The following is a 57,671-nucleotide window of genomic DNA, read 5'->3' as shown; positions in this document are numbered from 1 at the left end:
ACAGATGGCGCAGCAACACGTTGTACGCCAGGCCGACCACGACAATGCTCACGGCAACCGCACTGCTCACCCACGGTTGCAGGAACCAGCGCCTGGCCGCCGATTCACGGCGGGTCACGTGACAGGTCAGCACCGTCGCCACCAGCGTGTTGGTGATCACGGTGAAATAGCTGAAAAAACTCACCAGCCCACCGAGCAGGCTGGCGCCCAGCGTCCAGCGCGAGTGGAAAATCAGGTACATCTGGATGCTCAACCCTGCCCAGCCAAGGCAGGCCGCCAAGGTCACGAGCGCAGGCAATCCGGGCATGTTCAGAGCGGTCGCTTGGTACGCATCAACTTCACGTACAGGCGCTCGACCTTCTCCCGCGCCCACGGCGTTTTACGCAGGAATGTCAGGCTCGACTTGATGCTCGGATCGCTCTTGAAGCAGCGAATGTCGATGCGCTCGGCCAGGCCCGACCATTCGTAGTGCTCAACCAGTCTGTTGAGAATCTGTTCCAGCGTCACACCGTGCAGCGGGTCGTTGTTCTGTTCGGTCATGCCGGGCCTTTGAGCATTGAGTGAGGAGAAGGCGCGCACCTTAGCCGAGCGATTGCCCGAGAGGAAGCGTTGCGGGCCACCATGGGTTAAATGTAGGTGAGCCGCGACATATCGCCGCGCGACACTGTTACCGATTTCGAAAGAATTCATGTCGGGAAAAGGCCTTTCTCAATTTGTAACAGAACATTATCCTTGCGCCCGAAAGCTGAAACGTTTCATCGCCTGCGCTTCACTGCCTTGCCGTTCAATCCCCAGAAAAAGAACCAGAAATCCTGCTCATGCCTTATTTGCGATCTTTACGAGACAGCGCTGTCTCTGCACATGCCTTCCAGCGAAACACCCTGATAGGCGCACTGACCACCCTGAGCCTCGTCACATGCGTTCAAGCCGCTCCCGCGTTCGATAGTGAATCGCCGTGGATGCTCGGCGACTGGAATGGCACCCGCAACGAGCTTTCGGAAAAAGGCTACGACTTCAAACTCGATTACACCGGCGAAATGGGCAGCAACCTGCACGGCGGTTACGACCATGACCGCACCGCCCGCTACAGCGATCAGTGGGCCCTGGGCACCCATCTGGACCTGCAGAAAATCCTCGGCTGGAACGACGCGGAATTTCAACTGACCATCACCGAGCGCAGCGGCAACAACATCAGCAATGACCGCATCAACGATCCACGGGTCGGCGGTTTCACCTCGGCCCAGGAAGTCTGGGGCCGTGGCCAGACCTGGCGCCTGACGCAGATGTGGTACCAGCAGAAATTCTTCGACCAGAAGCTCGACATCAAGGTCGGCCGCTTCGGTGAAGGCGAGGACTTCAACAGCTTCCCCTGCGATTTCCAGAACCTGGCGTTCTGCGGCTCACAGGTCGGCAACTGGGTGGGTGGCATCTGGTACAACTGGCCGGTCAGCCAGTGGGCGATGCGGGTCAAGTATCACCTGACGCCCGAGCTGTATGCGCAAGTCGGCGCCTATGAACAGAACCCGTCGAACCTCGACCGCGGCAATGGCTTCAAGCTCAGCGGCAGCGGCACCCAGGGCGCGGTCCTGCCGGTGGAGCTGGTGTGGACACCCAGGCTCAATGGCCTGCCGGGCGAGTATCGCGCCGGTTACTACTACAGCAACGCCAACGCCACGGACGCCTACAAGGATCGCAATGGCCAGCCGGCAGCCCTGAGCGGCGAAGCCTACCGCAGCGCTTCGAGCAAGCACGGCGTGTGGCTGGGACTGCAACAACAGCTGACCACCCGCGCCAGCGACAACTCCCGCGGCCTGAGCGTGTTCGCCAACGGCACGATGCACGACAAGAAAACCAACGCCATCGACAACTATGTCCAGGCGGGTGTCGTCTACAAGGGCCTGTTCGATGCCCGTGCCAAAGACGACATCGGGTTTGCCCTGGCCCGGGTTCACGTCAACCCGGCCTACCGCAAGAACGCCGAAGCCAGCAACCAGGCCCGCGCGGTGTACGACTACGACGACCCGTCCTTCCTGCCCCCGCAGGACACCGAATACAGCGCCGAACTCTATTACGGCGTGCACGTCACGAACTGGCTGACCGTGCGCCCGAACCTGCAATACATCCGCCACCCCGGTGGCGTGGACAAGGTCGATGACGCGCTGATTGGCGGGCTCAAGGTCCAGTCGTCGTTCTGATCAGCGCCCCTGCAACTGAACCAATGCCCTCGCCGGATCGTCATCTACAGTGAAACCTGCGAGGGACTTCTTGAAACATCACGGAGAACCACACTATGAGCACTGAAGGTGCTTTGAGTCGAAGCCGTCTGCTGCCGACGTTGCTCGGCCTTCTGCTTCTGCTAATGGGCCTGTTCATGCTGGCCTTGGGAATCAAGCTGAGCCTGCTCGGCGGCTCGCTGTATTACTTGCTGGCCGGTATCGGCCTGGCGCTGACCGGGGTGCTGCTGATCATGGCACGCCGTGCCGCCCTGGGCCTGTACGCGCTGGTGTTGTTCGCCAGCACCGTATGGGCGCTGTGGGAAGTCGGCCTGGACTGGTGGCAACTGGTGCCGCGCCTGGCGCTGTTGTTCGCCCTGGGCATCGTCATGTTGCTGCCGTGGTTTCGTCGTCCGTTGCTGCGCGAAGGCGCCGCAACGATGGGCACCGGCGCCCTGAGCGTGGCGGTGGTGCTGGCCGGTGTGGCCGCGCTGGCCAGCCAGTTCACCAACCCCGGTGAAATCAAGGGCCAACTGGATCGCGACAACGTTGCGGGCATGGCCAATACCGCCCCGGCGATGGCCGACGGTGACTGGAACTCCTACGGGCGCAGCGCCCACGGTGACCGGTACTCGCCGCTGGCGCAGATCACCCCGCAGAACGCGAATAAGCTGGTCGAAGCCTGGACCTACCGCACCGGCGACATTCCGGGGCCGAACGACCCGGGCGAAACCACTGCTGAAAACACCCCGCTGAAAGTCAACGGCATGCTCTACGTGTGCACGCCGCACAGCCAGGTGATTGCCCTGGACCCGGACACCGGCAAGGAAATCTGGCGCTTCGATCCGAAGCTGTCGACGCAGAACGCGGCGAACTTCAAGGGTTGGGCGCACATGACCTGCCGTGGCGTGTCGTATCACGATGACGCCGTCTACGCCTCCGAGCAGAGCCCGACCGGCAGTGCCAGCGCAGCGCCTGCGGCCAACGCCTGCCCGCGCCGGATCTTCCTGCCGACCGCCGACACCCGCCTGATCGCCCTCAACGCCGACACCGGCAAGATGTGCGAAGACTTCGGCGACAAGGGCCAGGTTGACCTGCGCGCCAACATCGGTGGCTTCACCGCCGGTGGTTATTACTCGACTTCGCCGCCAGCCGTGACCAAGGACCTGGTGGTGATCGGTGGCCACGTCACCGACAACGTCTCCACCGACGAGCCGAGCGGCGTGATCCGCGCGTTCGACGTGCACACCGGCAAGCTGGTGTGGAACTGGGACAGCGGCAACCCGGACGACACCGCGCCGATTGCCGAGGGCAAGACCTACACCCGCAACTCGCCGAACATGTGGTCCATGTTCGCCGTCGATGAAAAACTCGGCATGCTCTACCTGCCGATGGGCAACCAGACCCCGGACCAGTTCGGTGGCGCACGCACGCCGGAATCGGAACTGCACGCCGCCGGCCTGACCGCCCTGGACATCGCCACCGGCAAGGTGCGCTGGCACTTCCAGTTCACCCATCACGACCTGTGGGACATGGACGTCGGTGGCCAGCCGACCCTGATGGACCTGAAAACCGCTGACGGCGTGAAGCCGGCTGTACTGGCGTCGACCAAGCAAGGCAGCATCTACGTGCTCGATCGCAGCACCGGCCAGGCCATCGTGCCGATCAACGAAGTGCCGGTGCCGCAAGGCGCGGTCGAAGGTGACCACACCTCGCCGACCCAGCCCAAGTCCGACCTGAACCTCATGCCACCACCGCTGCAGGAGCGTGACATGTGGGGCGTGACGCCGTTCGACCAGCTGATCTGCCGGATCGACTTCAAATCCATGCGTTACGACGGCCCGTTCACCCCGCCGTCGCTGCAGGGTTCGATCGTCTATCCAGGCAACTTCGGCGTGTTCGACTGGGGTGGGATCTCGGTCGATCCGGTGCGCCAGATCGCCTTCGTGAACCCGAGCTACATGGCGTTCAAGTCGAAGATGATCCCGGCGGCTGAAATTGCCGCACAGGGCCCGCGCAAGAGCGAAACCGAAGGCGTGCAGCCGAACAAGGGCGCGCCGTACGGCGTAGTGCTCGAAGCGCTGCTGTCGCCGATGGGCCTGCCGTGCCAGGCACCGGCCTGGGGTTACGTGGCGGCGGTGGACCTGACCACCTCCAAGGTGTTGTGGAAACACAAGAACGGCACCGTGCGTGACAGCTCGCCCGTGCCGATCCCCCTGAGCATGGGCGTACCCAGCCTGGGCGGCACCTTCACCACCGCCGGTGGCGTAGGTTTCCTCAGCGGGACCCTGGACCAGTACCTGCGCGCCTATGACGTGAAAAACGGCAAGCAACTGTGGGAAGGCCGCCTGCCCGCCGGCGCGCAGACCACGCCAATGACCTACACCGGCAAGGACGGCAAGCAATACGTGCTGGTCGTGGCCGGCGGTCACGGTTCGCTGGGCACCAAGCAAGGTGACTATGTCATTGCTTACAAATTGGCCGAGTAAGTCTTAGCGCCAGACAAACGAAGGCGACACCCTCACAGGTGTCGCCTTTTTTATTGTCACCCCATCCCCTGTAGGAGCGAGCTTGCTCGCGATGGCGGTGTGTCAGGCGCCATGTTTGCTGACTGATGCACTGCCATCGCGAGCAAGCTCGCTCCTACAGGGGCCGGGTCGAATTAACACCCAAGTATCATTGAAACCACCGCCACCCTGCCCCATCTAAGACCCATACCCATTGCGCAGGTGTCCCAATGAGCGACCAGCAAGATTTTCCCGAAGACCTGAGCGAGTACGCCGATCCGGAAAACGCCCCGAGCCGTTCCACCGGTAAAGGCCTCGCACTGCCCGGCCAGAACCTGCCGGACAAGGTCTACATCATCCCGATCCACAACCGCCCGTTCTTCCCGGCGCAGGTGCTGCCGGTCATCGTCAACGAAGAACCCTGGGCCGAAACCCTGGACCTGGTGAGCAAGTCCGATCATCACTCCCTGGCCCTGTTCTACATGGACACGCCCCAGGAAGACCCGCGTCACTTCGACACCTCGGCGCTGCCGCTGTACGGCACGCTGGTCAAGGTGCACCACGCCAGCCGCGAAAACGGCAAGCTGCAATTCGTCGCCCAGGGCCTGACCCGCGTCCGCCTCAAGACCTGGCTCAAGCACCATCGCCCGCCGTACCTGGTGGAAGTCGAGTACCCGCACCAGCCGAGCGAGCCGACCGACGAGGTCAAGGCCTACGGCATGGCGCTGATCAACGCGATCAAGGAACTGCTGCCGCTCAACCCGCTGTACAGCGAAGAGCTGAAAAACTACCTCAACCGCTTCAGCCCCAACGACCCGTCGCCCCTGACCGACTTCGCCGCCGCGCTGACCTCGGCTACCGGCAACGAGTTGCAGGAAGTGCTCGACTGCGTGCCGATGCTCAAGCGCATGGAAAAAGTCCTGCCGATGCTGCGCAAGGAAGTCGAAGTCGCGCGCCTGCAAAAGGAAATCTCCGCCGAGGTGAACCGCAAGATCGGCGAGCACCAGCGCGAGTTCTTCCTCAAGGAACAACTCAAGGTCATCCAGCAGGAGCTGGGCCTGACGAAGGACGACCGCAGCGCCGACATCGAGCAGTTCGAGCAGCGCCTCGAAGGCAAAGTGCTGCCGGCGCAGGTGCAAAAACGCATCGAAGAAGAGATGAACAAGCTATCGATCCTCGAGACCGGCTCGCCGGAGTACGCGGTCACCCGCAACTACCTCGACTGGGCGACCTCGGTGCCCTGGGGCGTGTACGGCGATGACAAGCTCGACCTCAAGCACGCGCGCAAGGTGCTGGACAAGCACCACGCCGGGCTCGATGACATCAAGGACCGCATCCTCGAATTCCTCGCGGTCGGCGCCTATAAAGGCGAGATCAGCGGCTCCATCGTGCTGCTGGTCGGCCCGCCAGGCGTGGGCAAGACCAGCGTCGGCAAGTCCATCGCCGAATCCCTGGGCCGGCCGTTCTACCGTTTCAGCCTCGGTGGCATGCGCGACGAAGCCGAGATCAAGGGCCATCGCCGCACCTACATCGGTGCGCAACCGGGCAAGCTGGTGCAGGCGTTGAAGGACGTCGAAGTGATGAACCCGGTGATCATGCTCGATGAAATCGACAAGATGGGCCAGAGCTACCAGGGCGACCCGGCCTCGGCGCTGCTCGAGACCCTGGACCCGGAGCAGAACGTCGAATTCCTCGATCACTACCTTGACCTGCGCATGGACTTGTCCAAGGTGCTGTTCGTCTGCACCGCCAACACCCTGGACTCGATCCCCGGACCGTTGCTCGACCGCATGGAAGTCATTCGCCTGTCGGGTTACATCACCGAGGAAAAAGTCGCCATCGCCAAGCGTCACCTGTGGCCCAAGCTGCTGGAGAAGGCCGGCGTGTCCAAGGGCAGCCTGTCCATCAGCGACAGCGCCTTGAAGGCCCTGATCGACGGTTACGCCCGCGAGGCCGGTGTGCGCCAGCTGGAAAAGCAGATGGGCAAACTGGTGCGCAAGGCCGTGATGAAGCTGATCGACGACCCGAAGGCAGTGATCAAACTCGGCCCGAAAGACCTCGAAGCGTCGCTGGGCCATCCGGTGTTCCGCAACGAACAGGTGCTGTCCGGCACCGGCGTGATCACAGGTCTCGCCTGGACCAGCATGGGCGGCGCCACACTACCGATCGAGGCTACGCGCATTCACACGCACAACCGTGGCTTCAAGCTCACCGGGCAGTTGGGTGATGTGATGAAAGAATCTGCGGAAATTGCCTACAGCTACGTCAGCTCGAACCTGAAGTCGTTTGGCGGTGACCCGAAGTTCTTCGACGAGGCCTTCGTCCACCTGCACGTGCCGGAAGGCGCCACCCCCAAGGACGGCCCGAGTGCCGGCGTGACCATGGCCAGCGCCCTGCTCTCGCTCGCGCGCAACCAACCGGCGAAAAAAGGCGTGGCCATGACCGGCGAACTGACCCTGACCGGGCATGTACTGCCAATTGGCGGGGTGCGCGAGAAGGTGATTGCGGCACGGCGGCAGAAGATTTTCGAACTGATCCTGCCGGAGGCCAACCGTGGCAGCTTCGAAGAGTTGCCCGATTACCTGAAGGAAGGGATTACCGTGCATTTCGCCAAGCGGTTTGCGGATGTGGCGAAGGTGTTGTTCAGGTAGTGATGTAGCGCCTGTTCCATTGCTATCGCGGGCAAGCCCGCTCCTACAGGAGGTTCGGTGCCACACAAAATGTGTGCTTACTGAAAAATCTGTAGGAGCGGGCTTGCCCGCGATGGCGCCCTCCCCTGCACCACCAAGCCCCTGTCACAATTTGTCTCATCTTAAGTTATGCTCGCCGTTCGTCGTGAACGCCGGAGCCTATGCCCTCATGTCCCCCACTCGCCTGTTCGTCCCCCTCGCCCTCGCCCTGCTGGCCGCCTGCGCCTCGCAGCCTAAACAGAACGTGACGGTGGAAAAACAGAGTGAATGCCCGGTGAAAATGAGCAACGGGCAAAACCTGATCCTGACCCTGCCCAGCAACCCGACCACCGGCTACCGCTGGGCCATACAGGACTCCGCCGGCGGCGTGCTGCGCGCGCTGGGGCCGGAGGTCTATCGCAACCCTGAAGACGCCGGCGTGATCGGCGCGGCCGGGGTTTCGACCTGGCGCTTCCAGGCCTTCGCACCCGGCACCGGGCGGCTGCGCCTGACTTCGCAACAACCCTGGGCGCCGGAAGTGTTGCCGGTGGACAGCTTCGACTGCGCGATCTCGGTCAACTGATCATGGGCTGGCTGATCCTGGCGCTGATGGGCGCGGTGACCTTTCTCTACGGTCTCAGTGTGCATGCGGCGCTGCTGTGCCTGCTGGTCAAGCCGTTGCCGGTGCTGGCCCTGCTCGGCTGGCTGCACGACGCGCCGCCCAGCGAGTATCGACGCTGGATCAGCCTGGGCCTGATTTTCTCCCTGCTCGGCGATGTATTGCTGGCGTGGCCGGGGGACCTGTTCGTGTTCGGCCTCGGCGCGTTCCTGGTCGCCCATCTGGCGTACCTCAAGGCCTACCTGAGCGATTGCCGGCGGCTGGCGTTGCTGCCGTTGATCATCGCCCTGGTGGTGGGCGCGGTGTTGCTGGGGATTCTGCTGGCCAACGGCCTGGGCCCGCTGACCGTGCCGGTGATCGTCTACGGCGTGGCCATCAGCGCCATGCTCTGGCGCGCACTGGCCCGGCTGTGCACCGATGTGCCCCAGCGCTCGGCATTGCTGGCAGCGGCCGGCGCCGTGGCGTTCGTGTTTTCCGACAGCGTGATTGGCATCAACCGCTTCGTGTCGCCGTTCAACGCGGCGCCGTATGTGATCATCCTCAGTTACTGGCTGGGGCAGTGGGGGATCACGGCTTCGGCGTTTGTGCATAAACCGCGTTGACCCCATCGCGAGCAGGCTCGCTCCCACAGTTACAGCGCCGCACCCTGTGGGAGCGAGCCTGCTCGCGATAGCTCTGTGACTGGCACCGCGTCATTCGCCCCTTGCCCGGCGGTTTATCAGACAACCCGCGCATCCCCTCGCCAACTTGGCTAAAATGCCGGCCTTTTCCACCGACACCGCCGGAACCGCCGTGAGCAAAGAACCCGATCGCCTATTCGCCCAGCCTTTGGCCCAGGTGCCTGACTTCGCCTTCAACGAGGACGTGGTGCGGGTGTTCCCGGACATGATCAAGCGCTCGGTGCCAGGTTATCCGACCATCGTCGAAAACCTCGGCGTGCTCGCTTCGCAGTTTGCCCAGCCGAACAGCGTGCTGTACGACCTGGGTTCGTCCCTGGGCGCCGTGACTCAGGCCCTGCGCCGTCACGTGCGCACCGACGGTTGCCGGGTGATCGCTGTGGATAACTCGGCGGCGATGGTCGAGCGCTGCCGCGAATACCTCAACGGCCAGGACTCGATGTTCCAGGAGCTGCTGCCCGTGCAGGTGATCGAAGGCGATATCCTGGCCCTGGATTTCGAGCCGGCCTCGGTGGTGGCGCTGAACTTCACCCTGCAATTCATCGCCCGGCCGCAGCGCCTTGAGCTGCTCACGCGTATTCGCCAGTCGCTGTTGCCCGGTGGCGCCTTGATCCTCTCGGAAAAACTGCGCTTTGCCGACGAGCAGGAACACGCTTTGCTCACCGACCTGCACGTGGCCTTCAAGCGTGCCAACGGCTACAGCGAACTGGAAATCGCCCAGAAGCGCAGCGCCATCGAAAACGTCATGAAGCCCGACAGCCTCGAAGAACACCGCGAACGCCTGCTGGCCGCCGGGTTCTCCAAAGTCGTGCCGTGGTTCCAGTGTCTTAACTTTGCCTCGTTGATTGCCTTGCCATGATTGATCTGTCCCCTCTCGCCCGCCGCCTGGCGGGTACGCCACTGGCCGAATGGGCCAACACCCTGCAAGCGCAACTCGACAAGAAAATGGAGAAGGGCCACGGCGACCTCGAGCGCTGGCAAAGTGCACTGGACGCCTTGCCGGACGTGCAGCCCAGCGAAGTCGACCTGCAGAGCGGCCTGAAGCTCGACACCGACTGCGACGACGCCACCCGCGCGCAGATGCGCAGCGCCCTGATGGGCCTGTCGCCGTGGCGCAAGGGGCCGTTCGACCTGTTTGGCGTGCACGTCGACACCGAATGGCGCTCGGACTGGAAATGGTCACGGGTCGCCCCGCACCTGGACCTCAAGGGCAAGCGCATCCTCGATGTCGGCTGCGGCAACGGCTACTACATGTGGCGCATGCTCGGCGCCGGTGCCGACAGCGTGATCGGCGTCGACCCGAACTGGCTGTTCTTCTGCCAGTTCCAGGCGGTGCAGCGCTACCTGTCACAGCCGAATGCCTGGCACCTGCCGTTTCCGTTCGAAGACCTGCCGGCGAACCTGGAAGGCTTCGACACGGTGTTTTCCATGGGCGTGTTCTACCACCGCCGCTCGCCGATCGAGCATTTGCTGGCGCTCAAGGATTGCCTGGTCAAGGGTGGCGAACTGGTACTGGAAACCCTGGTGGTCGAAGGCGATCAGCACCAGGTGCTGGTGCCCGAGGACCGTTACGCGCAGATGCGCAACGTGTGGTTCCTGCCCTCCGTGCCGGCGCTGGAGCTGTGGCTGCGCCGTGCCGGGTTCAGCGATGTGAAGTGCGTGGACGTGAGCACCACGACGGTCCAGGAACAGCGCAGCACCGAGTGGATGAAGTATCAGTCGCTCAGCGATTTCCTCGACCCCGAGGATCACGGCAAGACCATCGAAGGACTGCCGGCGCCGATGCGGGCGGTGGTGGTGGCTAAAAAGTAGCCTCCCCTTCAAAGCCTTCAAAACCCTTTGAGAAATACAACTGTGGGAGCGAGCCTGCTCGCGATAAAGTTCTGTCATTCGACATCAATGTCGACTGCCTAGCCCTCATCGCGAGCAGGCTCGCTCCCACAGGGTTAACTCCCACAGGGGTCCGGGTGAATTTCAGGTTTCAGTCTGCAGGCTTCGCCCTCCGCGCCTTGAAAAATTCACTCAACACCGCCCCACACTCCTCCGCCAGCACCCCACCCTCGAACAGCACCCGGTGATTGAGAAAGCCTTGGGTGAAGAACTGCCCCTGGCTCTGCACAATCCCCGCCTTGGGTTCCAGCGCGCCGTACACCACTCGGGCAATGCGTGAATGCACGATCAGCCCGGCGCACATGCTGCACGGTTCCAGCGTGACGTAGAGCGTGCTGCCCGGCAGGCGATAGTTGCTGGCGGCCAGCGCGGCGGCGCGGATCGCCACCATCTCGGCGTGGGCACTGGGGTCGTGGCCGCTGATCGGGCAATTGAAGCCGCGGCCGATGATTTCACCGTCCTGCACCAGCACCGCGCCCACCGGCACTTCGCCCAGCGCCGCGCCTTGCTCGGCCAGGGCCAGGGCTTCGCGCATGAAGTCGCGATCACGGCTGCGGTCGATGATCGCAGCGGGTCGAATCTGGCGCATCACGCCACCTCGATGGCGGCCATCAGGCCGGTTTCCATGTGGTCGATCACATGGCAATGGAACATCCACACCCCTGGGTTATCCGCCACCAGCGCCACTTGCGCGCGCTCGTTCTTGCCCAACAGGTAAGTGTCGGTGAAGTACGGAATCACCTTGTGCCGGTTCGAGGCGATCACCTTGAAGCTCATGCCGTGCAGGTGAATCGGGTGCTGGTACTGGGTCAGGTTCTTCAATTCGAAAATATAGCTCTTGCCCTTTTCCAGCTTGGCAATCGGCCGGTCGGCGCAGGTCTTGTCGGTGATGTCCCAGGCCTTGCCGTTGATCTGCCAGAGGCTCGGCGGCTTGCCGTTGTCAACGTTGACCGACACCGAACCAACCCATTCGAAATTGAAGTTGAGTTTCTCGGCATTGGCCAGGTCCGGCTCGGCCACCGGGTTGGCGGGCAACGCCGGCGGCCAGGTGGTCGGGGCGTCGTCGTTGGGCACCGAGCGCAAGGTGCCCAGGCGCACGGGACCGTTGCGCAGAGACAGTTCCTCGCCGGCCGGCGGCGCCTTGATCGCCAGGCAAATGCGCATGCCCGGGCCCAGCCAGTATTCCTTGCCCATCGGGCGCGGCTCGATGGGGTTGCCGTCCAGCGCGTAGATCTGCGCCTCGACCCCGGGAATGTTCAGGCGATAGGTCAGGGTGTTGTCGAGGTTGAGCAGACGCACGCGGGTGATCTGCCCCGCCGGCAGGTCGATGACCGGCGATGGCACGCCGTTGATGGTCACCAGGCGCCCGGCCGTACCGCCACGGGCGGCCTCACGGGGAATGCTGAACTCGACGAAATTGCCCTGCTCGTCGATGTGCCAGTTTTTCAGGCTCAGGGTCTTCTCGTACTTGAACCCGGTTGGCTCGCGTTCTTCGACGATCAACGGCCCGACCAGCCCGCGCCCCAGTTCCTCGCTGCTGTTGACGTGCGGGTGATACCAGTAGCTGCCGGCGTCCGGCACGCGGAATTTGTAATCGAAGTATTCCCCCGGCAACACCGGCAGCTGCGACACGTAAGGCACGCCGTCCATTTCCAGTGGCAGGCGGATGCCGTGCCAGTGAATGGTGGTGGCCACTGGCAGGTGGTTGATGAAGCGCACCCGCAGCCATTCGCCCTGGCGCACGCGCAGCTCGGTGCCCGGTGCCGACGGGCCGAACGCCCAGGCCGGGGTCTTGTGCCCGGCGACCAGTTCGACGTCCAGGGGCGCGGCAATCAGCTCATAGTCGTGGCCCGCGTCGGCGTCGGCCATCTTGCCCAGCCAGTAGCGCGATGCGCCGCCCGCACCGACACCAACGACAACAAGACCGGCCAGGCCACCGAGGATTTGGCGACGGGTAAAGGACATGAACTCAACTACCTCACGTATCAGCGACAGGCACTCGCCTGCAAAAGGCAAATACGATACACCTGCAATTGCGAAACGGTAAGGGCAGCGCGGCGGATGGACGCAGGCGCAGGATTTTGTGCGGTACATATGTAGCGCACCCGCCCAGACGGCTTGGTTCACGCTCGGGGTCCCTATTCTCATGGAACCGAGTCAATGAATACGCTGCAAACCCGCCCTTTACCCAACGCCGCCGACAAAGCGGCGCTGAAGATGATCGCCGCCCACGTGGTCAAGGCCTGCCCGAGCCTGCACGACGCTGCCTACGAGGTCGCCGCCGACCTGCTGGCCAACGCCGGCATCAGCCATCTCGACCCCGATCAGGTGTATTTCCACCGTTTCAAGAGCGCACAAAGCCTGGAATCGTCCTTCACCGGTTGGCAGCATTACGGTGAAAAGCCCTACGAATCCCTGACCCTGACGCAATTGGTGATCCACCGATTCCGCGCCACCGACCAGGACAATGCCGACCTGCTGGACACCTACGCCGGCTTCTACACCGCAGGGCCCGAGGCGGAAAACTTCGACGCCAGCAATGAAGTGCAACTGCACGGCAACGAAGTGCTGAAGCATTTCTGGGAGATCAATTTCAGCGATCTCTATCGCAACAAGCTGCAAACATTTTGGGACCACTATGCCGGTGATTTCCGCACCCTGGCCAAATCCACGTTCCTCGGCAAAGCCATCGAGGCGCGCGACAACGGCCAGTTAAGCGACGAGGACTTCAAGACCGCGCTCGACGCGGTGATCGGCCCGATCACCTGGCCGGTCACCCTGAAGATGCTGCAAGCCGATGCGCCGCCCGGCCCGCACCTGCGCGTCGGCGCGCTGGACATCGCCGGGCATGTCACTACGAACATCCTGCGCATCACGACTGCCAACGGCCGGCAGATCCTCTATCTGCCGGGTGAAGACAAATCGTTCCAGGTGTTCGAGAGCCCGACGGACCTGCATTGGTGGGCCCTGACGCAAATGAACGATGAGGCCGATCGCCGCGCCCTGATGAATCATTTCCCACTGGCCGAACGCCAGGCCATCAGTGAAAACCTCACCGACCTGATGAATCGCCTGACAAGCAGCTGGGGTCGCTCCGACCATCACTTGATCAATCAGAAGGACGTGAGCATCGCCGGTGATGCCTTCGGCTGGCTGCGCGATTCGACCCGTACCGCCATGACCCATGAAGCCGACCTGACGCTGACCTCCAATGGCGACCTGCGCAAAAAACTCTGGATCGGCTACCTGAGCGCCGGTCTCAAGGTACTTGGCCCGATGGCGGTGGTGGGTTGGCCGGTGGCACTGCCGGTGATTGGCGCCAGCATCGCCAGCATGGGCCTGAACATCGACCAGGCGGTGAACGGCAAGACCGCCAGCGAACGCAAGGAAGGCGTGATCGGGGCGATCTTCAACGCCATTGATGCGCTGTTCAACCTGCCGTTTCTCAAAGGTGTCGGCTCGGTGGCGGAAGTCGGTGCCGAGGTCGATGCGGCAGAGGCTGCCGAATGGAATGAGTATGCCGAGGCATCGCAAAAACCCGGCGAGCCGGCTGAACCCGATGAGCAAACGACAACGCCCACCTCGCCCGTCACCGGAGAACTCCCGGCACCGACGCCGGCTCCCCGCGTCGACATACCAGAGAAGTTTCAGACCAACGAGCTGCTGGACAGTAAACGACCGAGCAGTGAGCCCGGCAAGTTCCGCGGTATTTACCAGCTCGACGGCGATCCGCCCTACGCCATCATGATCAAGGACAACGCCTACTACGTGCGCTACTTCCCCGATTCCCGTGGCGGCGGTTACTGGGCCATCGTCGATCCAGCAAGGCCCAACCAGTTCATCCACTCCTTGCCTGTGCGCCTGAATGCAGAGGGGCAATGGGAGCGGATGCCCAAGCTGCGCCTGGCGGCGGGCGGGCAATGCATGGGCAAGGTTGCCTGTGCGGTTGAACTGGAGCTGACCGAGCAAGCCGCCGCCCAGCCCGCAGCGCCAGCGCCTGTCAGGCCACACCCTAGCGCACTGCCGCCCATTTCCGTGGGCCCGAGACGAATCGCCACTGCTTTTGACGTGGACCCGCATAAATTGTCTGGCCTCAAGCGTTGGGCCCTGGGCCTGCGTGAAACCCACATTCGGGTCCAGCGGGGCCCCGGCGGCGAATTGATTATCCCTGATCGTTACGCCGATAATCTCGCGCACAAGAGCCAGTCGCTGCTGGAGTCTGCGCGGCGTTTCTATCAAAATTTCGATTGGCGCTCATTGCCCTCGCGCCCGCACATTCCGGCAGTCGACAGCACCATGTCCTTTGGGTCGCTGATCAAGCAAACCTTCCGTGCCTTTCCCGGACTGGTGGTGGGCGAAACCCTGGACCGGATCACCAGCATGCGGCTGATGATCGAAAACATGCCAACGCTGGCCGCCGAGGGTGTGAAAACCATCTACATGCGTCGCCTGCTGGCCGACTTTGCCCAGCAAGACTTGATTGACTACTTCAATACCGGCGTCATGTCCAACGACCTGGAAACCTACCTGACCCAGCTCGGGACCGACCCGGCCGGCCGGTACAACGAGCTGGAACTGGTCAAGGCGGCCCGCACCCAGCGCATTCGCGTCCAGGCCCTGGACTGCGCCGCCAACTATCGCAAACCCGTCGCGTTGACACCCGTGGATGAACAGATGATGGCCAACCACCTGGCCAGCGACATCATGTTCTCCGACCGGGTGCTCAATGGCCCCAACAAATGGCTGGTGCTCACCGGTGCCGAGAGCACCAACACCTTCAGGGGGCTCGTGGGCCTGAGCGAGCTGGAAGGCGGCCTGGGCGTGCGCATCGAGGAAGTCGATCCTGGGCAAGGGCACAGCCTGGAAGTCGATCCAGGTATCGAGCTGGAACGTGGCCCGTTCGCCACCGGCATGTTCAAGGGCACGGTCGACACCTTGTACAGCGACCTGCGCCTGCAAGTCGAGGCGCCTCCCGTGGCCTGGACCGAAAAGCACATCAAGCAGTTGCTGTTCCGTCGGGGCATGTACCTGTTCGAAAAGGTCGATGACGCGTACACCCTGGTGCATCGCAGCGGCGACGGTTCAATCGTGCGCACCGCCGTGGAGCCCCTGGCCCACGGCAACGTGTGCATCATCCGTCCATCGTGGGCGCAAGTCAGCGGCATACCGTTCCCCAGCGTCGAACTGCTGTCGCGGGCGCTCAATGGCATCGGCCTGGTGCTGCAGAGCCGCATTCCGACCTGATCCCTCCTGACCAAGCCATCACCCGGCGGGCCGACATCGGCTCGCGCGGGTTCATGATTCGCTCATTCGTGGCGGTGTTTTCCCATGGGCGCCATCCCGAATCCGACACCGCACCGCCCTGTCGTCTGACAGACCCATTAGCCACTCGCCTGCAATGATCGCGGCTGTTTTCAACCCACCACGATCAAGGAAAGCTTGTGGACACTCAAAAAGACATCGAATTACCCAACTCCGCCGACAGAGACGCACTCAAGGCACTGGTGCCGACATTGGTCGAAACCTGCCCCGACATGTACGAAATGGCCCTGGCTATCTCCCGGGACATTCTCGCCAAACACGGCCTCAGTGACCTGGAGCCCGAACAGGTTTACTTCCACCGGTTTCGCGCGGCGCAAAGCAGCCCGCTGACGTTCACCGGCTGGGAGCATCGCGTGGAAATACCGCGCGAGTCCATGACCCTGCCGCAACTGGTGATCCAGCGCTTCAGCGTGCACGACCAGGACAACGCCGACCTGCTCGACTCCGATGCGGGCTTCTACACCGCCGGGCCCGACGCCGGTAACTACGACCAGACCAACGAAGTGCGCCTGCACGCCAGCGATGTGCTGAAAGACTTCTGGAACATCAATTTCGCCGATCAGTACCGGCAGAAGGTCAAATCGTTCTGGAACAGCCAGAGCAAGACCTTCCGCACCCTGGCCAAATGCACCTTCCTGGCCCAGGCCATGGAAGACCGCGAGAGCGGACGGCTGTCCGACGACAACTTCAGGACGGCGGTGAACGCGGTGGCCGGCAACGTGCGCTGGCCGGTCACGCGTGAAATGCTCGAAGAGGAAGTCAAACCGGCCAAGGACATGCGCATCAGCCTGCTGAAGGTCGGCGGTTTCATCGCCACCGACATCCTGTGCATTGTCGACGCCAACGGCCGGAAGATGATCTACACCCCCGGCGAAGCCTGGGGCGTGCATGCCTTGCAGTCGGATCGTCATGTGCACTGGTGGATATTGTCGAAGATCAAGACGCCGTCCGGTCGCAAGCGTTTCATGGCGCACTTTCAGGTGGCCGACCACGACATCATGGAGGACACCGCCTCGCGCAAGGCGGCGAAAAAGAGTTTCTGGGACCTCTCCAATCCGGGGGACAACCTGGTCGCCGCGCTGTTTCGTGAGCCACACATCGAAAACGTCGGGCTCAATCACGTGCTCGACCTGCTGACGACCACCTGGCACACCAACGATCACAAACTGGTGGCTGTCTCGGCTGAAGCCCTCAAGAAGGATGCGTTCAGTTTCCTGGCCAGCGCCACCCACGCCAGAATGATCTGCGATGCCGAGTTCATGCTGCATTCCAATGGCGAGCTGCGCAAAAAACTGTGGATCGGTTACCTGAATGCCTTCAACCGCATGTTTGGCCCGATGGCGGCGGTGGGCTGGCCGGTGGCGCTGGCGGTGGTCGGGGCCGGCATCGCCAACGTCGGTCTGGAAATTGATGAGGCGGTCAACGGCAAAACCGCCATCGCTCGCAAGTCGGCGGTGACCACGGCGATCTTTACCGCCATCGACACATTGTTCAATGCCACGTTCCTGGCGGGCGAAGGCGCGCTGCCGGAAATCGCCGAAACTTCGATCCTCATTGAGGAGGAAGAGGCACAGCTGTTTGAAGCGGTGCAGGCGCGCACGCCGCTGCCACCCATTGAAGAGATCGCCCCCCAACAAGTGCTGCCCAAGGCACCGGAAAACTTCCTCGACTCGTTTAAAACCACCATCACCGAAACCACCCTGCTGGCGCATGAAGACCCCAAACTCCAGGAAATCATCAAGACCCCGTCCGGCAAGACCTACATCATGATGCGCCGTGGCGGCGTCGACGCTTTCTATGAAGTGCGTTACGTCGAGCAGATGCGCGGATGGGTGATCATCGACCCGGTGCACCCGTTCTCGTTTTATCGCAACGTGCCGGTGCGCCTGAACGAGGCACTGAAATGGGAACCGGTGGCCCGCCCAGGGCTGCGCGGAGGCATGAAGATCTTCGGCGAATGGCCCTGGGGGCATACGTCCAGTCCGTTACCGGAAATCCCCACCAGTCCCATGCCATATGACATGGGGCAATCATCCATCGCCGAGTTGCGTTCGGTGGCAGAGGCCAGTACCGACGATTTCCCGTTGGATATCGGGGCCGGAAACGACAGCCTGTACATGGACTTCAGAACCCTGCGTCGCAGCCTCTACGACGATGCCATGACGTTCTACCGCGAGCCAAAGGTACCGGCACGCCCGCCAGTGCCCTCCGTGAAGTCATCGACCACGTTTGCCGACCTGAGCAAACGTGCATTCAAGGAAGCGCCTGGCCTGGTGCTTGGCCAGGGCAATGCCAGCACGGGCGCCCGAAGCACGCTAATCAAGAACTTCAAGGTGCTGAACAAGCAGAAGGTCAGGACTCTGTACGTGGATCACCTGCTGAGCGACTTCCATCAGGCCGACCTCGACCTGTTCCATCGGGTCGGCGAAATGTCGCCCACGCTTGAGGAGTCACTCAAAGCCATTGACCTGCAACTGGGCACCGACCCCACCGGCCCGCACAGTTATATTGAATTGGTGAAGGCTGCGCAGAAAAACCACATCCGCGTGCAGGCCATCGACTGCATGGCCAGCCGGCGCTTCCCGAACATGGACCGAACCAGCGACATCAGCAGCCGCAAGATGCTCAACTACTTTTCCGACACGGCGATGCGCGCCGACCAGGCGACGTATGGCAGCAATCTGTGGGTGGCGCTGGTGGATGAAGAACGCATCGCCACCGTCAACAACGTCGCCGGTATCGGCGACCTCCAGGGGGCTTTCACCCTGCGCGTCGAGGATGCCCCAACGGGCCAGGCGACGGGCATTTCAGTCGATCCGGGCAAACCCGTACTCAACCTGATGGACCGACCGGTTGATCTGCTCAAAGGCGACTGGCGCCTGCAAGTAAAAAGCAAGACCCCGGTTGTCACTTTCAAGACCGTTGAAAAAGCCCTGCCCCACGCCGGCCTGTTCATCATCGAAGACAACGCCACGCTGATCCATCACAGCAGTGACGGCACCCTGGTGCGCACACCGCTGCAGCACGATGCCGGCGGCTACTTTCTGGTGCGTCCACGCTGGCGGATAGTCAGCGGGCGGCACTTTCGCAGCATCAATGAACTGGCCGAGGCTCTGGCAGATGAAGGGCTGACGCAGGTCCACGCGCGCATCGATCCATTGGCCAAGGAGTCGTCGGCGATCCTGCCACTGCCCAGAGCAGCGGGCATGGAGACGGTGCCCAACCCGGACATCGAGTTGCCCGATCAGCCCCTGATCAGTTCGCCCTACGAAATTCCAGCGCAGTACCGCGGGCGGCTCAAATCCGCGGTCAACAACCCTGACGGCAGGATGCTGGGGGATCATTTTGGCACCCTGGATGAACAGTCCGCACTGCCGGTGTTTCAGGATGCCCGTCGACGGCTGCACCAGGCCACCAAAGCGTTTTTCGACGACCTGGCCCTGCTCGACCGTCCGCCCACTCCCGCCGTCGGTATTGGTTGGGACGACGAGACGTTCATCACCTGGTGGCTGGAGAATTTTGACGGCCTGGTGATTGGCGAAAGCCATGGCGAAGTCGGCAGCAAACAATGGCTGATCGAGAACATGGAAACGCTGGCACGCAAGGGGGTGAAAACCCTTTACATGGAGCATCTGCTCACGGACTTCCACCAGGTACCCCTGGATAATTTTGCCAGGACGGGCGTCATGCCCAGGGATCTTGAAACGTACCTCAAAGCACTGGACGAGGGCCATAAAACCGACCCGGCGCGACGCTTCAACTTCCTTGAGGTGGTGCGCGAAGCCACCCGCTATGGCATCCGCGTCCAGGCCATCGACTGCATGGCCAGCTACCGCCTGGCCGGCATGCAGGGGCTGCAAAAGACCACACGTCAGGCGATGATGAATTTCTTCGCCAAGACGGTCATCGAAGCCGACCAGGCTGCCCGTGGGCCTGGCAAGTGGGTGTCATTGATGGGTAACTCCCATGCCAACACCTTCGAAGGCGTGCCCGGTGTCAGTGAACTGGAAAATGCGCTGGGGCTGCGCATCGAGGATGTACCCAGGGGCGAAACCAATGGCTATGAACCCGACACGGGCCGGACCTTTGTCGATATCGCCGGCAAGCCGCAAGGGACGGTGAAAAGCGACCTGCGCTTGCGCATGGAAAACCCGTGGCCGGCCACCACCGACGAGGAACTCGAACAACTGTTGAGCCGGCCCGGCATGTACACCCTCAAACGCGAGCTGCATGGCGTATCGCTGGTGCACCGGGCGCGTGACGGCAGGATCCTGAAAACGCAGATCAACGTTGAGTCCGGACGCTACTACATCGAACGCCCGTCCTGGCCGACGCTGCATGAAAAACGCTTCGACAGCATGACGGACCTGTTAAGGGCATTGCGCGAGCGAGGGTTGAAAGAGGCCGTTTAACACTCCCTGTACGAGCGAGCTTGCTCGCGATGAACGCCCAGACAACGCGGGCATCCAGACAGCCCGCATCATCGTTCACCACCATCGCGAGCATGCTCGCTCCTACAGGTATTGCGTACCCCCTGTGGGAGCGGGCTTGCCTGCGATGGACGCCCGGGCAACGCAGGCATCCAGACACCCCGCCTCATCGTTCACCACCATCGCGAGCATGCTCGCTCCCACAAAAATCCCTCACTTGCCCGTGCTAGAGCCTTCCCCTACCGGCAAAATGGGATGTCACAAAATGTTTCGTTGTCATTTTTGATGTTGTACGATGACGTACCTGTGCTTCACGACAGTCCCACAATGTTATAAAAAATGGGCAAGGAGCGACCTTTGATCATTCGCAGTATCGAAGTAATCCGCATCAGCATCCCGTTCAGCGCCGGCGCCAGCCAGCGGCAGAACCATGGCCAGGCCAAGGATGACGACGCGTTCAATGCCGCCTCGCCAAGCCATCAGCGCATGCAGAGCCTGATGCTCAAAGTCACCACAGACACGGGCCTGGTGGGCTGGGGTGAAGCATTCGGCCACGGCTCCAACCCGGTGACGTTCCAGGCGCTGACCGCCGTGGTCGGCCCGATGTTCATTGGTACTTCGCTGGCCGACCGCGAGCAGACGATGGAAAAGGTCCGCCGCGCCGTCCACGGCTTTGGCTCGACCGGCGCGATGGTCTACGCCCTTTCCGGCATCGACATCGCCCTGTGGGACCTCGCTGCCCAGGTCGCCGGCGTTCCGCTGCATCAACTGCTGGGTGGCACGCCGCGCACGCTGGAGCTGTACGCCAGCCTGGTCAGCTACGGCAACGATCCGGACGAGGTGTATCGCCAGGTCAGCCGCGCCCGCGATCTGGGCTTTCGCAAGATCAAGCTGCACGAAACCCACGTCGAGGCGATTGCCGCCGCGCGCAGGGCCCTGCCCGTATCTGCCGGCGAGTTGATGGTGGACGTCAACTGCCCGTGGTCCGTGACCGAGGCCAGCGACATCGCCGAACGCCTCAAACCACTGCAACTGACCTGGCTGGAAGAACCCGTCTGGCCACCCGATGACGTCGCCGGCCTGGCACAAGTGCGCCGCCAGGGCGTGCCGTTGTCCGCCGGTGAAAACGCCGCCGGGGTGCAGGGCATCAAGACCCTGCTCGAACAACAGGCAGTCGATGTGGTGCAACCCAGCGTGGCGAAAATCGGTGGCATCGGCGCCATGCTCCAGGTGTTCGCCCTGGGCCAGCAACATGGTGTGAAGGTCGTGCCGCACTGCTTCTACTTCGGCCCTGGCCTTCTCGCCGTGGCGCACCTGTGCACGTTGCTGCCCGAAGACGTGGCGGTGGAAGTGCCGTTCATCGAGTTCGAGCGCCTGCTCTACCCTGCCCTGGCTTTCAAACCCCGCATGGAACTGCCGACTGCCGCGGGCCTTGGCTTCAACCCGGATCTGCAAGTGATCGAAGACTACTGCCTGGAACGTACCTTGATCGACTGAGCACTACCCGTTTTCTGTCAATAATAAAGGCCATAAAAGAATGAAAGGCTATTACCGCTGGAACATTGCCGGTCTGCTGTTTTTCGCCGGCATGCTCAACTACCTGGACCGCGCGGCCCTCTCGGTGGTCGCGCCACTGCTCAAGACCGAATTGCACATCGACGATGCGCAAATGGGCTTCATCTTCAGTTCGTTCTTCTTCGGCTATTGCGCGCTGTGCTTCATCGGCGGCTGGGCGGCGGACAAGTACGGGCCGAAAAAAGTCTTCGCCTGGGCCGCTGGCAGCTGGTCGGTGTTCTGCGGCCTGACCGCGGTCATCACCGGTTACCTGCAACTGCTGATCTTCCGCGTGCTGTTCGGCATGGGCGAAGGGCCGATGGGCACCACCACCAACAAGGCCATCACCAACTGGTTCCCGCGCCAGGAAGCCGGGCGGGCGCTGGGCTTCACCAACTGCGGACAACCCCTGGGCGCCGCCCTGGCCGGCCCGATCGTCGGCCTGGTGGCGTTCAACTTCGGCTGGCGCATTTCCTTCGTGGTCATCGCCGTGCTGGGCGCGTTGTGGCTGCTGGCCTGGCTGATGATCTTCAAGGACACCCCGGACCAACACCCAAGCGTCTCGCAGGCCGAACGCGAACTGATCCGCGCCGGCCGCGAAGAAGTGCTGGTGGAAAACGTTGAAGAAGGCCGCAGCCTGTTCAGCTACATCTTCTCCGCCCCGGTGCTGGCGGTGGCGACGGCATTCTTCTGCTTCAACTACGTGCTGTACTTCTTCCTCACCTGGCTGCCCAGCTACCTGATGGACTACCAGCACCTGGACATCAAGAGCATGAGCATCATCGGCGTGATCCCGTGGCTCGGCGCTGCCGTAGGCTTCCTCGGCGGCGGCTTCCTCACCGATGCCCTGACCAAAAAGCTCAACAACGTGATCCTCGCCCGCAAGGTCATGCTCACCATCGGCCTGGGCGTCGCCGCCACCTGCGTACTGATCACCACCCAGGTGACCTCGCTCGGTATGGCCGTGGCCTGCATCACCGTCTCCAGCGTCTTCCTGTTCGTCACCCCGCAAATCTGCTGGGCGCTGATCCAGGACATCGTGCCGAAAAACCGCGTCGGCGGCACCGGCGGCTTCGTCCACCTGCTGGCCAACCTCGCCGGCATCATCGCTCCCACCCTGACCGGGCTTGTCGTGCAGTACGGTGGCGGCTACAACGTCGCGTTCATCATCTCGGCGGCCGTGTGTGGTTTGGGGATGTTGGTGGTGGTTTTGGCGGTGCGGGGGCAAAGCCATCACGGTTCTGCTGCGGCGATGATGCGCTGAGGGCTTTGAATTATCTCGATGCAACAAGGGCGCCTTCGGGCGCCCTTGTTGTCTAGCGGTTTACGAGCTCACAAAAACAGTCACTCCGAGTGACCCTTTTCTTCAATCCGTAAACCAAGCGATCATCAACTTGGCACGTATGGGCATACCGGATAAAAAACCGCCGATAGCAAAAGTTTCAGGGGAGACGGACAATTAATCTGCATGGCCATCACTTACGACTTCAGCCAGCAACTCAGTCACATATGATCGATCAGTTTGGAAAGGCTCAGGCATTGCCTCATCAGATCTCGGCGAACCCAGCAAGTAAACGTGATGGGCCTTACTAGTTCTAGATCTGATTTTTAGACGCGATGAAACAGGAGTAAAGAATATCAGCGAAATCAGGCTCATTGATATCGCCGATGACCAAATCCCTAACGGCATCCGCTAGCAGATCATTGTCTATTGTAACTTCATAATCGTTTAGCGAAAGATACTCCAAGCCGACTGCAAGCCCCGTTCGCTTGTTAGCATCAGGCAGCGCATGGCCTCGCGCAATACTGGAGGTGTACTTGGCAGCAATTTCAAATATATCATCGAGGCCATTATAGGCGATAGCATTGTCGATTCGTGCCAGCGCACCTTGCAAGATCGGAATATTTACCGCGCCCTTCAAGCCCGGCTCGGTAGATCAAGATCTGAGTGTTTATCTCAATGACTCGTTCAAATGGAAAGAGGATCAATTCCATTACATGTCAGCCAGCTTCTGAAAAGTCTTCTTGTGAGTTCTGAGAACGAGCTTGGTTTCTGAATAAAAGATCTGCTTACCCAAGTCGCCACCCAAGTCCAGCTTCTTGGTGGCTTTAATTTTTGGCCTCTCTACTATGGATACGCCATAGGTGTTCAGCTTGTGGCTCATGGCTTAAGTACCCCAAACGGTTTGATCAATTTCTGCTCACAAGGTAGCACACTGAAAGGCAAGATACATCGAGCCATCGACAGTGTCGGCTCCGCCTTACCCACTCGCCCGCGTTGCAGGAGTCGGCTTGTAATAAGATGTGCCGGCTTCGCAAGGTGACAAATGCAAGATGCAAAAAAGCCCGCACTCAGCGGGCTTTTTTAGTCAGCACAGGCCCTTCAGAGGCGCAGGCTTATTCCCACCTATTATCAATGCATATAATAACATCATGTATTAATTGGAATTTTTACGACTCACCATAAGCCTATACCATTCACGATACCATCCCTCAGATGACCAACCGAATCACCTTGGTTCGTCCCGTAATACGCCCCACGGTGAACGTCTTAATCAGACAATGGAGCGCGTCTCGAACGTAAAGCTGCCAACCAGCGGGATCCAGTACTTCAGCAAGGCGGCTTCCTTCGGGAAGCTGTCCTCCATGACGATGTGTTGGATTCGCTGCCACAACCGCTCGCGGCAGGGCACCGTAGCGGTACTTCTGAAGGCCTGCTCCAGAGAATTACGCTGCCTCTGCTCGGCCATCAGGTCAAAGAACCAAGCTGCCGCCGCGGGAGCGTCGCAGATCTGTATGGCCAGCAAAAGCAACGGGATCTGAAACTGGCCAGGCGCTGTCTCCGTGCCCTCAAACGCCTGTAACTGGACGCCGCCAACGCCCGCCTTCAGCACGCGATAGACATTGACCAGCCGCTTAGCAGCGCGCGGCGAGGGTATCAGCGGGTAGAGGCTCGCGGCAAACGACTCCTCCCAGCCGTGGATAATCAGTGCGCGCTCCTCGACCGCTGCTGGTTCCGGTGCCAGTGCCGACTGCTGCGCGGTCACGGTGGCATCGGGAGTGGACTCGGACCCAATCGCGGCGGACGCCAGCATAGAAGACTGCCCGACTGCCGGACCGGACGAAGGAGCAGCCGCGGCGGCTAGATGTGCCACAGGCACGCGCTTGTCGCCCGCCGTGAGTTCGCCCACCAGCTTGCTATAGCCCGCCGCATTCATCGGACGGAGCGAATACGGAATCTGGAAAATCTTTTCGAGATAGTGTTTGGGGCTAGCTGCTGCCTCCGGCGCTTCGGTAAACGCCGCGCCGAGCTCTTTGTAGTGCATGGTGAGCGAATTCGTCAGCCAACGTGAATCGACGCCGACTACGACGACGAACAGCGGATAAGCGAGCAGCAGATGCACCGCCTGCAGGACGTTGACGACCTGCGAAGCCGGGCATCGGTCCAAATCATCGATGTACAGGACGATGCGTTCGACTTTGCGCCCGCCGTCGGCCGCTGTTCCGTGGTTCCGAATCCGCTCCGAAAGCGCTTCGAAATCCTGGCGCACGAGGGACACGATGCCCAAGTGCTTGCGATAATCGGCCGAATCATGGCGGTCGGCAATGAAGCGGGCTAAGTCACGACTTTCTTTCAGCTCGCGCAGGCGTTCTTCGGTGGCAGCCACGCGTGCAGCAGCGTCGGCCACGCGGCGTCGCGCATCCTGCTCCTTCACCTTTAACACCTCGACTTTGGCCGCGAGCGTGAGTTCGACATCCGCAGGTTCCGTCCGGATCCTCTCGAGTTCCGCGTCAGCCTTTTTCCTTGCCTCCATGACGGGGGCCAGGATTACGTTCACCTCTTTCATGCCGCGCCGGACAATCTCGATGGCCGCGGTCGCGAACGTCACTACGCCCCCGAATACAGTCCCGATCGCTGTGAACAGCTTGTTCTCGGATGGGAGCAACTCATGGACAGCATAACCAGCGGCGGGCACCGCCAGCGCCGCGACGAACAAGGTCAAATACAGCGGACTGCGGCCCTTGGCGGATAACACCTTGAGCAATGCAACGGTTTGGCTGGAAAGCTTGCCAGCGTCCGCCACTGCGTGCTTGAAATCATCAACTCGGTCGAGCACTACAGGCAGGCCCAGCTGTTCAAATGCCTGTTCGGCCTTTTTTTTCAGAGCGCTGTCGTCGAGCAAGTCGATCAGGTAGGTCGGGGTGAACTTCGCGAGCTTCTGCTCCTCCGTCAGTCTCTCCTTGCGCAGCACGTCAAGCCGGTCCTCCTCTTCCTGCAACTGCTCGCTGGCGCGTCTCTCTTCCGCACGCACCTCGTCTGTCAACGCCTTGGCAGTTGCCAGCTCAGAGAACAGCTGGGCCTGCTGAAGTTCAGTAGGCGTGCCTCCGAAAACGTGAATAGCAAGCTTTTCGAAGATAACGCTGACCAGGCTGGCCCACAAATTGGTCTCGGCGTAATGCCACGCATTGAATGTGATCTGTACGACTTCAGAACAATACGGTGACGCGATCTGCTGCGGTGGACGTTGAGCGAGCATATTCACAGTCTTGCGCATCTGCGACATGAAAAAGCTTTTGCCTGAGCCCCATTCACCGAAGAGGCCTATCGCGAGCGGGGGCGTTACATCTCGCGCCGTAATGATAGCGGCCAGAGTTTGCACCTCGGCCTGGATGCCAAGTTGGTCGTTCTGTTCGTCGATCGTATCGGCGGCGAACCCCGGAAGGTGGTAGGGTTCCTCTGCAGTTCCGGGTACAGAGTCCATGCCTTCCAGCAGGCGTTGCGCTAATGTGCGGACCTGTGGGTTTCTGGATCGCTCATTCAGAATGTCACGGGATCGTGTCGCATCGAGCGTTGCGAGGAACATGGAAAAATCGCGGGCTACCGAGTAGTTTGCATCGTAGGCGGCCTCGATGACCCGATCAACGACTGCATCGATCCCTGGCGTTGCCGCAAGAAGCGGCGCCGCAAGGGTGGCAGCCTCGGGCGTGGCTAGCGCACAGAAGACGTCGTACATCGGCACTTCCGCCCGGTTCTGGCCGGCCGCGAGCGCGCAGACATCGCCAATGACTTCGGGAACGTGGACGATTCGCAAGGCACGCAGAACGCCTCGTATTGTCCAATGGTTGCCGTTGCGGAACGCGGCTTTAAAAAGGTTCAGCACTTTGGGAGAGCCTGGATTCAACATCGCCACACCGGCAAAGCTGACGCTCGTTGTCTGATCAACTGCGGCCTTTTCAGCAAGGGCAGGTAGATATGACGCACTCGCTCGCCGCGCTGCCGCAAGGCTCCAGAATCTTGCGAATTCCGCTGGCTCCGCATCCGGCATGATGTCACGCAGCGCGATCTCACGCGTCTGCGGGCTCTCGGGATCGCAATGAATTAGGGCCACGCGCAGCCAGCTCCGCGCTGCGGCACTCGGATCGGAAGAACGCTCGCCCGACGACGATGACGTTGGTACGCTGGTTCCTTGTCGTGCCAGCTCTTCTCGCAACTTAGCAGAGATCAGCGCGCGCTTGCTCTTGGCTCGCTCCATAAGCCTGTCGAGCGCCACTTGCCTGCGGTTGTCGTGGCCGGAGACCAGCATGCCGATCTCGGTGTTGACATCCGGATCATATTGGTCCGAAACATCGAGTATCAACGGCAGGAGCTTTTCCAGCGGCTCCAGTTCTCCCATACGCAAGTCGAGCCACTGAAATTTAACAAATAGCCCCTGCGCCATGTCGCGTTCAATGGGACTGGTATCGCCGATAAGGACAGGGAACACGGGCTTGTTCATTTTTAGCGCCCGTTCGACAAGCCGCAGGTGGTTCTCACCCCAGCCCTCGCTACCTAGGAACGCAATCACTGTTGCGGCCTCGTCCAAGTTTTCGGTGTCGTCGATAGGCTCCCCATACTGCTTATCGCGCGCAAAGAAATGCGTCTGCACCTTATGGTTAGTAAGCCATTGTGCGATAGGTTCTACAATTGCCTTCTCACGCTCGTTATAAGCGAGAAAAGCATCGATAACTCGGTGCATGTTCGGTCCGCAGAAAATTTGAATCCAGTGCTAAACGACGCCCAAGGGAACACACAGGCGATAAGTTAACTTTCGCATATAGTGGGGCAAGGGAAAAACTAGCCACCTGCCCGCGACTGACTGCGCAACGACTCTACAGCTGCCTCTAGGAGCTTTTCGTCCGGCATGAGCGCGCCCCATTCCCTCCAAAAATCTCGTGTTGCGCTGTCAGGTTTCACTTGAGGTTGATCCAGTTTGATCCGCGTCGGGAGAAGTACAGCATCACCCAGCAGGAGGGCTTCGCCCGTGTCGAGCAGAGGAAGCATGGCCGTCAAGCCAACTAAAGAATCTGGCATAAGCCTCTTGATGACATTCTGATCGCTGTCATTCGTCAACCTGAGAGCTAAGAAATTATTACACTGAGACAGAATCGTGCGGCTGACATCAGATGGCCTCTGGCTCACTACAAGTAAAGAGAAACCATACTTCCGACCTTCCTTAGCGATGCGTTCAAATGACCATAGGGCCTGTCGCTGAACCACGTCAGCATCATCCTTAACTGGCAAATAGAGGTGCGCCTCATCGCAAAGCAATGTGATCGGTGTGCGGGCATCCGCGCTCATCCAAAACTGGACGTCATAAAGCAGCCGGGCCAGAGTCCCGGTGACAACCGGAAGCACATCAGCCGGTACCTCGGAGAAATCAATAATCTTAATGCCGTTATTTGAGTCGGCGCGAAGCAGTTTCACGATCTGCTTGGCGAGCCATCCGTAATCCAATGACTCCGGTGGTGGCGAGAACATAAAGCCGTATCGGCGATCGTCAAGCTTTGCCACGAGCCGGGAGATGAAACGCGTCAGCTTATCTTCCCATTCGCCTTTTACAGCGGCGCCTTTAGCCCCAATCCCTTTCGTCGTATTGTCGACCTTCAAACGAGCGACTAAATCCGCTACGGCATAAGGGATCGGCGAATCGACTGTGAAGGTCTCTTTAACCTTGGCCTTACCCGAATCATCGAGGGTCATTCCCTTTAGTTCACGCACGTGGCGGGTAAAGCGAGAGGCTTGGTTGGGGGCGTTCTGATCGCTTCGGTCTAAGACCATCGACAGCATTTCATCGCGGTTTAGCAGCCAATATGGGAGGAACAACGCATCATCCTTGGGCGCGGCTAAATCGCCAGGTCCGGCGATGCGAAACCGCTGTGCAAATCCGCCTTTGCTTCTGTCTGCAAGTGGTTGATATTCGCCATGCATGTCGAAAACCACTATGTTGGGAAACTTGAGTTTGGCTGCCCTTTCAAGAATAAGCGCAACCGCCCAGCTTTTTCCTGACCCGGTACTGCCGAGAATCGCAGCATGCCGTTGAAAAAATTTGTCGCCGCTCGCTATAGCTTCCGCGCTCCGGTCGGCGACGAACGTGCCGAGCTTTAAGCGTTCGTTCTCCGAGAGGCCTGCACCCAGGATGCCCATAAACCGTTGCAGATTGGCTGCTTCGATGACGAAGCACTCCCGATCAATTTGAGGGAAGCTATCTGCCCCTCGCTTAAAGGTGTCGGGTTTGTCGCCATCAACCGTTCGATATGTGCCAATGACAAAAGCTTGCATATGATCAGAAGGCGAAACTGTCAGCGTTCCGAACTCACCATCTGCGGGGTCAGGAAGCTCCTCACGGAGTGAGCGGGTAACCCGATCAGCCATTGCGATTAGGAACTCAGCCTGCGTTACGCCTCTAATCGCAATAAGCTGCCCAATACCAACGCGGGTCAGCATTTCGGAGTTGGTGACGTCAATGGCTACGCGGCTGGTGTCGACACCGGCAACGCGTCCAATTTGGTCGTTATCTGTAAAGTCGAGCGCTGCACCAGTCATACGGATAGAACTCCTTTCACAAATCCGTCTAGATCCCAAAAATCAATATTGGGATAAAATTTTTCCGTTCCATCGATGATGAAGTGGGTACCGACAGTGTCACCCTCTTGATGCAGCTCTGCCGCAATCACATTCTTGTTCTCAAAGGCCAATGCACGCGCCTTTGGAGATAGCCAAAACGTTAAAATCACCGTCTTCACTCCTGACTTGATACGAGGGGTCAGATGAGTTTCTAAGTGATCATCGTTAAAGCCATACCCAATAATGAGAAAATAGCGAGCCTTGTCGATAGCATCGTTTGCTTTTTCACGATGCTTATCGAACGGACTTTCGTAACCGCTTCTGAATTTGTTTAGACCTGGCGTAATGATGAGTCGAGGAAGTGGCAGTGATCCAGCGTAGCGTACCGGATTGCCTTCGCGGTGATACCAGTCAAGGCTGCCGTGCGGTTTGAAAACGTTTGCCTTCGAAGCGAAGTTATACCGCACATGCTTGCCCACTAGCTTGACGCTACGGCAGAAGCTCCAGTAGCTATCCTGAGGATCAAGCCGCGCGGCGAAATGGCCGGAGAACATCGTATCGACCCCTAGTTTGGCCTCCTCGCATGCAAGTTCGACAAGACGGTCATAATTTGTCGTAACGATTGGAATGCCTGTATCCGGCTTCAACAAATGGGGGATAAGGCTTGTCAGGCGAAGAGTTCTCGTGTTGCTGAATACCTCGGAAATAATGCGCGCTTCGGCAGAAGCAATAAAATCGCCTGTGCTCTGAACAATAGCGGCCTCAAGGGATGGCGTTGGAGCATGCCTTAGCAAGGCTGCCTCCAACCCATCAGTTTCAATGAGAGGATAGATATCCTCCCACAGCTTGTTATCGTCTGGAGAAAGGTTCGCAGGAATATGCGTGACGAGATGCCGCCCAAGCGGGCCCATCCCAGGCACACCTTCCGCGCAAGACAATCCGGAGCCAATGACCAACACCAGGCCGTCACCAAGGTGTTTCTGCAGCCGTTTCTTTAACGCACTCAGTTCCATGTGCCCCTACCAATGTCATCGCGCCGACTCTCCGCAAAAGGTAGCACGGGCCGCGCCCATCCGACAGATGACCACTCTGACCTAGCGCGAGCATGATCACACGTGTGCCTCAAAGCATGGTGGCAAGAAAGGTGCGATCACTCGGGCAAAGGCGGTAACATCCCACTTTGCAAACACGCATTCAACTATCAAGGATGAACACCATGATCATCACGATTGCTTTCAGCGTAAAAAATTATGTTGAGGTTATGGAAAGTTGGCCAATAAAGATTGATGACGTCATATTTACTCTAGAGCGAAAAGACAATATCGTTCAGAACGTATGTGTTTCTTTCCCCAATATAGCCATCGAGAACGCCCCCCAAATTGTGCGACCTGCAAAAAAATCGGGTGTACCTCAAATAAACATGAGAGGCGATAAGTTTCTAAAAATCGCTTTGAAAAAGGTATTAAACTGGCAAGCCGTAGTTATCAGCCAGCAGCTATTTGATTTAGACTTCGATAGCTACGAGATGCGATTCATTGCGGAAAATCCATCAGAGCAAAGTCAAATTCATATAAAATCATTTCGTAGCTTTGAAAATAACGCAATGAATAAATGTTGTGATTTCGAACAGATAGGTAGATCATTCTGCGTTGGCAGCATTGATGAGTTTCGCATCGAATCGACTTCTCACTTTCGCGAGGGCCGTATCGCCTATGAGGCAGGTCGATACATCGACTCATACAATCAAATGTTTCTTTTTTTAGAAACTCGCTATTGTGACGGCAAAACCAAAAGCGCACAACAAGTGGACTTGCTATCCAAGAACAAAGTCTTTTGCAACCATTTGGAACAATCAATTCTAGAAATAAAAGACAAACAGATCACCGATTCGGAACACCTGAAAAACTTATTCAACACATGTACAACACTAAAAGAAAAGATCAATCTTATCATCCTATTGCGAGGTAAGCTTAGACACCATTCTCTGAAAAGCTCACAGCGCTGGAACCCAAACCAGCAAGACGAGTACGAAGCGCCCGCCAGATTCCTTAGCGCAGTTGTAGGCGGCATCGTACTTACAGAGTCCTTAGATGATATCTATGCACCTGAAACCCTAGAGAAATTTCGAAAAATATCGATTGATACCGGCTATGAATCAAACATTAAAGTGGCGACAACTCGTCTAGAACGGGCACCAGCGTTGTCTCTTGAGATGAGTTACCCTGTTACAGTGATTTCAAGTAACCTCTGTAGAGCCACCGTCGTAAATGCCTTAAACTCCTGCGAAGGCGGAGGTCAACTAGCAGACACTGTAAGGCTTGAGGCAGAAGACATAAAAACGGGACTTGAACTTTTCACGCTTGAGCTCGGAGTCTGGGCATATACCAAATCAAGAGCCGTAGAGCATCTCGCGGAAAACACATTAATACGCTGTCAGTTTGAACACCTTCAATCAAAAACATGCATTAAGCATGATTTCTCAATGCCGCTAAACAATAACGAAATTGACATTCCTACCGCTTGGCACGTGCTAAAACTATGCCTTGACTGGATAGAAGAAAAAGATCCCACAACCAGAATTTTAAGTTTGAAACTTTTCATCGAAGGCCAATCTGCTGCTTTTTTAAGATATAAAGTAGGAGCACAAGTCAAAAACTAAATCTGCATATGTTGTAGCGAAATGAGATGGGACCTGCAGCGGTGACGGCCACGTACAACCCGTCACGATCGTTCACCTGTAGAGTTTTTCTTTCGGTTTGAGGTTACGCAGCTTGGTATCATTAAGCATGGCAGTCGCGGATTCCACGTAAAAAATACCATGCTCAGAAAATCACTCATACACCACGTTAAAACCCAATAAAACCGGGCGAAGCATGAGATTTGATACCATGCCCTTACCTACTAAGGCGACATGGTATCGAGCACCAAGCACGGCATTGGGCTCAGTTAATGCACCGTACCATGCCACACAAACACGGTGCTTGGCATGCACAGAGCTGCCAGAAATTGCCAGACCCAAAAAGCCGAAAGCCCGCAGTTACGCGGGCTTCAGGGTGTTTCTTACTAGTTGATGCCGGTCAGTGCCGGACATCCAATCACTCCCACTCAATCGTCGCCGGCGGCTTGCTCGACACGTCATACGTTACGCGCGAGATGCCTTCGATTTCGTTGATGATACGGCCGCTGACGGTTTCCAGCAGTTCGTATGGCAGGTGGGCCCAGCGGGCGGTCATGAAGTCGATGGTTTCCACGGCACGCAGGGCCACGACCCAGGCGTAACGACGGCCGTCGCCGACCACGCCGACCGATTTCACTGGCTGGAACACCACGAACGCCTGGCTGACCTTGTGGTACCAGTCGGCCTTGCGCAGTTCTTCGATGAAGATGTGGTCGGCGCGACGCAGCAGGTCGGCGTATTCCTTCTTCACTTCACCGAGGATGCGCACGCCCAGGCCCGGGCCCGGGAATGGGTGACGGTAGACCATGTCGTACGGCAGGCCCAGTTCCAGGCCCAGACGACGGACTTCGTCCTTGAACAGTTCGCGCAGTGGCTCGACCAGTTTCAGGTTCATCTCTTCCGGCAGGCCGCCCACGTTGTGGTGCGACTTGATCACGTGGGCCTTGCCGCTTTTCGCGCCAGCCGACTCGATCACGTCCGGGTAGATGGTGCCCTGGGCCAGGTACTTGATGTTGTCCAGCTTGCAGGATTCGGCATCGAACACGTCGATGAAGGTACGGCCGATGATCTTGCGCTTCTTCTCCGGGTCGGCTTCGCCGGCCAGGTTGTTGAGGAACTGGTCTTCAGCGTTGGCGCGGATCACCTTGACGCCCATGTTCTCGGCGAACATGGCCATCACTTGCTCACCTTCGTGCAGACGCAGCAGGCCGTTGTCGACGAAGACGCAGGTCAGCTGGTCGCCGATGGCCTTGTGCAGCAGCGCGGCAACCACCGAGGAGTCGACACCGCCGGACAGACCCAGCAGCACGTTGTCGGTGCCGACCTGGGCGCGCACCTGGGCGATGGCGTCTTCAGCGATTTTCGATGGGGTCCACAGGGCTTCGCAGCCGCAGATGTCGAGGACGAAACGCGACAGGATGCGACCGCCCTGCTTGGTGTGGGTCACTTCCGGGTGGAACTGCACGCCGTAGTAAGCGCGCTCGTCGCTGAACATGCCGGCGATCGGGCAGCTCGGGGTGCTGGCCAGGATGTGGAAGTCGCCAGGCATTTTGGTGACCTTGTCACCGTGGCTCATCCACACGTCCAGGCCGAACAGGCCGTCGGCGTCGACGTGGTCTTCGATGCCGTCGAGCAGGCGGCTCTTGCCGACCACGTCGACACGGGCGTAGCCGAACTCACGCAGCTCGGAACCTTCGACCTTGCCACCCAGTTGCTCGGCCATGGTCTGCATGCCGTAGCAGATACCGAAGACCGGTACGCCCAGGTCCCAGACCGCCTGTGGCGCGCGCGGGCTGTCGGCCACGTGTACCGACTCCGGGCCGCCGGCGAGGATGATCCCCTTCGGCGCGAATTCGCGGATCGCTTCGTCGTCCATGTCGAACGGATGCAGTTCGCAGTACACGCCGATTTCACGCACGCGGCGGGCGATCAGCTGGGTGTACTGGGAACCGAAGTCGAGGATCAGGATGCGGTGAGCGTGAATATCGAGGGCCATGATTCAGTCTCGTCTAAGTCATTCAGATGATTCAGAAACAACTCGGGGCTGAATAAAACAGCCCCGGTCGTTAACTTTTTGCTGGAAGGCTCAACCTACGCGGTAGTTTGGCGCTTCCTTGGTGATCTGTACGTCGTGTACGTGGGACTCGGCCATGCCAGCGCCGGTGATCCGCACGAATTCAGGGATGGTGCGCATCTGCTCGATGTTGGCGCTACCGGTGTAGCCCATCGAGGAACGCAGGCCGCCCATCAACTGGTGGATGATCGCGCTCAGGGTGCCCTTGTAAGGCACACGGCCTTCGATGCCTTCCGGAACCAGTTTCTCGGCGCCGGCCGAGGAGTCCTGGAAGTAACGGTCGGAGGAGCCTTGAGCCTGGGACATGGCGCCCAGCGAACCCATGCCACGGTAAGCCTTGTACGAACGGCCCTGGAACAGTTCGATTTCGCCCGGCGCCTCTTCGGTACCGGCGAACATCGAGCCCATCATCACGCAGGAAGCACCGGCTACGATGGCCTTGGACAGGTCACCGGAGAAACGGATGCCGCCGTCGGCGATCAACGGCACGCCGGTGCCTTCGAGGGCAGCGGCGACGTTAGCGATGGCACTGATTTGCGGGACGCCGACACCGGCGACGATACGGGTGGTGCAGATCGAGCCAGGGCCGATACCGACCTTGACCGCGTCAGCGCCCGCTTCGGCCAGGGCCTTGGCGGCAGCGCCGGTGGCGATGTTGCCGCCGATGACCTGCACTTCAGGGAAGTTCTCTTTGACCCAGCGAACGCGGTCGATCACGCCCTTGGAGTGACCGTGTGCGGTGTCGACCACCACCACGTCCACGCCGGCATTGACCAGGGCGGCAACGCGGTCACCGGTGTCTTTACCGGTACCGACGGCAGCGCCTACGCGCAGGCGACCTTGGTCGTCCTTGCTGGCCAGCGGGTAAGCCTTGGCTTTTTCGATGTCGTTGACGGTCATCATGCCCTTGAGGGCGAACTTGTCGTCGACGATCAGTACGCGTTCGATGCGGTGCTTGTGCAGCAGCTCGCGAACGTCGTTCTTGTTCGCGCCTTCCTTAACCGTGACCAGACGCTCTTTGGGCGTCATCACGTCGCGGACGCTGGCGTCCAGGCGGCTTTCGAAACGCACGTCACGGGAAGTGACGATGCCGACCAGGTCGCCATCGTGCAGCACCGGAACGCCGGAAATGTTGTGCAGGCGGGTCAGTTCGAACAGGTCACGTACCGTGGCGTCTGCCTCGATGGTGATCGGATCCTTGACGACACCGGCTTCGAACTTCTTGACCTTGCGCACTTCGGCAGCTTGCTGCTCGATGGTCATGTTCTTGTGGATAATGCCGATACCACCTTCCTGAGCCATGGCGATTGCCAGACGGGCTTCAGTGACGGTGTCCATGGCGGCAGAAACCAGAGGAATGTTCAGCTCGATGCCACGGGTAAGGCGGGTTTTCAGACTGACTTCGTTAGGAAGCACCTCGGAATAACCGGGCACGAGGAGAATGTCGTCGAATGTCAGAGCTTCTTGGCTGATACGCAGCATCGCGGGGGCTCCCGAGCGGGAAAATGGAAGCGCGCCATTATAGACAGACACCCCGCGCGGTTCAATGTAAAACTCTGTCTATGAGCGATGCGGTGATCGACGGAGCTTTTCCCCGGCAAAAGCGCCGGCTAAAGCTCGACCCTGACGCAACTGACGGGCTGGTCCAGCCAATCGGCAAACTCGTCGAGAAAGGCCTGCTTGAACCCGGCCTCGGCCCAGTTGTTGAAGATGAAACCGAGGTTGGAAAACCCGCATTCCTGCAGGAACAGGAACCCGTTGATGTCGTCTTCATGGCCGCATTCGGGGCAGGTGAAGTTGTCGGTGCGCCCCGGCATCCAGTCTTCCAGGCTTTCGAACAGCGCTTCGCCGACCTCCTGGCGACATTCGGCGCAGCCCGCCTCCCCCAGAAAACCCTTGGCTGGCGTATAGATGCAGCGCTTGGTGATGATCTCCAGGCCATTGATCGGCTCGCCGAATGGCAGCGCCTCGGGGTGCAGCACCACCGCCCGCGCACCCTCGGCGATGGCATGGCCCATGCGGTTGCCGGTGCGCCCGCAGGTGCTCAGTTGCTCCTCGACGATGTTCTTGCGCACCAGCCAGCGCACGATCGCCCGGGCCCGGGGTTCGTGGACCGGCAGGGTGGAGATTTTCGGGACGATGATGCTTTGGGAGTTCATGGGGTGAGCCTGCACAAATACTGAAAATACCGCTTCCCCTGTAGGAGCGAGCTTGCTCGCGATGGCGGTGGGTCAGTCAAAGATGTGCTGGCTGATCCACCGCATCGCGAGCAAGCTCGCTCCTACAGAGTAAAAAGATGGCCGGCAGCTTAATCCCTGACACCCACAGGTCAAGTGCTCAGGTACCGCCCGATCAAGGCAATCCCGCTGGCCAGCACCAGCCAGGTGACCAGCCGCACGAACGCCTCGCGGGACAGGCGCATGGTCAGCCGCCGGCCGATCCACAAACCCAGCGCCATGGCCGGCAGCAAGCACACCGCCAACACCAACAAGCGTAGCTCGGCATACACGCCCGCGACGACGAACAGGCTCAGGCGCACCACCGTGCTGCAACTGATCAGGGCGCTCTGGGTCGCCCGCGCGGCGTCCTTCGACAAGCGGCTGTTGAGGTAGATCGCATAGAGAAAGCCGCCACTGCCGAACAACGCGCCAAACATCCCGCCCACGGTGCCCATCGGCACCGCCCACGCCGCAGAAAGCTGGCTCGGACGGCTTTTCACCCACAGGCTGTAGATCGCATAGGCGCTGATGAACAGCCCCATCAACAGCAGCAACACATCGGAATGCAGGTTGAGCAGGAAAATCACCCCCAGCGTACAGCCGATCGCCATGCACGGCAGCAGCCTGAGCAACTCCGACCGCGCCACATCCCGGCGCGAGGGCAACAGGTTGCCGAACGCCGCAATGAAATCCAGCAGCACCAGCAGCGGCACGATTTTCGACAGCGGCATGAACAGGATCAGGATCGGCCCGGCCACCAGCGCGGTGCCGAAACCGGCGATGCCGAACACGATGTAGGCCAGGGCAATGCCCAGGCCGATCACCAGCCAGTCCGTCAGGCCGAAGGGCCATTGCTGTAACAGTTCGAACAGATTCATTGGGTGTCTTCCTTGAGTTCGGCGCCTACTGTACCCGTTCACCGAATCCTGTAGGAGCGAGCTTGCTCGCGATGGGTTGTGTCAGCCAATACATCATTCGCCTGATACATCGCCATCGCGAGCAAGCTCGCTCCTACAGGATTTGCGTTAGCCTCGGATCGGCGAAAGCCTTTAAACTGCGCCCATGATTAAAGATCCCTTTGCAAGACTCGGCCTTGACCGGGAAGTCCTGACTGTCAGCCAGCTCAACGGCCGCGCGCGGGTGTTGCTCGAAGACGTGTTCAGCAATATCTGGGTCGAAGGCGAAATCTCCAACCTCGCCCGCCCGGCGTCCGGCCATGTGTATTTCACCCTCAAGGACAGCGGCGCCCAGGTGCGCTGCGCCCTGTTCCGCCAGAACGCCCAGCGCGTGCGCCAGGCGTTGAAGGATGGCCTGGCGGTGAAGGTGCGCGGCAAGGTTTCGCTGTTCGAAGGGCGTGGCGACTATCAGTTGATCCTCGACACCGTCGAGCCTGCCGGTGACGGCGCGCTGCGCCTGGCCTTCGATGCCCTGAAGGAAAAACTCAGCGCCGAAGGCCTGTTCAGCGCCGAACGCAAGGTGCCGCTGCCGGCGCACCCGCAACGCATCGGCATCATCAGCTCGCCCACCGGCGCGGTGATCCGCGACATCATCAGCGTGTTCCGCCGCCGTGCGCCGCAAGTGCAACTGACGCTGATCCCCACCGCCGTGCAGGGTCGCGAAGCCACCGCGCAGATCGTCCGCGCCCTAAAGCTGGCGGACGCCCGCGGTTTCGACGCCTTGATCCTGGCCCGTGGCGGCGGTTCGCTGGAAGACCTCTGGTGCTTCAACGAAGAAGCCGTGGCGCGTGCGGTGGATGCCTGCGTGACGCCGATCGTCAGCGCCGTCGGCCACGAAACCGACGTGTCGATCAGCGACTTCGTCGCCGACGTTCGCGCCCCGACGCCATCAGCCGCCGCCGAACTGCTGGCCCCGGACTCCAGCGACCTGGTGCGCCGGGTCGAAAGCCTGCATCGCCGGCTGGTGATGCGCATGCGTGACCGCCTGATGCGCGACCGCCTGCGCCTGGAAGGCATTTCGCGCCGCCTGCGTCACCCCGGCGAACGCCTGCGCCAACAGGCCCAGCGCCTGGATGACCTGGACATGCGCATGCGCCGCGCGTTCGAACGCAGCCTCAACACCCGGCGCGAACGGCTGATCCGCCTGGAAACCCGCCTCGCCGGGCAGCACCCGGGACGCCAGTTGGCGATGTTGCGCCAGCGCCTGGACAGCCTCGCCGAACGCCTGCCTCGAGCCATGCGCGAAGGGCTCAAGGACCGTCGCCAGCAGTTGCACGCGCAGATGCAGACGTTGCACGTGGTCAGCCCGCTGGCGACCCTGGGCCGTGGCTACAGCATTCTGCTGGATGAACGCGGCAACGCGATTCGCAACGCCGCGCAAACCCACAACGGCCAGCGTCTGAAAGCCAAGCTCGGCGAAGGCGAACTGCAAGTGCGGGTCGAAGACAACCACCTGACGCCCGTCACCCTTTCTTTACTGGACTGATCCATGCCGCGTTTTTTCGCTTCGCTGCTGTTGTTGTGCCTGACATTCAACGCCCATGCCGACAGCTACATCACCCGCCTGTTGAACAAACCGGTGCCCGGCGGCGTGGCCGTGATCGACCTGGGCAGCGCCGCGCAGGCGCCGACCGCTTCCTACCAGGGCAAGCCGGTGCTGGTGGTCAAGGAACAGAATAATTGGCGCGCCATCGTCGGTGTGCCGTTGACGGTCAAGCCAGGCGTGCAGTCGATCAGCAGCGGCGGTCGTACTCTGAACTTCAGCGTCGGCAGCAAGAAGTACCCGGAACAGCGCATCACCCTGAAAAACACCCAGCAGGTCAACCCGGACCAGAGCAACCTCAAGCGCATCGAGCGCGAGCTGGCCGAGCAGATCGCCGCCTACCGCACCTTCAGCCCCAATACCCCGAGCAACCTGCTGCTGGACAAGCCGGTCAACGGCCCGCTGTCGAGCAAGTTCGGCGTACGTCGCTTCTTCAACGGTGAAGAACGCAACCCGCACTCGGGCCTGGATTTCGCCGTGCCCGCTGGCACACCGATCAAGACCCCGGCCGCTGGCAAGGTGATCCTCATCGGCAATTACTTCTTCAACGGCCAAACCGTGTTCGTCGACCATGGGCAGGGCTTCATCAGCATGTTCTGCCACATGTCGAAGATCGACGTGAAGGTCGGCCAGCAGTTGGCCCGAGGGGCTGTGGTGGGCAAGGTCGGTGCCACCGGGCGGGCGACCGGGCCGCATATGCATTGGAATGTCAGCCTGAATGATGCGCGGGTGGATCCGGCGATTTTTATTGGGGCGTTTCAGCCTTAGTTTTTTGTTGAGGCAAAAGATCGCGAGCAGGCTCGCTCCCACAGTGATCAGCGTTGAACGCTGATTTTGTGTACACCCGCCCCCTCCCCTGTGGGAGCGAGCCTGCTCGCGATAGGCCTTGAACTTCCCCCAAAAACTCAAATTGCGGACGCCAGATCATCAGCGCAATCATCCCCGCCCCAAACCCACCAAGCCGCGATAAAATCGCGACAAAAACCGAAAAAGCAGAACTTCTCCCAATTTTTTCGCACTGCTTGCCATCCTTTCCCCTCGCGGTTAGGGTTGAAGGCATGAAAACCTCTCACACCCTCATTCAGCTTCGCCAGCACCGCAGCCTGTGCCTCGTCAGCGCACGACTGCCGGGCTGAATCGCGTCGCCTCGTCCCCCGCTTTTCCCCAAGAACAGTTCCAACCGGCAGGCCGCCTCTTTTCGGCCCACACAATAAGGATTCTCCCGATGAGCATGCTCAAAGACCCGTCTTCGAAATACCGCGCGTTCCCGGCCATCGACCTCCCGGACCGTACCTGGCCGTCGAAAACCATCACCGAGGTGCCGATCTGGTGCAGCTCCGACCTGCGTGACGGCAACCAGTCGCTGATCGAACCGATGGACTCGGCGAAGAAACTGCGCTTCTGGAAGACCCTGGTACAGGTCGGCGTGAAGGAAATCGAGGCGTCGTTCCCGGCTGCTTCGCAAACCGACTTCGACTTCGTGCGTACCCTGATCGAAGACGGCCACATCCCGGACGACACCACCATCCAGGTGCTGACCCAGGGCCGTGAAGACCTGATCGCGCGTACCTTCGAATCCCTGCGTGGGGCGAAGAAAGCCATCGTTCACCTGTACAACGCCACCTCCCCTTCCTTCCGTCGCATCGTCTTCAACCAGGACAAGGACGGCATCAAGGAAATCGCCGTGAGCGCGGCCAAGCTGTTCGTCAAATACGCCGCCCAGCAGCCGGAAACCGAGTGGACGTTCGAATACTCGCCAGAAACCTTCAGCGCCACCGAGCTGGAATTCGCCAAAGAAGTCTGCGACGCGGTGATCGAAGTGTGGAACCCGACGCCTGAGCACAAGATGATCCTCAACCTGCCGGCCACCGTCGAATGCGCTACCCCGAACGTGTATGCCGACCAGATCGAATGGTTCGGCCGTCACATCAACCGTCGTGACAGCGTGATCATCAGCCTGCACACCCACAACGACCGTGGCACCGGCGTTGCCGCCACCGAGCTGGGCCTGATGGCCGGCGCCGACCGCGTCGAAGGCTGCCTGTTCGGCAATGGCGAGCGCACCGGTAACGTCGACCTGGTCACCGTGGCACTGAACATGTACACCCAGGGCCTGAACCCTGAGCTGGACTTCTCCGACATCGACGGTGTGCGCAAAGTCGTCGAAGAGTGCAACCAGATCCAGGTGCACCCACGTCACCCGTACGTCGGCGACCTGGTTCACACCGCGTTCTCCGGCTCGCACCAGGACGCCATCCGCAAGGGCTTCGCCCAGCAGAAACCGGACGCCCTGTGGGAAGTGCCATACCTGCCGATCGACCCGGCCGACATCGGCCGCAGCTACGAGGCGGTGATTCGCGTCAACAGCCAGTCGGGCAAGGGCGGTATCGCCTATCTGCTGGAAGCGGAATACGGCATCAGCTTGCCGCGTCGCATGCAGATCGAGTTCAGCCAGGTCGTGCAGCGTGAAACCGATCGCCTGGGCCTGGAAATGACCGCCCAGCAGATCCACGCCTTGCTGCACAGCGAGTACTTGCAGGCCAACAATCCGTACGCGCTGGTCAGCCATCGTCTGCAGGAAGAAAACGGTCACAGCGCTGTGGAAGTGGAAGTGTCGAGCAAGGGCCAGGGCGAGACCAACCTGCACTGGCGCGGCAAGGGCAACGGCGCCCTGGAAGCCCTGGTGGCCGGCCTGCCGGTACCGGTGGAAATCATGGACTACAACGAACACGCCATTGGCGCGGGCACCAACGCCAAGGCAGCGGCCTACATCGAACTGCGGGTCAATGGTGAGCGTGCGGTGCATGGCGTTGGCATCGACGAAAACATCACCACCGCCAGCTTCAAGGCACTGTTCAGCGCGCTGAACCGTTCGCTGAGCCAGACTGAGGCGAAAGCGGCGTAAGCAGTCGCTGTAATGCAAAAGGCCCCTGGGTGTGAACCTTGGGGCCTTTTTGTTGGGCTGTATTTTTGGGGTGATGCTGATGGCCCCATCGCGGGCAAGCCCGCTCCCACAGGTTATGTGAACACCTTGTATCCCTGTGGGAGCGGGCTTGCCCGCGATGGCAGCCTGTCAGGCAACCAGAATCTCAGGTGAACTCAAAGGTATCGGCATCCAGGTTCGCCGGAAACCGTGTCCGGTACGCCTGCAACTGCGCCGCATCCAGCACCACCTTGAACACCCCGTCGGCATCACCGGCGCTGAGCAGGGTCTCGCCCTGGAAGTCCAGCACCTGGCTGTCGCCGGTGTAGGCAAAGCCCTTGCCGTCGGTGCCAATGCGGTTCACCGCCGCCACGTAACACAGGTTTTCGATCGCCCGGGCCGGCAGCAAGCGGTTCCAATGCTGACGCCGCGCGCCTGGCCAGTTCGCCGTGTACAGCAACAGGTCGGTGTCCTGGGCGTCGCGGCTCCACACCGGGAAGCGCAGGTCGTAGCAGATCAGCGGTCGCACCCGCCAGCCCTTGAGCTCGAACTGCACCTGGCGCTCGCCCGGGGTGTAGTGGTTGTGCTCGCCTGCCATGCGGAACAGATGGCGCTTGTCGTAGTGCCAGACTTCGCCGTCCGGGCGTGCCCACAACAGGCGATTGCGATGGCTGCCATCGGCGGCCTGCACGATCACGCTGCCGGTAATCACCGCATCGAGCCTGGCGGCCTGGGCACGCAGCCATTTGCTGGTGGGGCCGTTCTCCGGCTCGGCGAGGGTTTCCGATTCCATGGAAAAACCGGTGGTGAACATCTCCGGCAGGATGATCAGGTCTGCACCGCGAGCCTGCTCCAGCAGCGGCTCGAAGTGTTCCAGGTTGGCCTGGCGGTCATGCCAGGCGAGGCTGGTCTGGATCAGCGCGATGTTCAGGTTGGGCAATGCACTCAGATCACGCATAGTTTTGCCGCTGCTTCACGCAGGGTCTCCTCACGCTTGGCGAAGCACAGGCGCACCAGGCGCTGGCCTTGCGGTGGCGTCTGGTAGAACACCGAGATCGGGATGCTCGCCACGCCATGTTCGCGGGTCATCCACAGGGACATCTCGACGTCATTGAGGTCCGGGCGGATCTGCGAGTAATCGACCAACTGGAAATAGGTGCCGGTCACCCGGTTGAAGTTGAAACGCGAAGGCGCCAGCAGATCACAGAACAGGTCGCGCTTGGCCTGGTAGAAACCGGGCAACTCGTCGATGTGTTCCGGGTGCTCGGCCATGAAGTCGGCCAGGGCGAACTGCAACGGCGTCACGCCGCAGAAGCTCACGTACTGATGGACCTTGCGCAGCTCCGCGGTCAGGGCCGGTGGCGCGACCACGTAGCCGGTTTTCCAGCCGGTGACGTGGTAGGTCTTGCCGAACGAGCTGACCACGAAGGCGCGCTGGTACAGCTCTTCATGGTTCAACACGCTGACGTGGGGCACGCCATCGAACACCAGATGTTCGTAGACTTCGTCGCTGACCAAGTAGATGTCGCGATCGCGAATCAGCGCCGCCAACTGGTCCAGCTCGGCACGGCTGATCAGCGCGCCACTCGGGTTGTGCGGCGTGTTCAGCACGATCATCCGGGTGCGCGGGGTGATGGCCGACGCGAGTCGTTCAAAGTCGATGGAAAAATCATCCAGCCCAAGCTGCACGTGCACGCAGCGGCCACCGGCCAATTCCACCGACGGCTCGTAGCTGTCGTAGGCGGGGTCGAACACGATCACTTCGTCGCCGCTGTGGATAACCGCCTGGATCGCGCAGAAGATGGCCTGGGTCGCGCCAGGGGTGATGGTCACTTCGTGGTCGGCATCCACCGCCACGCCATAGCTGCGAGCGATCTTGGCCGCGACCTGCTGGCGCAGCGCCGGCAAGCCGGTCATCGGCGAATACTGGTTGTGGCCCTGGGCAATGTGCCGCCCGACCGCATCGCACAAGGCCTGCGGTGCATCGAAATCGGGAAAACCCTGGGACAGGTTGATCGCCCCGGTTTGCGCCGCGAGCTGAGACATCTGCGTGAAAATAGTGACGCCGACATTCGGCAGCTTACTGGTGATCATCGGTGGTTCCCTGCTCTACACCCGGCTCTGACGCGGCGCGGGAGAGCCCGAGGATAGCCCATACGGCGCCCATAAAAAAAGGGCGCACAGGGCACCCTTTTTTCCAACTAGCCCCTGTAGGAGCGAGCTTGCTCGCGATAGCGCCTTCTGGTCCAACATCAGTGTGTCAGACAAATAGCCATCGCGGGCAAGCCCGCTCCTACAGGTGGAATATCAGCGCTTGTCGCGGCGCTTCTTCTCGGCCTTCTTGTGGTGCGACATCAAGCGACGCTTCTTGTTGACCTGGCGGTCGGTCAGCGTGTTCTTGTTGCCTTCGTACGGGTTCTCGCCGCCCTTGAACTCGATGCGGATCGGCGTACCGACCAGCTTGAGGACACGGCGGTAAGTGTTTTCCAGGTAACGCACGTAAGACTTCGGCACCTTCTCGATCTGGTTACCGTGAATCACGATGATCGGCGGGTTCGCGCCACCCAGGTGGGCATAACGCAGCTTGATCCGGCGACCGTTGACCATCGGCGGCTGGTGCTCGCTGACGGCGTCTTCGAGGATCTGGGTCAGGCGGCTGGTCGGCCAGCGGGTGACCGCCGACTTGAACGAGTTCTGCACCGAACCGTAGAGGTTGCCCACGCCGGTGCCGTGCAGCGCCGAAATGAAGTGGATGTCGGCGAAGTCGACGAAGAACAGCCGGCGTTCCAGCTCGGTCTTCACGTAATCACGTTCGCCCGGAGTCATGCCGTCCCACTTGTTCAGGGCGATGACCATGGCGCGACCGGCCTCCAGGGCGAAGCCCAGCAGGTTGAGGTCGTGGTCCACCACACCTTCGCGGGCGTCCATGACGAAGATCACCACGTTGGCGTCTTTGATCGCCTGCAGGGTTTTGACCACCGAGAACTTTTCGACTTCCTCGTGGATCTTGCCGCGCTTGCGCACACCGGCGGTGTCGATCAGCGTGTACTTCTCTTCGTTACGCTCGAAGGGAATGTAGATGCTGTCGCGGGTGGTACCGGGCTGGTCATAGACGATCACGCGGTCTTCACCGAGCATACGGTTGACCAGGGTCGACTTGCCGACGTTCGGGCGACCGATGATGGCGATCTTGATGCCATCTTTTTCGCTCGGGCCAGGAATGCGCTTGGCTTCTTCGCCCTCAGCGACTTCTTCCTCTTCCTCGCCTTCTGCCGGCTCGTCTTCGTCCTTGGCGAAATTGCCCAGTGCCACTTCCAGCAACTGGGTAATACCACGGCCGTGGGCACCGGCGATCGGAATCGCGTCACCCATGCCCAGCGGGGCGAATTCGGCGCGGGCCATTTCCGGGTCGATGTTGTCGACCTTGTTCGCGACCACGTGGGAGCGCTTGTTACGCTTGCGCAAGTGCTCGGCGATCATCTGGTCGGCGGCGGTGAAACCGGCCTTGGCGTCTACCAGGAACAGGACAACGTCCGCTTCTTCAATGGCGAGCAGCGACTGCTCGGCCATTTTTTCGTCCATACCGTGCTCGTCACCGGAGATACCGCCGGTGTCGATCAGAATGTAGGAACGCCCTTGCCACTTGGCCTCACCGTACTGGCGGTCGCGGGTCAGACCGGACAAGTCGCCGACGATGGCGTCGCGAGTCCTGGTCAGGCGGTTGAACAAGGTGGACTTGCCGACGTTCGGTCGACCCACCAGGGCGATTACGGGAACCATGCGGCTCTCCACTTCGTTATTTCAGAAAATACAAAAGCCGCTGCTAGGCAGCGGCTGGTGCTCGAGGGCTTCCCTGGCACGTCTGCGATCCCTGCACCTGTAGGAGCGAGCTTGCTCGCGATGAACGCACAGACACCGCGTTCATCCAGGACGCCAGCATTATCTTGACGTCCATCGCGAGCAAGCTCGCTCCTACAGTGACAGTTACAGCTACAGTCGTGCCGACAGGTATAGCCGCCTGGGGTATCACCCCCAAGCATAGTTGTTACTTGATGGACAGGGCTTCCAGTTTGCCGCTGTTGCCATACACATAAATCATGTTGTCGACCACCAGCGGACGGGCACGCAGGCCGTCGCTGTCGATACGCTCACGGCCGACGAAACGACCGTCCACCTGGCTCAGCAGGTGCAGGTAACCTTCCAGGTCACCGACGGCAACGTAGCTGGAGAACACTTCTGGCGCCGACAACTGACGGCGGGCCAGAGCGTCGTTGCTCCACAGTGCGGTGGTCGAACGCTCGTCGATGCCCTCAACGGTGCCCGACGACAGGCTCACGTACACGTTGCCGAAACCCTGGGCGACACCGGCATAGCTGGAAGCATCACGCTGCCAGAGCTGACGACCGCTTTCCAGGTCCAGTGCCGCAACGCGGCCCTGGTAGCTGGCGACGTACAGGGTTTCACCGGACAGCAGCAAGCCACCGTCGATGTCGACCACACGCTCCAGTTCCGAACGACCTTGCGGGATCGCGACCCGTTGTTCCCACACCGGCACGCCGTTGGAGATGTCCAGGGCGACTACTTTACCGGTCGACAGACCTGCCACCGCCATGCGGTTGGTGACGATTGGCGCACTGGTGCCGCGCAGGGTCAGAACCGCCGGGGTGCTGTCATACAACCAGCGCTGGTTGCCGGTGGCAGCGTCCAGGCCGATCAGGCGATCGTCCTGGGTCTGGACGACGACCACATCACCGTTGTTGGCCGGCGGTGCGAGTACTTCGCTGGACACGCGAGCGCGCCATTTCTCTTCACCGTTGACCGAATCCAGCGCAACGATCTCGCCCTTGGTCGTACCGATCAGGAGCAGACCATAACCCACGCCAACGGCACCGGACACCGGCAATTCGAGGTCTTTCTTCCAGATGACATCGCCATTCATGCGATTCATCGCCTCCACCACGCCAGTGACGTCGGCGGCGTAGATGGTGCTGCCTTCGATCGCCGGAACCAGCATGTTGTAGGTTTCGCCCTGACCGTCACCGATCGAGCGGCTCCACTGCTTCTGCAGAACCACTTCTTCCTTGAAGTCAGTCAGTTCGGCCGGTGGCAATTCTTTCTTGCTGTTGCTGCTGCAACCCGCGGCCATAATGGCCAGAGCCAGCAATGCTGCATGTTTCCAACGGATCACGTCACGCATCCCCTTTGGCCAGGTCGTCCAGCTTGATTTGTAGGCCACCGACTGCCGCTTCATCCGACAGTGCCGCCTTGGCTTTTTGATACGCCGTGTTCGCTTCGTCGGTACGACCCAGCTGCACCAGCAGGTCGCCCTTGAGTTCTTCGCGAGTGGCCAGGAACGCCTTGTCGGCATCGCCTTCGAGCAGTTTCAGGGCTTCATCGGCCTTGTTCTGCGCCCCCAGCACCTGGGCCAGGCGCTGACGGGCGATTTCACCCAGTGCAGCATTGGCCGGCTTGGCGACGATGGCTTTCAGCTCGCTGGCAGCGTCGTCCAGCTTGCCGCTGTCGACCGCGACTTTCGCCACGAACAGGCTGCCGTACTGCGCGTAGGCGCTGCCGCCGAACTCGCTGTTGAGCTTGCCGGCCAGGTCCGAAACACGCGCCGCATCCGGCTTGCCGTCAGGCGTCAGCGTGGTTTCGAGCAATTGCTGATAGAGCATCGAGGCGCCTTGCGACTGGTTGCCCTGATACTTCTGGAACGCCTGCCAGCCGAATACGATGACCAGCGCCAACAGGCCGCCAGTGACCAGGGGCTTGCCGTTGCGTGACCACCATTCCTTCAAATCCGCCAGCTGTTCGTCTTCGGTACTCGACACCCCAATACTCCTTAATCGCTAAATCGGCTGTTTAAGACAGCTTCAACCCTGCACGACGCAGGTGGCCAGGTGTGCAGCAAGCGCATCCCAGGCAATGCTTTGTTGTTCGCCCTGGCCACGCAGGGGTTTGAAACCTACCACTTGCTGAGCCATTTCGTCGTCACCGAGGATCAGTGCATACAGCGCACCGCTCTTGTCGGCTTTCTTGAACTGGCTCTTGAAACTGCCGGCGCCGGCATTCACTTGCAGGCGCAGGTTGGGCAACTGGTCACGCACCTGCTCGGCCAGTTTCAGGCCGGCCAGTTCGGCTTCTTCACCGAAGGCGCACAGGTAGACGTCGACCTGGCGGGAGATCTCTTGCGGGATCTGCTCCAGGGTTTCGAGCAGCAGCACCAGGCGCTCGATGCCCATGGCGAAACCGACACCCGGCGTCGGCTTGCCGCCCATCTGCTCGACCAGGCCGTCGTAGCGGCCACCGGCGCACACGGTGCCCTGGGCGCCGAGCTTGTCGGTGACCCATTCGAAAACGGTCTTGCTGTAGTAATCCAGCCCGCGCACCAGCTTGGGGTTGATCACGTACGGAATGCCGGCGGCGTCCAGGCGAGCCTTGAGGCCCTCGAAGTGCGTGCGGGACTCGTCGTCCAGGTAGTCGGCCATTTTCGGCGCGTCGACCAGGATCGCCTGCGTGTCGGCGTTCTTGGTGTCCAATACGCGCAGCGGGTTGGTCTTCAGACGGCGCTGGCTGTCTTCGTCGAGCTTGTCCATGTGCTGCGAGAGGAACGCCACCAGGGCTTCGCGGTAACGCGCACGGGACTCGCTGGTGCCCAGGCTGTTGAGCTCGAGCTTGACTGCATCACGGATGCCCAGCTCGCCCCACAGGCGCCAGGTCAATACGATCAGCTCGGCGTCGATGTCCGGACCGTCGAGGTTGAACACCTCCACACCGATCTGGTGGAACTGGCGATAGCGGCCTTTCTGCGGGCGCTCGTGGCGGAACATCGGGCCGATGTACCAGAGTTTCTGCACCTGGCCACCGCCGGTGATGCCGTGCTCGAGCACCGCACGCACGCAGGCCGCCGTGCCTTCAGGGCGCAGGGTCAGGGAATCGCCGTTGCGGTCGTCGAAGGTGTACATCTCTTTTTCGACGATGTCGGTCACTTCGCCGATCGAGCGCTTGAACAGCTCGGTGAACTCGACGATCGGCATGCGGATCTGCTTGTAACCGTAGTTATCCAGCAGGCGCGCAACGGTGCCCTCGAAGTGACGCCACAGGGGGGTCTGTTCGGGCAGGATGTCGTTCATGCCACGAATGGCTTGCAGAGACTTGCTCACTATCAATCCTTAAATTCGTTGGGCCGTGGGGCTCAGCCGCGCGCGATAACCGCAGCGTCAGCTTCGACCTTTTCGGCCGCTTTCTCGCGGATCAAGCGTTCAAGCTCATCCACCAGATTGTCATTCGTCAGTTTCTGCGACGGCTTGCCGTCGATGTAAATCAGGTTCGGCGTGCCGCCGGTCAAGCCGACATGGGCTTCCTTGGCTTCGCCCGGGCCGTTGACCACACAACCGATGACCGCCACGTCCAGCGGCACCAGCAGGTCTTCAAGGCGCCCTTCCAGCTCGTTCATGGTCTTGACCACATCGAAGTTCTGCCGCGAGCAGCTCGGGCAGGCGATGAAGTTGATGCCACGGGAACGCAGGTGCAGCGACTTGAGGATGTCGTAGCCGACTTTCACTTCCTCGACCGGGTCAGCGGCCAGGGAGATGCGGATAGTATCGCCAATCCCTTCGGCGAGCAGCATACCGAGGCCCACGGCGGATTTCACCGTGCCCGAACGCAAACCACCGGCTTCGGTGATGCCCAGGTGCAATGGTTGGACGATTTCCTTGGCCAGCAGGCGATACGCCTCCACCGCCATGAACACGTCGGACGCCTTCACGCTGACCTTGAAGTCCGGGTAGTTCAGGCGCTCCAGGTGCTCGACATGACGCAGTGCCGACTCGACCAGGGCCGCCGGGGTCGGCTCGCCGTATTTCTTTTGCAGGTCTTTTTCCAGGGAACCGGCGTTGACGCCGATGCGGATCGGGATGCCACGGTCGCGGGCGGCATCGACCACCGCACGCACGCGGTCTTCGCGACCGATGTTGCCCGGGTTGATCCGCAGGCAATCGACGCCCAGCTCGGCCACGCGCAAGGCGATGCGGTAATCGAAGTGAATGTCGGCTACCAGCGGCACCTTGACCAGTTGCTTGATCTTGCCGAAGGCCTCGGCGGCGTCCATGTCCGGCACGGACACCCGCACGATATCGACGCCGGCGGCTTCCAGGCGGTTGATCTGGGCCACGGTGGCGGCCACGTCATTGGTGTCGCTGTTGGTCATGCTCTGCACAGCGATAGGCGCATCGCCGCCCACAGGCACGTTACCCACCCAGATCTTGCGGGACTCGCGACGTTTGATTGGAGATTCGCCGTGCATGACTTATTGACCCAACTTCAGGCGAGCAGTCTCGCCACTGGTGAACGGAGTGACATCGACCGCCTGGCCGTTGTAGCTGACCTGCGCGCCACGGGCATAACCCAGGCGCACGGCGAACGGCGGCTTGCCGCTGAGGCTGACGCTGTCGCCCTTGCGCTTGAGGCCACTGAGCAGCACTTTGCCTGCGCCGTCGGTGACTTGCGTCCAGCAATCAGCGGTGAATTGCAGTTGCACCTGGCCTTGGCCGGCGGTGGTGGCAGCCGTGGTCTGGGCCGGGATGGTCGGGGTGACCGAAGCCGCCGCCGGAGGTGTGGAAACCACGGGAGCGGTCGGCGCCGGGGCCGCAGGCGCGCTGACGACCGGTGCGGCGTTGTGGGTCGGTGCTGCCGGTGCTGGCGCAGGAACTGCCGGTGCGGCTGGCGCTACCGCAGTGGCCGGGGCTGCCGGCTCGGTGGCAGGCGCAGTGGCGGTCGCGGCGTCGGCTGGCGCTTCAGCCGAAGTCTCGGCCTGCGGCAATGCCAGCGCGGTGGAATTGTCGGTCTGGGCTTCGGCGACGGCCTGGTCTTCCGGCTCGTCCAGCGGGTGGATCTGCGTGGTGCCGTCGGCGCCTTCGACTTCGACGTGCTCCGGGCTCAGGCTGATCAGGTCCTTGGTGCGCAGCGAGGTTTGATCCTGCCACCAGACGAAACCGCCGCCGATCACGGCGATTAGCAGCAACAGGCTGACGATACGCAAAATGGTGTGGGAAACCCGCACCGGCTCTTCGATACGACCCAGGGCGTGGACGTTGCTGCCCTGGGAATCGGTGCCGGTGGACTGGTCGAACTGCTGGACCAGCACGGTCTGGTCCATGCCCAGCAACTTGGCGTAGGCGCGAATATAGCCACGAGCAAAGGTGTGCCCGGGCAGCTTGTCGAATGCGCCCGCTTCAAGATTGCTCAAGGAAGTAACAGTGAGGTTGAGCTTGAGGGCCACTTCGGCCAGCGACCAGCCATTGCTTTCGCGGGCCTGGCGCAAAGTCTCACCGGGGTTAACGCGATTCGCTGCTACAACTTCAGGATGCGCCGCTTTCATCATTGCTCCGACAGGTATTGCTGATATTCCGGCGTACCGGGATAGAGTCGTTTTAGTTGCAGGCCGTAACTGGCGGCCTTGTCGCGATCTTCAAACACTTTTGCCAACCGAACGCCGAGCAATAGACTACGTGCATTTTGCTCGGTCAGCTGGCTAAAACGGTCGTAGTAGTCACGCGCGGGCACATAATGCCTGTCTTCGTAAGACAACTCAGCCATTTCCAGCAAGGCACGGGGTTGTTGTTGGTTCAAACGCAGCGCTTTATCCAGCTGCTGCTGGGCCAATTCACGCTGGCCCATCATGGAAGCGGTCATTCCCAGGTTTTCGAACACCCGCGAACGCTCAGGATACAGGGTATCGGCGGCGGCTTGTTCGAAGCGCTCGTACGCCTCTTTGAAGCGCTTCTGCTCGTAGAGGAAACTGCCGTAGTTGTTGAGGATTCGTGCGTCCTTGGGGCGAGAGGACAGCGCCTTGCGGAAATGCTCGTCGGCCAGTTCCGGCTCACGTTCGGCCTGGAACACCAGGCCCAGCGCCGCGTTGGCGTCCGGGTCCGAACTGTCGAGTTCCAGGGCCTTCTTCAGCGGCACCTTGGCCCGTTCGGTCATGCCCTGCTGCAGGTAGCCAATGCCCAGTTGCACATAGGCCACACGCGCCTCATCGCGTCCCTTGCTGGTCTTCATCGGGTTGTAGTCGCCCGACAGGACGCAGCCAGTGCAAAGACTGGCCAACAGCACAAGCAGCGCGAAGCGCAGGGACATGGAGATCCTCTCTATTTATTTCGCAGCGTTTTGCGCCATATCGCTGTCGGCGCTCGAATTCGCGCACGGCAATATAACGTTCGCTGCGACGGGTGCGATCCAGCACCTGCCCTACCAATTGACCGCAGGCGGCGTCGATGTCCTCACCACGGGTGGTGCGCACGGTGACGTTGAAGCCTGCATGATGAAGCTGATCCTGGAAACGACGAATCGCGTTGTTGCTCGGACGCTCGTAACCGGAATGCGGGAACGGGTTGAACGGGATCAGGTTGATCTTGCACGGGATGTTCTTGAGCAACTCGATCATTTCCACAGCGTGCTCAAGCTTGTCGTTGACGTCCTTGAGCAGGGTGTACTCGATGGTCAGCACGCGTTTCTCGCCCAGGGCGGACATGTAGCGCTGACAGGATTCGAGCAACATCTTAAGCGGATATTTCTTGTTGATCGGCACCAATTGGTTACGCAATGCGTCATTCGGTGCGTGCAGCGACAACGCCAGCGAGACGTCGATATGCTTGGACAGCTCATCGATCATCGGCACCACGCCGGAGGTCGACAGGGTCACGCGGCGCTTGGAAATGCCGTAGCCCAGGTCGTCCATCATCAGGTGCATGGCCGCAATGACGTTGTCGAAGTTCAGCAGCGGCTCACCCATGCCCATCATCACCACGTTGGTGATGGCACGGTCGACGGTCGCCGGGACGCTGCCAAAGGATTTGTTGGCAATCCATACCTGGCCGATGACTTCGGCGGCGGTGAGGTTGCTGTTGAAGCCTTGCTTGCCGGTGGAGCAGAAACTGCAATCCAGGGCACAGCCTGCCTGGGACGAAACGCACAAGGTGCCGCGTTTGCCCTGGGGAATGTACACGGTCTCGACGCAGCTGCCGGACGCCACACGCACCACCCATTTACGGGTGCCGTCGCTGGAGATGTCCTCGCTGACCACTTCGGGGCCGCGAACTTCAGCAACAGCCTTGAGCTTTTCGCGCAAGGCCTTGCTGACGTTCGTCATGGCGTCGAAATCATCGACGCCAAAGTGGTGAATCCATTTCATTACCTGACCGGCACGGAAACGCTTCTCCCCGATTGAGTCGAAGAATTTTTCCATTTCCGACTGGGTGAGACCCAGCAGGTTGGTTTTAACAGTCGATGTCGTCATGGATTCACCTTCACTCTTTAAGCCAATGCTTAGCGAGTGGTTACTTCGGTAGCTGCGAAGAAGTATGCGATTTCGCGAGCAGCAGCGGCTTCGGAGTCCGAACCGTGTACAGCGTTGGCGTCGATCGACTCCGCGAAGTCAGCACGGATGGTGCCGGCAGCAGCTTCTTTAGGGTTGGTAGCGCCCATCAGTTCACGGTTGCGAACGATGGCGTTTTCGCCTTCCAGAACCTGAACAACAACCGGACCGGAAGTCATGAAGGCAACCAGGTCGCCGAAGAAGCCACGAGCGCTGTGCTCAGCGTAGAAGCCTTCGGCTTCGGCTTTGGACAGTTGCTTCAGTTTCGAAGCTACAACGCGCAGGCCGGCTTTTTCGAAACGAGTGGTGATCTCGCCGATCACGTTTTTAGCAACGGCGTCAGGCTTGATGATGGAGAAAGTGCGTTGAACAGCCATGGTGTAACTCCAGAAACGATAATTTGTGAAAAATTAAACCCGCGAATTATACGCGGGTTCTTGGGTATTGCCTAACCTGCAGCGTGGCTCAGTCGCGTTCTTCGATCCAGTTGGCCTGGATGGCCTCGAGGATCTTTTCGCCACAGTGTTCAGGCTTGTCGTCGAACTCGGGCAATTCCATCACCCATTTGCGCAGATCGACGAAGTTGACCGACATTGGATCAACTTCAGGTTTGCTTTCAGCCAGCTGGATCGCGATCTCCAGCACATCAGTCCACTTCAGACTCATGAGAGTTCCTTGAATCAGTGCGGCGCTTCGGCTGCGTGGTTGAGCGAGTATTTCGGAATTTCGACAGTCAGGTCTTCAGTCCCGACGATCGCCTGGCAGGCCAGGCGCGATTGAGCTTCCAGACCCCAGGCGCGATCGAGGAAATCTTCCTCCAGCTCGTCGGCTTCTTCCAGCGAATCGAACCCTTCACGGACGATGCAGTGACAAGTGGTGCAGGCGCAGACGCCGCCACAGGCGCTTTCCATCTCGATGTGGTGTTCGTGGGCCAGATCGAGGATGGACGTACCGGGCTCAGCCTCCACAACCATGCCTTCCGGGCAAAACTTTTCGTGTGGCAGAAAAATGACCTGCGGCATCGTTATTCCTCAATCTCATTCAGGTTGCGCCCCGCCAGCGCGGCTTTCACCGTCGAATCCAGGCGGCGGGCAGCAAAGGCATCGGTGACTTGCGACAGACGCTTGGTCTGCTGCTCGATGGCAAAACCATCGGTACCTTTCATCAGTTCGGTCAGCTCCTGCACTTGCAGCTCGATGACCATGCGCTCTTCGGCATCGAGCAGGCGCTCGCCGTCGGCTTCGAGGGCGGCCTGCACCGCCTCGATCAGGCGCTGGGCGTCGACCTGCTGCTCGCGCAGTACACGGGCGACCTTGTCGTCGTTGGCGTGCTGGAACGAATCCTTGAGCATCTTGGTGATTTCGCCGTCGGTCAGGCCGTAGGACGGCTTGACCTGGATGCTGGCTTCAACGCCCGAACCCATCTCACGGGCCGAGACATTGAGCAGGCCATCGGCGTCGACCTGGAAGGTCACGCGGATCTTCGCCGCACCGGCCACCATCGCCGGGATGCCGCGCAATTCGAAACGCGCCAGGGAGCGGCAGTCGCTGATCAGCTCGCGCTCGCCCTGCAACACGTGAATAGCCATGGCCGACTGGCCATCTTTGTAGGTGGTGAAGTCCTGGGCGCGGGCAACGGGGATGGTGGTATTGCGCGGAATCACCTTCTCCATCAGGCCGCCCATGGTTTCCAGCCCCAGGGACAACGGAATCACGTCGAGCAGCAGCAGCTCGCCGCCATCGCGCTTGTTGCCAGCCAGGGTATCGGCCTGGATCGCGGCCCCGATGGCCACCACTTGATCCGGGTCGATTTCAGTCAGCGGCTGGCGACCGAAGGCTTCGGCGACCGCTTCACGCACGCGAGGTACGCGGGTCGAACCACCGACCATGACCACGGCGTGTACGTCTTCGAGCTCGACACCCGAATCACGCACGGCACGGCGGCAGGCCTTGAGGCTGCGGGCAACCATCGGCTCGATCAGCGCATTGAAGGCTTCACGGGTCAGTTGGGCTTTCCAGTCGCCAAACACGACCTCGACGGAGGCGGCATCGGTCAGCGCTTCCTTGGCCGCGCAAGCGGTTTGCAGCAGATGGCGTTGCGCACCCGGATCGAGGTCGGCAGACAAGCCGGCACTGGTGATGATCCAGCCGGCGATGGCGTGGTCGAAGTCATCGCCGCCCAGGGCGCTGTCGCCACCGGTGGCCAGTACTTCGAAGACGCCGCCAGTCAGGCGCAGAATGGAAATATCGAAGGTGCCGCCGCCCAGATCATAGATCGCCACCAGGCCTTCGGCATGCTGATCCAGGCCATACGCCACGGCAGCAGCAGTCGGCTCGTTGAGCAGGCGCAGCACGTTGAGGCCGGCGAGTTTCGCCGCGTCCTTGGTGGCCTGGCGCTGGGCGTCGTCGAAATAGGCTGGAACGGTGATCACTGCACCGACCAACTCGCCACCCAGGGTCGCTTCGGCGCGCAGGCGCAGGACCTTGAGGATGTCGGCGGAGACTTCGACCGGGCTTTTCGGCCCCTGAACGGTGTCGATGAACGGCATGTGCGACTCGCCGCCGACGAAGCGGTACGGCAGCTGCTCGCCCAATTGCTTGACGTCGGACAGACCACGACCCATCAAGCGCTTGACCGACAGCACGGTGTTCAACGGGTCGGTAGAAGCCGCCAGCTTGGCCGATTCGCCGACTTCGACGCGATCGGCGTGGTAGCGCACGGCGGACGGCAGGATGACCTGCCCGTCGGCATCGGCCAGCGGTTCGGAGAGACCACTGCGCAACGCAGCGACCAGCGAATTGGTAGTACCCAAGTCGATCCCCACAGCCAGGCGACGCTGGTGCGGTTGAGGACTTTGGCCGGGTTCGGCGATCTGCAGTAGGGCCATCGTGATCAGGACTTATCTGTATATCAGGCGTGCGACCGGAGCGGCACTGGGTTAATCGTCGAGGCGCTCTTCTAACTGGCGCACTTCGTAGGTCAGCTTGTCGAGGAACTGCATGCGCCGCATCAGGCGCTCGGCCCGTTCGCGGTGCGCGGCATCGTTCCAGCAAGCGGCAAAACTCTGGTTCAGGTCTTCCTGGGCGGACTTGAGGCGGCGCTTGAACGCAGCAACACCGTTCAGATCGGCGCTGTCCTGCAGGTCTTCAAGCTCTTCGCGCAACTCCATCTGTTGCAGGAGAAACTCCGGATCGTGCACCGTGACTTCAAGCGGCAGCTCGCCACCATTCAAGGCGAGCAGGTAACGCGCGCGCTTGGGTGGGCTCTTGAGCGTCTGGTAGGCCTCGTTGAGGCTCGCCGACTGCTCCAGCGCCAGGCGCTGCTCGCGCTCGGAAGCGTCCGCGAAACGGTCCGGATGAACACTGCGCGCCAACTCACGGTAGCGCGTAGCCAGCTGATCGAGGTCCAGGTTGAAACTCGGTTGCAGCTCGAATAAAGCGAAATGACAAGGAGTACCCACGACAAGCCTCAGATGTTGAAGCTTTCGCCGCAGCCACATTCACCGCGCACGTTGGGGTTGTTGAACTTGAAGCCTTCGTTCAACCCTTCCTTGACGAAATCGAGCTCGGTGCCGTCCAGGTAGGCCAGGCTTTTCGGGTCGATGATCACTTTCTCGCCGTGACTTTCGAATACCTGATCGTCCGCCACCACCTCGTCGACAAACTCCAGCACGTAGGCAAGGCCGGAACAGCCCGTGGTGCGAACACCCAGACGAATCCCTTCACCTTTGCCGCGCCCGTCGAGGGAGCGTCGCACGTGTCGAGCAGCCGCTTCTGTCATGCTGATAGCCATCGGTGACTCCTTACTCGTCGCAAAACCTTGAAAATCAGATCAAGCCTTTCTTCTGCTTGTAGTCGCGAACGGCGGCCTTGATGGCGTCTTCGGCGAGTACGGAGCAGTGAATTTTCACTGGCGGCAGGGCCAGTTCTTCGGCCAGCTGAGTGTTCTTGATGGTCTCTGCTTCATCCAGAGTCTTGCCTTTCATCCACTCGGTCGCCAGGGAGCTGGAGGCGATGGCCGAACCGCAGCCGTAGGTCTTGAACTTGGCGTCTTCGATGATGCCTTGCTCGTTGACCTTGATCTGCAGGCGCATCACGTCGCCGCACGCCGGAGCGCCGACCATGCCGGTGCCGACATCC

44 protein-coding genes and 2 pseudogenes (2 of these 46 only partly in view) are annotated in these 57,671 nt (G+C 60.5%); 15 read left to right on the top strand and 31 right to left on the bottom strand.

Features of this window, described 5'->3' with window-relative positions:
• Positions 1–307: the 5' end (the start) of a Pr6Pr family membrane protein gene (locus ABVN20_RS19050; RefSeq protein ID WP_368557242.1), read on the bottom strand. Its footprint begins 326 nt before the window's first position; 307 of the gene's 633 nt are visible here — the first part of the coding sequence; it begins with the start codon at positions 305–307; its stop codon lies beyond the left edge, outside the window.
• A 2-nt stretch (positions 308–309) separates the two neighbouring features.
• On the bottom strand, positions 310–540 hold the full coding sequence (locus ABVN20_RS19045; RefSeq protein ID WP_368557241.1) for a VF530 family DNA-binding protein: 231 nt from the start codon (positions 538–540) through the stop codon (positions 310–312).
• 278 nt (positions 541–818) lie between these two features.
• On the opposite strand from ABVN20_RS19045, the gene ABVN20_RS19040 reads away from it, so the two are divergent.
• The 7 genes from ABVN20_RS19040 to cmoB all read left to right on the top strand — a co-directional run bounded on the left by ABVN20_RS19040 (position 819) and on the right by cmoB (position 10,497).
• Positions 819–2,195 (top strand): carbohydrate porin, encoded by a 1,377-nt coding sequence (locus ABVN20_RS19040; protein ID WP_368557240.1) that lies wholly within the window; start codon positions 819–821, stop codon positions 2,193–2,195.
• Between the two features lie 95 nt (positions 2,196–2,290).
• Positions 2,291–4,702: a glucose/quinate/shikimate family membrane-bound PQQ-dependent dehydrogenase gene (locus tag ABVN20_RS19035; RefSeq protein ID WP_368557239.1), complete on the top strand. Its 2,412-nt coding sequence runs from the start codon at positions 2,291–2,293 to the stop codon at positions 4,700–4,702.
• A gap of 248 nt (positions 4,703–4,950) precedes the next feature.
• Complete coding sequence (gene lon, locus ABVN20_RS19030) at positions 4,951–7,371, top strand: endopeptidase La (RefSeq protein ID WP_368557238.1); 2,421 nt, start codon at positions 4,951–4,953, stop codon at positions 7,369–7,371.
• 208 nt (positions 7,372–7,579) lie between these two features.
• Positions 7,580–7,972 carry a protease inhibitor I42 family protein gene (locus ABVN20_RS19025; protein ID WP_368557237.1) on the top strand — a complete coding sequence of 131 codons (393 nt, stop codon included), beginning with the start codon at positions 7,580–7,582 and terminating at the stop codon, positions 7,970–7,972.
• A gap of 2 nt (positions 7,973–7,974) precedes the next feature.
• Positions 7,975–8,610 carry a lysoplasmalogenase gene (locus ABVN20_RS19020; RefSeq protein WP_368557236.1) on the top strand — a complete coding sequence of 212 codons (636 nt, stop codon included), beginning with the start codon at positions 7,975–7,977 and terminating at the stop codon, positions 8,608–8,610.
• Between the two features lie 190 nt (positions 8,611–8,800).
• On the top strand, positions 8,801–9,544 hold the full coding sequence (cmoA, locus tag ABVN20_RS19015) for a carboxy-S-adenosyl-L-methionine synthase CmoA (protein WP_368557235.1): 744 nt from the start codon (positions 8,801–8,803) through the stop codon (positions 9,542–9,544).
• On the top strand, positions 9,541–10,497 hold the full coding sequence (cmoB, locus tag ABVN20_RS19010; protein WP_368557234.1) for a tRNA 5-methoxyuridine(34)/uridine 5-oxyacetic acid(34) synthase CmoB: 957 nt from the start codon (positions 9,541–9,543) through the stop codon (positions 10,495–10,497). Before cmoA ends, cmoB begins: the two co-directional genes overlap by 4 nt.
• Positions 10,498–10,666: 169 nt before the next feature.
• Here cmoB and tadA read toward each other — a convergent pair whose 3' ends face one another.
• Both tadA and ABVN20_RS19000 read right to left on the bottom strand, forming a co-directional pair.
• Positions 10,667–11,164, bottom strand: coding sequence for a tRNA adenosine(34) deaminase TadA (gene tadA, locus ABVN20_RS19005; RefSeq protein WP_368557232.1), 498 nt, complete (start codon positions 11,162–11,164; stop codon positions 10,667–10,669).
• Entirely contained in the window at positions 11,164–12,540 is a 1,377-nt protein-coding gene (locus ABVN20_RS19000) for a multicopper oxidase family protein (protein WP_368557231.1), read from the bottom strand. The genes tadA and ABVN20_RS19000 overlap by 1 nt, the downstream gene beginning before the upstream one ends.
• A 195-nt stretch (positions 12,541–12,735) precedes the next feature.
• Here ABVN20_RS19000 and ABVN20_RS18995 point away from each other — a divergent pair, with 195 nt between their 5' ends.
• The 4 genes from ABVN20_RS18995 to ABVN20_RS18980 all read left to right on the top strand — a co-directional run bounded on the left by ABVN20_RS18995 (position 12,736) and on the right by ABVN20_RS18980 (position 23,145).
• Positions 12,736–15,819: a membrane-targeted effector domain-containing toxin gene (locus tag ABVN20_RS18995; protein ID WP_368557230.1), complete on the top strand. Its 3,084-nt coding sequence runs from the start codon at positions 12,736–12,738 to the stop codon at positions 15,817–15,819.
• Positions 15,820–16,016: 197 nt separating this feature from the next.
• A complete protein-coding gene (locus ABVN20_RS18990; protein ID WP_368557229.1) occupies positions 16,017–20,309 on the top strand; it encodes a membrane-targeted effector domain-containing toxin in 4,293 nt (1,430 codons plus the stop codon).
• A gap of 375 nt (positions 20,310–20,684) precedes the next feature.
• Complete coding sequence (locus ABVN20_RS18985) at positions 20,685–21,824, top strand: mandelate racemase/muconate lactonizing enzyme family protein (RefSeq protein ID WP_368557228.1); 1,140 nt, start codon at positions 20,685–20,687, stop codon at positions 21,822–21,824.
• A gap of 40 nt (positions 21,825–21,864) precedes the next feature.
• The gene (locus ABVN20_RS18980) at positions 21,865–23,145 is read left to right on the top strand and encodes an MFS transporter (RefSeq protein WP_368557227.1); all 1,281 of its coding nucleotides are present in this window, start codon (positions 21,865–21,867) and stop codon (positions 23,143–23,145) included.
• 331 nt (positions 23,146–23,476) lie between these two features.
• On the opposite strand, the gene ABVN20_RS18975 is transcribed toward ABVN20_RS18980, so the two are convergent.
• The 5 genes from ABVN20_RS18975 to ABVN20_RS18955 all read right to left on the bottom strand — a co-directional run bounded on the left by ABVN20_RS18975 (position 23,477) and on the right by ABVN20_RS18955 (position 30,779).
• The gene (locus ABVN20_RS18975) at positions 23,477–23,803 is read right to left on the bottom strand and encodes a type II toxin-antitoxin system death-on-curing family toxin (RefSeq protein ID WP_368557226.1); all 327 of its coding nucleotides are present in this window, start codon (positions 23,801–23,803) and stop codon (positions 23,477–23,479) included.
• A 72-nt stretch (positions 23,804–23,875) separates the two neighbouring features.
• On the bottom strand, positions 23,876–24,046 hold the full coding sequence (locus ABVN20_RS18970) for an acetyltransferase (RefSeq protein ID WP_368557225.1): 171 nt from the start codon (positions 24,044–24,046) through the stop codon (positions 23,876–23,878).
• Between the two features lie 390 nt (positions 24,047–24,436).
• On the bottom strand, positions 24,437–27,898 hold the full coding sequence (locus tag ABVN20_RS18965; RefSeq protein WP_368557224.1) for a P-loop NTPase fold protein: 3,462 nt from the start codon (positions 27,896–27,898) through the stop codon (positions 24,437–24,439).
• A gap of 98 nt (positions 27,899–27,996) precedes the next feature.
• A complete protein-coding gene (locus ABVN20_RS18960) occupies positions 27,997–29,745 on the bottom strand; it encodes an ATP-binding protein (protein ID WP_368557223.1) in 1,749 nt (582 codons plus the stop codon).
• Complete coding sequence (locus ABVN20_RS18955) at positions 29,742–30,779, bottom strand: SIR2 family protein (RefSeq protein ID WP_368557222.1); 1,038 nt, start codon at positions 30,777–30,779, stop codon at positions 29,742–29,744. The genes ABVN20_RS18960 and ABVN20_RS18955 overlap by 4 nt, the downstream gene beginning before the upstream one ends.
• Positions 30,780–30,982: 203 nt before the next feature.
• Between ABVN20_RS18955 and ABVN20_RS18950 the strand changes: the two genes are divergently transcribed.
• The gene (locus tag ABVN20_RS18950) at positions 30,983–32,425 is read left to right on the top strand and encodes a hypothetical protein (RefSeq protein ID WP_368557221.1); all 1,443 of its coding nucleotides are present in this window, start codon (positions 30,983–30,985) and stop codon (positions 32,423–32,425) included.
• Positions 32,426–32,435: 10 nt separating this feature from the next.
• Here the strand turns inward: ABVN20_RS18950 and ABVN20_RS18945 are convergent.
• The 5 genes and pseudogenes from ABVN20_RS18945 to ABVN20_RS18925 all read right to left on the bottom strand — a co-directional run.
• Positions 32,436–32,554, bottom strand: a pseudogene (locus tag ABVN20_RS18945) (integrase); the annotation flags it as partial.
• A gap of 307 nt (positions 32,555–32,861) precedes the next feature.
• Complete coding sequence (gene guaA, locus ABVN20_RS18940) at positions 32,862–34,439, bottom strand: glutamine-hydrolyzing GMP synthase (protein WP_368557220.1); 1,578 nt, start codon at positions 34,437–34,439, stop codon at positions 32,862–32,864.
• A gap of 90 nt (positions 34,440–34,529) precedes the next feature.
• Complete coding sequence (guaB, locus tag ABVN20_RS18935) at positions 34,530–35,999, bottom strand: IMP dehydrogenase (protein ID WP_368557219.1); 1,470 nt, start codon at positions 35,997–35,999, stop codon at positions 34,530–34,532.
• Between the two features lie 128 nt (positions 36,000–36,127).
• Positions 36,128–36,676, bottom strand: coding sequence for a sugar ABC transporter ATPase (locus ABVN20_RS18930; RefSeq protein WP_368557218.1), 549 nt, complete (start codon positions 36,674–36,676; stop codon positions 36,128–36,130).
• Between the two features lie 170 nt (positions 36,677–36,846).
• Positions 36,847–37,614 carry a sulfite exporter TauE/SafE family protein gene (locus ABVN20_RS18925; protein ID WP_368557217.1) on the bottom strand — a complete coding sequence of 256 codons (768 nt, stop codon included), beginning with the start codon at positions 37,612–37,614 and terminating at the stop codon, positions 36,847–36,849.
• A 184-nt stretch (positions 37,615–37,798) separates the two neighbouring features.
• Here ABVN20_RS18925 and xseA point away from each other — a divergent pair, with 184 nt between their 5' ends.
• From xseA to leuA, 3 genes are all read left to right on the top strand, one after another.
• Positions 37,799–39,178, top strand: coding sequence for an exodeoxyribonuclease VII large subunit (gene xseA, locus ABVN20_RS18920; protein ID WP_368557216.1), 1,380 nt, complete (start codon positions 37,799–37,801; stop codon positions 39,176–39,178).
• A 3-nt stretch (positions 39,179–39,181) separates the two neighbouring features.
• Positions 39,182–40,003, top strand: coding sequence for a peptidoglycan DD-metalloendopeptidase family protein (locus ABVN20_RS18915; protein WP_368557215.1), 822 nt, complete (start codon positions 39,182–39,184; stop codon positions 40,001–40,003).
• Between the two features lie 457 nt (positions 40,004–40,460).
• Positions 40,461–42,140 (top strand): 2-isopropylmalate synthase, encoded by a 1,680-nt coding sequence (gene leuA / locus ABVN20_RS18910; RefSeq protein ID WP_368557214.1) that lies wholly within the window; start codon positions 40,461–40,463, stop codon positions 42,138–42,140.
• A 184-nt stretch (positions 42,141–42,324) separates the two neighbouring features.
• Here leuA and ABVN20_RS18905 read toward each other — a convergent pair whose 3' ends face one another.
• The 17 genes and pseudogenes from ABVN20_RS18905 to iscU all read right to left on the bottom strand — a co-directional run.
• Positions 42,325–43,116, bottom strand: a complete 792-nt coding sequence (locus ABVN20_RS18905) for an amidohydrolase (protein ID WP_368557213.1) — start codon at positions 43,114–43,116, stop codon at positions 42,325–42,327.
• Positions 43,104–44,252, bottom strand: coding sequence for a pyridoxal phosphate-dependent aminotransferase (locus ABVN20_RS18900; protein ID WP_368557212.1), 1,149 nt, complete (start codon positions 44,250–44,252; stop codon positions 43,104–43,106). The genes ABVN20_RS18905 and ABVN20_RS18900 overlap by 13 nt, the downstream gene beginning before the upstream one ends.
• Before the next feature lie 213 nt (positions 44,253–44,465).
• Entirely contained in the window at positions 44,466–45,938 is a 1,473-nt protein-coding gene (gene der, locus ABVN20_RS18895; RefSeq protein WP_368557211.1) for a ribosome biogenesis GTPase Der, read from the bottom strand.
• A 265-nt stretch (positions 45,939–46,203) separates the two neighbouring features.
• The gene (gene bamB, locus ABVN20_RS18890) at positions 46,204–47,355 is read right to left on the bottom strand and encodes an outer membrane protein assembly factor BamB (RefSeq protein ID WP_368557210.1); all 1,152 of its coding nucleotides are present in this window, start codon (positions 47,353–47,355) and stop codon (positions 46,204–46,206) included.
• Entirely contained in the window at positions 47,348–47,989 is a 642-nt protein-coding gene (locus ABVN20_RS18885; protein ID WP_368557209.1) for a YfgM family protein, read from the bottom strand. Before ABVN20_RS18885 ends, bamB begins: the two co-directional genes overlap by 8 nt.
• Positions 47,990–48,031: 42 nt before the next feature.
• Positions 48,032–49,321, bottom strand: a complete 1,290-nt coding sequence (gene hisS / locus ABVN20_RS18880) for a histidine--tRNA ligase (RefSeq protein WP_368557208.1) — start codon at positions 49,319–49,321, stop codon at positions 48,032–48,034.
• Between the two features lie 32 nt (positions 49,322–49,353).
• On the bottom strand, positions 49,354–50,463 hold the full coding sequence (ispG, locus tag ABVN20_RS18875; RefSeq protein WP_368557207.1) for a flavodoxin-dependent (E)-4-hydroxy-3-methylbut-2-enyl-diphosphate synthase: 1,110 nt from the start codon (positions 50,461–50,463) through the stop codon (positions 49,354–49,356).
• Between the two features lie 3 nt (positions 50,464–50,466).
• Positions 50,467–51,537 carry a RodZ domain-containing protein gene (locus ABVN20_RS18870; protein WP_368557206.1) on the bottom strand — a complete coding sequence of 357 codons (1,071 nt, stop codon included), beginning with the start codon at positions 51,535–51,537 and terminating at the stop codon, positions 50,467–50,469.
• On the bottom strand, positions 51,537–52,295 hold the full coding sequence (pilW, locus tag ABVN20_RS18865) for a type IV pilus biogenesis/stability protein PilW (RefSeq protein WP_368557205.1): 759 nt from the start codon (positions 52,293–52,295) through the stop codon (positions 51,537–51,539). The genes ABVN20_RS18870 and pilW overlap by 1 nt, the downstream gene beginning before the upstream one ends.
• A gap of 15 nt (positions 52,296–52,310) precedes the next feature.
• Positions 52,311–53,454, bottom strand: a pseudogene (rlmN, locus tag ABVN20_RS18860) (23S rRNA (adenine(2503)-C(2))-methyltransferase RlmN).
• A 29-nt stretch (positions 53,455–53,483) separates the two neighbouring features.
• Positions 53,484–53,909, bottom strand: a complete 426-nt coding sequence (ndk, locus tag ABVN20_RS18855; protein WP_368557204.1) for a nucleoside-diphosphate kinase — start codon at positions 53,907–53,909, stop codon at positions 53,484–53,486.
• Positions 53,910–53,997: 88 nt separating this feature from the next.
• A complete protein-coding gene (gene iscX / locus ABVN20_RS18850) occupies positions 53,998–54,198 on the bottom strand; it encodes a Fe-S cluster assembly protein IscX (RefSeq protein WP_368557203.1) in 201 nt (66 codons plus the stop codon).
• Positions 54,199–54,212: 14 nt separating this feature from the next.
• Complete coding sequence (gene fdx / locus ABVN20_RS18845; protein WP_368557202.1) at positions 54,213–54,554, bottom strand: ISC system 2Fe-2S type ferredoxin; 342 nt, start codon at positions 54,552–54,554, stop codon at positions 54,213–54,215.
• Between the two features lie 2 nt (positions 54,555–54,556).
• Positions 54,557–56,419 carry a Fe-S protein assembly chaperone HscA gene (gene hscA, locus ABVN20_RS18840; protein WP_368557201.1) on the bottom strand — a complete coding sequence of 621 codons (1,863 nt, stop codon included), beginning with the start codon at positions 56,417–56,419 and terminating at the stop codon, positions 54,557–54,559.
• A gap of 51 nt (positions 56,420–56,470) precedes the next feature.
• Positions 56,471–56,992 (bottom strand): co-chaperone HscB, encoded by a 522-nt coding sequence (hscB, locus tag ABVN20_RS18835; protein ID WP_368557200.1) that lies wholly within the window; start codon positions 56,990–56,992, stop codon positions 56,471–56,473.
• An 8-nt stretch (positions 56,993–57,000) separates the two neighbouring features.
• On the bottom strand, positions 57,001–57,324 hold the full coding sequence (gene iscA, locus ABVN20_RS18830; RefSeq protein WP_034150841.1) for an iron-sulfur cluster assembly protein IscA: 324 nt from the start codon (positions 57,322–57,324) through the stop codon (positions 57,001–57,003).
• 34 nt (positions 57,325–57,358) lie between these two features.
• A protein-coding gene (iscU, locus tag ABVN20_RS18825) for a Fe-S cluster assembly scaffold IscU (protein ID WP_003443374.1) crosses the window boundary here: on the bottom strand, positions 57,359–57,671 show its 3' portion. Its footprint extends 74 nt past the window's final position; 313 of the gene's 387 nt are visible here — the last part of the coding sequence; its start codon lies beyond the right edge, outside the window — the gene reads right to left on this strand; its stop codon occupies positions 57,359–57,361.

This window comes from Pseudomonas sp. MYb118 (genome assembly GCF_040947875.1).
GTDB lineage: Bacteria > Pseudomonadota > Gammaproteobacteria > Pseudomonadales > Pseudomonadaceae > Aquipseudomonas.
The sequence above is the reverse complement of the archived record's forward strand: the minus strand, read 5'-3'. Positions and strand labels throughout refer to the sequence as shown.

Coding starts and splice junctions, on each gene's coding strand:
- ABVN20_RS18925 (WP_368557217.1), bottom strand. CDS start 37,614: ATGAATCTGTTCGAACTGTTACAGCAATGGCCCTTCGGCCTGACGGAC.
- ABVN20_RS18970 (WP_368557225.1), bottom strand. CDS start 24,046: ATGAGCCACAAGCTGAACACCTATGGCGTATCCATAGTAGAGAGGCCA.
- der (WP_368557211.1), bottom strand. CDS start 45,938: ATGGTTCCCGTAATCGCCCTGGTGGGTCGACCGAACGTCGGCAAGTCC.
- leuA (WP_368557214.1), top strand. CDS start 40,461: ATGAGCATGCTCAAAGACCCGTCTTCGAAATACCGCGCGTTCCCGGCC.
- cmoB (WP_368557234.1), top strand. CDS start 9,541: ATGATTGATCTGTCCCCTCTCGCCCGCCGCCTGGCGGGTACGCCACTG.
- tadA (WP_368557232.1), bottom strand. CDS start 11,164: ATGCGCCAGATTCGACCCGCTGCGATCATCGACCGCAGCCGTGATCGC.
- ABVN20_RS18950 (WP_368557221.1), top strand. CDS start 30,983: ATGATCATCACGATTGCTTTCAGCGTAAAAAATTATGTTGAGGTTATG.
- ABVN20_RS19025 (WP_368557237.1), top strand. CDS start 7,580: ATGTCCCCCACTCGCCTGTTCGTCCCCCTCGCCCTCGCCCTGCTGGCC.
- ABVN20_RS18960 (WP_368557223.1), bottom strand. CDS start 29,745: ATGACTGGTGCAGCGCTCGACTTTACAGATAACGACCAAATTGGACGC.
- ispG (WP_368557207.1), bottom strand. CDS start 50,463: ATGCACGGCGAATCTCCAATCAAACGTCGCGAGTCCCGCAAGATCTGG.
- ndk (WP_368557204.1), bottom strand. CDS start 53,909: ATGGCTGTTCAACGCACTTTCTCCATCATCAAGCCTGACGCCGTTGCT.
- pilW (WP_368557205.1), bottom strand. CDS start 52,295: ATGTCCCTGCGCTTCGCGCTGCTTGTGCTGTTGGCCAGTCTTTGCACT.
- fdx (WP_368557202.1), bottom strand. CDS start 54,554: ATGCCGCAGGTCATTTTTCTGCCACACGAAAAGTTTTGCCCGGAAGGC.
- guaA (WP_368557220.1), bottom strand. CDS start 34,439: ATGGCCCTCGATATTCACGCTCACCGCATCCTGATCCTCGACTTCGGT.
- ABVN20_RS19040 (WP_368557240.1), top strand. CDS start 819: ATGCCTTATTTGCGATCTTTACGAGACAGCGCTGTCTCTGCACATGCC.
- ABVN20_RS19020 (WP_368557236.1), top strand. CDS start 7,975: ATGGGCTGGCTGATCCTGGCGCTGATGGGCGCGGTGACCTTTCTCTAC.
- ABVN20_RS18900 (WP_368557212.1), bottom strand. CDS start 44,252: ATGATCACCAGTAAGCTGCCGAATGTCGGCGTCACTATTTTCACGCAG.
- bamB (WP_368557210.1), bottom strand. CDS start 47,355: ATGCGTGACGTGATCCGTTGGAAACATGCAGCATTGCTGGCTCTGGCC.
- ABVN20_RS18980 (WP_368557227.1), top strand. CDS start 21,865: ATGAAAGGCTATTACCGCTGGAACATTGCCGGTCTGCTGTTTTTCGCC.
- ABVN20_RS18870 (WP_368557206.1), bottom strand. CDS start 51,537: ATGAAAGCGGCGCATCCTGAAGTTGTAGCAGCGAATCGCGTTAACCCC.
- ABVN20_RS18905 (WP_368557213.1), bottom strand. CDS start 43,116: ATGCGTGATCTGAGTGCATTGCCCAACCTGAACATCGCGCTGATCCAG.
- iscA (WP_034150841.1), bottom strand. CDS start 57,324: ATGGCTATCAGCATGACAGAAGCGGCTGCTCGACACGTGCGACGCTCC.
- ABVN20_RS18965 (WP_368557224.1), bottom strand. CDS start 27,898: ATGCACCGAGTTATCGATGCTTTTCTCGCTTATAACGAGCGTGAGAAG.
- xseA (WP_368557216.1), top strand. CDS start 37,799: ATGATTAAAGATCCCTTTGCAAGACTCGGCCTTGACCGGGAAGTCCTG.
- ABVN20_RS18995 (WP_368557230.1), top strand. CDS start 12,736: ATGAATACGCTGCAAACCCGCCCTTTACCCAACGCCGCCGACAAAGCG.
- ABVN20_RS19045 (WP_368557241.1), bottom strand. CDS start 540: ATGACCGAACAGAACAACGACCCGCTGCACGGTGTGACGCTGGAACAG.
- ABVN20_RS18930 (WP_368557218.1), bottom strand. CDS start 36,676: ATGAACTCCCAAAGCATCATCGTCCCGAAAATCTCCACCCTGCCGGTC.
- iscX (WP_368557203.1), bottom strand. CDS start 54,198: ATGAGTCTGAAGTGGACTGATGTGCTGGAGATCGCGATCCAGCTGGCT.
- ABVN20_RS19035 (WP_368557239.1), top strand. CDS start 2,291: ATGAGCACTGAAGGTGCTTTGAGTCGAAGCCGTCTGCTGCCGACGTTG.
- ABVN20_RS19000 (WP_368557231.1), bottom strand. CDS start 12,540: ATGTCCTTTACCCGTCGCCAAATCCTCGGTGGCCTGGCCGGTCTTGTT.
- guaB (WP_368557219.1), bottom strand. CDS start 35,999: ATGCTGCGTATCAGCCAAGAAGCTCTGACATTCGACGACATTCTCCTC.
- hscA (WP_368557201.1), bottom strand. CDS start 56,419: ATGGCCCTACTGCAGATCGCCGAACCCGGCCAAAGTCCTCAACCGCAC.
- lon (WP_368557238.1), top strand. CDS start 4,951: ATGAGCGACCAGCAAGATTTTCCCGAAGACCTGAGCGAGTACGCCGAT.
- ABVN20_RS18955 (WP_368557222.1), bottom strand. CDS start 30,779: ATGGAACTGAGTGCGTTAAAGAAACGGCTGCAGAAACACCTTGGTGAC.
- ABVN20_RS18915 (WP_368557215.1), top strand. CDS start 39,182: ATGCCGCGTTTTTTCGCTTCGCTGCTGTTGTTGTGCCTGACATTCAAC.